The organism is Pseudonocardia sp. NPDC046786, assembly GCF_040645415.1.
Taxonomy (GTDB): Bacteria; Actinomycetota; Actinomycetes; order Mycobacteriales; family Pseudonocardiaceae; genus Pseudonocardia; species Pseudonocardia kongjuensis.
The window spans coordinates 56,032-112,584 of sequence record NZ_JBEYYF010000009.1; the positions used below are offsets into that span (position 1 = coordinate 56,032).

The 56,553-nt window shown below is 73.5% G+C and carries 54 protein-coding genes and 1 pseudogene (1 of these 55 only partly in view); 35 read left to right on the forward strand and 20 right to left on the reverse strand.

The annotated features are described in order from the left end of the window. Positions 1-119 precede the first annotated feature (119 nt). Entirely contained in the window at positions 120-584 is a 465-nt protein-coding gene (locus tag ABZ881_RS13600) for a hypothetical protein (RefSeq protein ID WP_358484480.1), read from the forward strand. Here ABZ881_RS13600 and ABZ881_RS13605 read toward each other — a convergent pair. The 3 genes from ABZ881_RS13605 to ABZ881_RS13615 form a co-directional block, all read right to left on the reverse strand. Next, positions 557-961, reverse strand: coding sequence for a YkvA family protein (locus tag ABZ881_RS13605; protein WP_358484482.1), 405 nt, complete (start codon positions 959-961; stop codon positions 557-559). The genes ABZ881_RS13600 and ABZ881_RS13605 overlap by 28 nt on opposite strands. Positions 962-1,043: 82 nt before the next feature. After that, positions 1,044-1,487: a CBS domain-containing protein gene (locus ABZ881_RS13610; protein ID WP_358484483.1), complete on the reverse strand. Its 444-nt coding sequence runs from the start codon at positions 1,485-1,487 to the stop codon at positions 1,044-1,046. Between the two features lie 63 nt (positions 1,488-1,550). Next, the gene (locus tag ABZ881_RS13615; RefSeq protein WP_358484485.1) at positions 1,551-1,895 is read right to left on the reverse strand and encodes a hypothetical protein; all 345 of its coding nucleotides are present in this window, start codon (positions 1,893-1,895) and stop codon (positions 1,551-1,553) included. A gap of 292 nt (positions 1,896-2,187) precedes the next feature. On the opposite strand from ABZ881_RS13615, the gene ABZ881_RS13620 reads away from it, so the two are divergent. Further along, positions 2,188-2,862, forward strand: coding sequence for a PadR family transcriptional regulator (locus tag ABZ881_RS13620; RefSeq protein ID WP_358484487.1), 675 nt, complete (start codon positions 2,188-2,190; stop codon positions 2,860-2,862). Between the two features lie 7 nt (positions 2,863-2,869). Here ABZ881_RS13620 and ABZ881_RS13625 read toward each other — a convergent pair whose 3' ends face one another. Then, positions 2,870-4,168 (reverse strand): MFS transporter, encoded by a 1,299-nt coding sequence (locus ABZ881_RS13625; protein ID WP_344028637.1) that lies wholly within the window; start codon positions 4,166-4,168, stop codon positions 2,870-2,872. Positions 4,169-4,331: 163 nt separating this feature from the next. Here ABZ881_RS13625 and ABZ881_RS13630 point away from each other — a divergent pair, with 163 nt between their 5' ends. Further along, positions 4,332-5,261, forward strand: a complete 930-nt coding sequence (locus ABZ881_RS13630) for a PAC2 family protein (RefSeq protein WP_358484489.1) — start codon at positions 4,332-4,334, stop codon at positions 5,259-5,261. On the opposite strand, the gene ABZ881_RS13635 is transcribed toward ABZ881_RS13630, so the two are convergent. After that, complete coding sequence (locus tag ABZ881_RS13635) at positions 5,258-5,476, reverse strand: hypothetical protein (protein WP_358484490.1); 219 nt, start codon at positions 5,474-5,476, stop codon at positions 5,258-5,260. The genes ABZ881_RS13630 and ABZ881_RS13635 overlap by 4 nt on opposite strands. A gap of 27 nt (positions 5,477-5,503) precedes the next feature. On the opposite strand from ABZ881_RS13635, the gene ABZ881_RS13640 reads away from it, so the two are divergent. Further along, entirely contained in the window at positions 5,504-5,803 is a 300-nt protein-coding gene (locus ABZ881_RS13640; RefSeq protein ID WP_358484493.1) for a hypothetical protein, read from the forward strand. A 6-nt stretch (positions 5,804-5,809) separates the two neighbouring features. Here ABZ881_RS13640 and ABZ881_RS13645 read toward each other — a convergent pair whose 3' ends face one another. After that, positions 5,810-8,116, reverse strand: a complete 2,307-nt coding sequence (locus ABZ881_RS13645; RefSeq protein WP_358484495.1) for a pyruvate dehydrogenase — start codon at positions 8,114-8,116, stop codon at positions 5,810-5,812. Between the two features lie 204 nt (positions 8,117-8,320). On the opposite strand from ABZ881_RS13645, the gene ABZ881_RS13650 reads away from it, so the two are divergent. The 5 genes and pseudogenes from ABZ881_RS13650 to ABZ881_RS13670 all read left to right on the forward strand — a co-directional run bounded on the left by ABZ881_RS13650 (position 8,321) and on the right by ABZ881_RS13670 (position 14,888). After that, positions 8,321-8,812 (forward strand): Lrp/AsnC family transcriptional regulator, encoded by a 492-nt coding sequence (locus tag ABZ881_RS13650; protein WP_344028627.1) that lies wholly within the window; start codon positions 8,321-8,323, stop codon positions 8,810-8,812. A gap of 38 nt (positions 8,813-8,850) precedes the next feature. Continuing rightward, a pseudogene (locus ABZ881_RS13655) lies at positions 8,851-9,330 on the forward strand (DNA/RNA non-specific endonuclease); the annotation flags it as partial. Positions 9,331-9,521: 191 nt separating this feature from the next. Next, on the forward strand, positions 9,522-10,841 hold the full coding sequence (locus ABZ881_RS13660) for a serine hydrolase domain-containing protein (protein WP_358484497.1): 1,320 nt from the start codon (positions 9,522-9,524) through the stop codon (positions 10,839-10,841). Positions 10,842-11,042: 201 nt separating this feature from the next. After that, positions 11,043-12,896: a BCCT family transporter gene (locus tag ABZ881_RS13665; protein WP_344028619.1), complete on the forward strand. Its 1,854-nt coding sequence runs from the start codon at positions 11,043-11,045 to the stop codon at positions 12,894-12,896. Between the two features lie 279 nt (positions 12,897-13,175). Next, entirely contained in the window at positions 13,176-14,888 is a 1,713-nt protein-coding gene (locus tag ABZ881_RS13670) for a hypothetical protein (protein ID WP_358484500.1), read from the forward strand. A 7-nt stretch (positions 14,889-14,895) separates the two neighbouring features. On the opposite strand, the gene ABZ881_RS13675 is transcribed toward ABZ881_RS13670, so the two are convergent. From ABZ881_RS13675 to ABZ881_RS13685, 3 genes are all read right to left on the reverse strand, one after another. Further along, positions 14,896-15,861 carry an NADPH:quinone oxidoreductase family protein gene (locus ABZ881_RS13675; RefSeq protein ID WP_358484502.1) on the reverse strand — a complete coding sequence of 322 codons (966 nt, stop codon included), beginning with the start codon at positions 15,859-15,861 and terminating at the stop codon, positions 14,896-14,898. Between the two features lie 67 nt (positions 15,862-15,928). Continuing rightward, on the reverse strand, positions 15,929-16,237 hold the full coding sequence (locus tag ABZ881_RS13680) for a hypothetical protein (protein WP_358484503.1): 309 nt from the start codon (positions 16,235-16,237) through the stop codon (positions 15,929-15,931). Between the two features lie 121 nt (positions 16,238-16,358). Continuing rightward, positions 16,359-16,787, reverse strand: a complete 429-nt coding sequence (locus tag ABZ881_RS13685; protein ID WP_358484505.1) for a hypothetical protein — start codon at positions 16,785-16,787, stop codon at positions 16,359-16,361. Between the two features lie 315 nt (positions 16,788-17,102). On the opposite strand from ABZ881_RS13685, the gene ABZ881_RS13690 reads away from it, so the two are divergent. The 13 genes from ABZ881_RS13690 to ABZ881_RS13750 all read left to right on the forward strand — a co-directional run bounded on the left by ABZ881_RS13690 (position 17,103) and on the right by ABZ881_RS13750 (position 31,768). Further along, positions 17,103-17,630: a hypothetical protein gene (locus ABZ881_RS13690; RefSeq protein ID WP_358484506.1), complete on the forward strand. Its 528-nt coding sequence runs from the start codon at positions 17,103-17,105 to the stop codon at positions 17,628-17,630. 151 nt (positions 17,631-17,781) lie between these two features. Continuing rightward, the gene (locus ABZ881_RS13695; RefSeq protein WP_358484507.1) at positions 17,782-19,134 is read left to right on the forward strand and encodes an ammonium transporter; all 1,353 of its coding nucleotides are present in this window, start codon (positions 17,782-17,784) and stop codon (positions 19,132-19,134) included. 215 nt (positions 19,135-19,349) lie between these two features. Further along, on the forward strand, positions 19,350-20,720 hold the full coding sequence (gene glnT / locus ABZ881_RS13700) for a type III glutamate--ammonia ligase (RefSeq protein WP_358484509.1): 1,371 nt from the start codon (positions 19,350-19,352) through the stop codon (positions 20,718-20,720). 58 nt (positions 20,721-20,778) lie between these two features. Continuing rightward, on the forward strand, positions 20,779-21,684 hold the full coding sequence (locus ABZ881_RS13705) for a glutamine amidotransferase (protein ID WP_358484510.1): 906 nt from the start codon (positions 20,779-20,781) through the stop codon (positions 21,682-21,684). Further along, positions 21,672-22,361 carry a glutamate synthase gene (locus tag ABZ881_RS13710; protein WP_358484511.1) on the forward strand — a complete coding sequence of 230 codons (690 nt, stop codon included), beginning with the start codon at positions 21,672-21,674 and terminating at the stop codon, positions 22,359-22,361. Before ABZ881_RS13705 ends, ABZ881_RS13710 begins: the two co-directional genes overlap by 13 nt. Then, entirely contained in the window at positions 22,361-23,680 is a 1,320-nt protein-coding gene (locus ABZ881_RS13715; RefSeq protein ID WP_358484513.1) for an FMN-binding glutamate synthase family protein, read from the forward strand. The genes ABZ881_RS13710 and ABZ881_RS13715 overlap by 1 nt, the downstream gene beginning before the upstream one ends. Continuing rightward, positions 23,677-24,861: an FAD-binding oxidoreductase gene (locus tag ABZ881_RS13720; RefSeq protein ID WP_358484515.1), complete on the forward strand. Its 1,185-nt coding sequence runs from the start codon at positions 23,677-23,679 to the stop codon at positions 24,859-24,861. Before ABZ881_RS13715 ends, ABZ881_RS13720 begins: the two co-directional genes overlap by 4 nt. Then, positions 24,858-25,511 (forward strand): XRE family transcriptional regulator, encoded by a 654-nt coding sequence (locus tag ABZ881_RS13725; protein ID WP_358484517.1) that lies wholly within the window; start codon positions 24,858-24,860, stop codon positions 25,509-25,511. The genes ABZ881_RS13720 and ABZ881_RS13725 overlap by 4 nt, the downstream gene beginning before the upstream one ends. Positions 25,512-25,641: 130 nt before the next feature. Continuing rightward, positions 25,642-26,484: an alpha/beta hydrolase gene (locus ABZ881_RS13730; protein ID WP_358484520.1), complete on the forward strand. Its 843-nt coding sequence runs from the start codon at positions 25,642-25,644 to the stop codon at positions 26,482-26,484. 840 nt (positions 26,485-27,324) lie between these two features. Continuing rightward, the gene (locus ABZ881_RS13735; protein ID WP_358484521.1) at positions 27,325-28,416 is read left to right on the forward strand and encodes a hypothetical protein; all 1,092 of its coding nucleotides are present in this window, start codon (positions 27,325-27,327) and stop codon (positions 28,414-28,416) included. A gap of 1 nt (position 28,417) precedes the next feature. Continuing rightward, positions 28,418-28,897 (forward strand): hypothetical protein, encoded by a 480-nt coding sequence (locus ABZ881_RS13740; protein ID WP_358484523.1) that lies wholly within the window; start codon positions 28,418-28,420, stop codon positions 28,895-28,897. 122 nt (positions 28,898-29,019) lie between these two features. Beyond that, entirely contained in the window at positions 29,020-30,033 is a 1,014-nt protein-coding gene (locus ABZ881_RS13745; protein WP_358484524.1) for a thermonuclease family protein, read from the forward strand. A gap of 100 nt (positions 30,034-30,133) precedes the next feature. After that, positions 30,134-31,768 (forward strand): NAD(P)/FAD-dependent oxidoreductase, encoded by a 1,635-nt coding sequence (locus ABZ881_RS13750; protein ID WP_358484526.1) that lies wholly within the window; start codon positions 30,134-30,136, stop codon positions 31,766-31,768. Positions 31,769-31,783: 15 nt separating this feature from the next. Here ABZ881_RS13750 and ABZ881_RS13755 read toward each other — a convergent pair whose 3' ends face one another. Both ABZ881_RS13755 and ABZ881_RS13760 read right to left on the reverse strand, forming a co-directional pair. Then, positions 31,784-34,486 (reverse strand): LuxR C-terminal-related transcriptional regulator, encoded by a 2,703-nt coding sequence (locus ABZ881_RS13755; RefSeq protein ID WP_358484528.1) that lies wholly within the window; start codon positions 34,484-34,486, stop codon positions 31,784-31,786. Between the two features lie 140 nt (positions 34,487-34,626). Further along, complete coding sequence (locus ABZ881_RS13760) at positions 34,627-35,691, reverse strand: NAD(P)-dependent alcohol dehydrogenase (RefSeq protein WP_358484531.1); 1,065 nt, start codon at positions 35,689-35,691, stop codon at positions 34,627-34,629. Positions 35,692-35,795: 104 nt separating this feature from the next. Here ABZ881_RS13760 and ABZ881_RS13765 point away from each other — a divergent pair, with 104 nt between their 5' ends. Both ABZ881_RS13765 and ABZ881_RS13770 read left to right on the forward strand, forming a co-directional pair. Then, positions 35,796-36,161, forward strand: a complete 366-nt coding sequence (locus ABZ881_RS13765; protein WP_358484532.1) for a hypothetical protein — start codon at positions 35,796-35,798, stop codon at positions 36,159-36,161. Between the two features lie 106 nt (positions 36,162-36,267). Beyond that, positions 36,268-36,426: a hypothetical protein gene (locus ABZ881_RS13770; protein ID WP_358484533.1), complete on the forward strand. Its 159-nt coding sequence runs from the start codon at positions 36,268-36,270 to the stop codon at positions 36,424-36,426. Positions 36,427-36,439: 13 nt separating this feature from the next. On the opposite strand, the gene ABZ881_RS13775 is transcribed toward ABZ881_RS13770, so the two are convergent. From ABZ881_RS13775 to ABZ881_RS13785, 3 genes are all read right to left on the reverse strand, one after another. After that, positions 36,440-36,763 (reverse strand): hypothetical protein, encoded by a 324-nt coding sequence (locus ABZ881_RS13775; protein ID WP_344022335.1) that lies wholly within the window; start codon positions 36,761-36,763, stop codon positions 36,440-36,442. A gap of 102 nt (positions 36,764-36,865) precedes the next feature. Next, complete coding sequence (locus tag ABZ881_RS13780; RefSeq protein WP_358484535.1) at positions 36,866-37,702, reverse strand: DNA-formamidopyrimidine glycosylase family protein; 837 nt, start codon at positions 37,700-37,702, stop codon at positions 36,866-36,868. A 52-nt stretch (positions 37,703-37,754) separates the two neighbouring features. Further along, a complete protein-coding gene (locus tag ABZ881_RS13785; RefSeq protein ID WP_358484537.1) occupies positions 37,755-38,213 on the reverse strand; it encodes a DoxX family protein in 459 nt (152 codons plus the stop codon). Between the two features lie 146 nt (positions 38,214-38,359). Here ABZ881_RS13785 and ABZ881_RS13790 point away from each other — a divergent pair, with 146 nt between their 5' ends. Together ABZ881_RS13790 and ABZ881_RS13795 are read left to right on the forward strand one after the other, a co-directional pair. Next, the gene (locus ABZ881_RS13790) at positions 38,360-39,580 is read left to right on the forward strand and encodes a threonine synthase (protein ID WP_358484540.1); all 1,221 of its coding nucleotides are present in this window, start codon (positions 38,360-38,362) and stop codon (positions 39,578-39,580) included. A gap of 55 nt (positions 39,581-39,635) precedes the next feature. Further along, positions 39,636-40,118, forward strand: a complete 483-nt coding sequence (locus ABZ881_RS13795) for a hypothetical protein (RefSeq protein WP_344022327.1) — start codon at positions 39,636-39,638, stop codon at positions 40,116-40,118. Positions 40,119-40,137: 19 nt separating this feature from the next. Here the strand turns inward: ABZ881_RS13795 and ABZ881_RS13800 are convergent, their stop codons facing one another. Then, entirely contained in the window at positions 40,138-41,061 is a 924-nt protein-coding gene (locus ABZ881_RS13800; RefSeq protein ID WP_358484542.1) for a TauD/TfdA family dioxygenase, read from the reverse strand. Between the two features lie 211 nt (positions 41,062-41,272). Between ABZ881_RS13800 and ABZ881_RS13805 the strand changes: the two genes are divergently transcribed. Further along, positions 41,273-43,258, forward strand: coding sequence for a M13-type metalloendopeptidase (locus tag ABZ881_RS13805; RefSeq protein WP_358484544.1), 1,986 nt, complete (start codon positions 41,273-41,275; stop codon positions 43,256-43,258). A gap of 16 nt (positions 43,259-43,274) precedes the next feature. Beyond that, positions 43,275-43,493 carry a DUF2945 domain-containing protein gene (locus ABZ881_RS13810; protein ID WP_344022321.1) on the forward strand — a complete coding sequence of 73 codons (219 nt, stop codon included), beginning with the start codon at positions 43,275-43,277 and terminating at the stop codon, positions 43,491-43,493. On the opposite strand, the gene ABZ881_RS13815 is transcribed toward ABZ881_RS13810, so the two are convergent. Then, positions 43,462-43,908 carry an HNH endonuclease signature motif containing protein gene (locus tag ABZ881_RS13815; RefSeq protein WP_358484546.1) on the reverse strand — a complete coding sequence of 149 codons (447 nt, stop codon included), beginning with the start codon at positions 43,906-43,908 and terminating at the stop codon, positions 43,462-43,464. The two genes, ABZ881_RS13810 and ABZ881_RS13815, sit on opposite strands and share 32 nt — an antisense overlap. A 13-nt stretch (positions 43,909-43,921) precedes the next feature. Between ABZ881_RS13815 and ABZ881_RS13820 the strand changes: the two genes are divergently transcribed. Then, positions 43,922-44,116 carry a hypothetical protein gene (locus tag ABZ881_RS13820; protein WP_358484548.1) on the forward strand — a complete coding sequence of 65 codons (195 nt, stop codon included), beginning with the start codon at positions 43,922-43,924 and terminating at the stop codon, positions 44,114-44,116. Between the two features lie 266 nt (positions 44,117-44,382). Here the strand turns inward: ABZ881_RS13820 and ABZ881_RS13825 are convergent, their stop codons facing one another. Next, complete coding sequence (locus ABZ881_RS13825) at positions 44,383-44,904, reverse strand: N-acetyltransferase family protein (protein WP_358484550.1); 522 nt, start codon at positions 44,902-44,904, stop codon at positions 44,383-44,385. Between the two features lie 61 nt (positions 44,905-44,965). Between ABZ881_RS13825 and ABZ881_RS13830 the strand changes: the two genes are divergently transcribed. Next, positions 44,966-46,279, forward strand: a complete 1,314-nt coding sequence (locus ABZ881_RS13830; protein ID WP_358484552.1) for an MFS transporter — start codon at positions 44,966-44,968, stop codon at positions 46,277-46,279. Here the strand turns inward: ABZ881_RS13830 and ABZ881_RS13835 are convergent. Further along, a complete protein-coding gene (locus ABZ881_RS13835) occupies positions 46,261-48,396 on the reverse strand; it encodes a molybdopterin-dependent oxidoreductase (RefSeq protein ID WP_358484553.1) in 2,136 nt (711 codons plus the stop codon). The genes ABZ881_RS13830 and ABZ881_RS13835 overlap by 19 nt on opposite strands. Positions 48,397-48,557: 161 nt before the next feature. Between ABZ881_RS13835 and ABZ881_RS13840 the strand changes: the two genes are divergently transcribed. Continuing rightward, a complete protein-coding gene (locus ABZ881_RS13840) occupies positions 48,558-49,508 on the forward strand; it encodes a helix-turn-helix domain-containing protein (protein WP_358484554.1) in 951 nt (316 codons plus the stop codon). On the opposite strand, the gene ABZ881_RS13845 is transcribed toward ABZ881_RS13840, so the two are convergent. Next, positions 49,490-50,737: a DUF418 domain-containing protein gene (locus ABZ881_RS13845; protein ID WP_358484555.1), complete on the reverse strand. Its 1,248-nt coding sequence runs from the start codon at positions 50,735-50,737 to the stop codon at positions 49,490-49,492. The genes ABZ881_RS13840 and ABZ881_RS13845 overlap by 19 nt on opposite strands. A gap of 56 nt (positions 50,738-50,793) precedes the next feature. Beyond that, positions 50,794-51,792, reverse strand: coding sequence for a hypothetical protein (locus tag ABZ881_RS13850; protein ID WP_358484558.1), 999 nt, complete (start codon positions 51,790-51,792; stop codon positions 50,794-50,796). 154 nt (positions 51,793-51,946) lie between these two features. Here ABZ881_RS13850 and ABZ881_RS13855 point away from each other — a divergent pair, with 154 nt between their 5' ends. The 4 genes from ABZ881_RS13855 to ABZ881_RS13870 all read left to right on the forward strand — a co-directional run. Next, positions 51,947-52,294: a PE domain-containing protein gene (locus ABZ881_RS13855; protein WP_358484560.1), complete on the forward strand. Its 348-nt coding sequence runs from the start codon at positions 51,947-51,949 to the stop codon at positions 52,292-52,294. A 17-nt stretch (positions 52,295-52,311) separates the two neighbouring features. Beyond that, positions 52,312-52,830, forward strand: coding sequence for a DUF3558 family protein (locus ABZ881_RS13860; protein WP_358484562.1), 519 nt, complete (start codon positions 52,312-52,314; stop codon positions 52,828-52,830). A gap of 159 nt (positions 52,831-52,989) precedes the next feature. Further along, positions 52,990-53,388 (forward strand): hypothetical protein, encoded by a 399-nt coding sequence (locus ABZ881_RS13865; RefSeq protein WP_358484565.1) that lies wholly within the window; start codon positions 52,990-52,992, stop codon positions 53,386-53,388. Next, positions 53,385-56,553, forward strand: the 5' portion of a protein-coding gene (locus ABZ881_RS13870) for an AAA domain-containing protein (protein ID WP_358484567.1). It continues 476 nt past the right edge of the window; 3,169 of the gene's 3,645 nt are visible here — the first part of the coding sequence; it begins with the start codon at positions 53,385-53,387; its stop codon lies beyond the right edge, outside the window. Before ABZ881_RS13865 ends, ABZ881_RS13870 begins: the two co-directional genes overlap by 4 nt.

Genomic DNA, 56,553 nt, shown 5'->3' on the forward strand with positions numbered 1-56,553 from the left:
CGGGCGGCGCGCCCGGGACGAGCGGCACACCGCCGATCGGCAGGTCACGACACCCACCTCACAGGCCCGGACCTAGACTCTCCGACACCCCGATCGGTGGTGGTGAGTGGAGGAACCCGATGACGGCTGTGCGGCGGTTCGTGCTGCTCGTTCCGGCTGCGCTGGTGCTGCTCGCCGGCTGCGGCGGTTCGCTCGCGACCCAGCCCGGCACGTCCCGCCCGGCGACGACCACCCAGGCGCAGGCGACGACGCCGTTCTGTGACGCGGTGCAGGCCAGCCGCCAGGCGACGCAGCCGGTCGGCGGGCTCGGACTCGGCCGCGGACTGGACGACGTCGAGGCGGTCGCCTCCAACGTGCGGCGGGCCAACCAGCAGGTCACCGCGCTGGCCCCGCAGGAGATCCGGTCGGACTTCGACCGGGTCAACCAGATCGTGGAGCGTCAGCTGCAGCTGCTGGAGGCGAACGGCGGCGACACGATCGCCGTCGCCCGCGACCCGGAGATCGCCGAGGCCCGCAGCGACCCCGAGTACCAGGAGGCCAGCCAGCGGATCAACGACTACGTCCGGTCGAACTGCGAGACCTGACCGCCGTCGACGACGACCGGCGACCCGGACCGCCAGCCGAGGTAGCGGTCGGCCTCGACAAGCAGCGCGCCGCCCAGCCACATCGCGACGATCGCGTCGTCGCCCAGGCCGAACACGGTCAGGAACGCCTCCGGGACCAGGTCCACCGGCGACACCAGGTAGGCCAGCGCGAGCAGGAACAGCGCCAACCGGCCCTTCCCCAGGTGCGGGTAGCTGCCGCGCCAGGCGTCGCCCAGCATCGAGGGCAGCGCCCGGACCCGCTGGGCGGCCCCGGGCTCACCGGGGGTGCCCCGCCGGGTGAGGGCACGGAAGAGCGTCGCGAACGCGGCCGTACGGCCGGCACGACGACCCGCGGTCGAAGCAGATGCAGCGCTCATGCCCGGTGCAACGCCCGGGCCGCGCCCGTCGTTCCCGGTGGAACGGTGATCCTCCGGTACGGGATCAGCGCGAGGCGGTGTATCAGTGCGAGGCGATGTAGATGTCGCGCAGCACCCCGGCCTCGGTGCTCATCTCCGCCAGCCGCTGCTTCACCACGTCCCCGATGCTGATCATGCCGCGCAGCCTGCCGTTCTCCACGACCGGCAGGTGCCGGTGCCGCCAGCGGTTCATCGAGGCCATGACCTCGGCGATCGAGTCGTCCGGTGCGCAGGTGACGACCTTGCGGGTCATCACGTCGGCCACGGTGAGCCGGGTCAGGCCGGCGCCGTCGGTGGCGAACCGGCGGACGATGTCGCGTTCGGAGATGATCCCGGCGACCCGCTCGCGGAACCCGTCGTCGGACACCACGAGTGCCCCGATCGCGGGTGGCCCGGCCAGCCGGGCGGCCGCCTCGGCGATCGTGTTCCACGAGAGCACCGTGTGCACCGTGTCGCCCTTGATCCGCAGGATGTCGGAGACCTTCATCGCGTACCTCCATCGCCACCGCCGGAGCACCGAGTGTCCGCCCGGCGGGCGGCGTTGCGCAAGCTAACGATCTGGCCGGCGCACCCGCCGCACCACCAGTACCGCGCCGAGCCCGGCCGCGAGCGCCCCGCCGGCGAACGGCGCCGCGGCGCGCGCCATCTCCCCCGCCCGCACGACGAGCGCCTCCCGGCGGTGGGCGATGCCGGCCGCCAGCCGGTCCAGGCTCGCCCGCAGCTCGGCGGCGGCGCGGACGACCTGGTCGTCGCGGCCGTCCGCGTGCGCGGAGAGCCGGTCGCGCAGGACCGCCGGTGAGACCTCGCTGAGGTCGAGCTCCTCGGCCGAGTCGGACACCTCCGCGGTGCCCGCGGTGTCCCCGTCGGCCGGCCTCCGCCGGTCGTGACGCCCCACGACGCCCCCTCCCTCGCCGAGTCCGGCCGGTCCGGGCCCGTCCGGCCAGTCAACGGCATCGGGCCGGGCCGGGCCAGCGACGACGCGGCACACAACGAACTCTCAGACGCATCTCGTTGCAACGGCGACGCGTCGCGATATATCGTGATGGCACACGAGCCGATCGAAGAGGAGGCTCGCGACGAGAGGAACACACGTCATGACCATGCGAGACGTGCACGGTCTCCGGCGGCCGTTCGGCCGGCCCGGACGGTTCGGACGACCCGGCCCGCGCGGCCGCGAGGAGGCATTCATGAACGACGACCAGGCAGACCACGAGGGTGACGAGCCGCGTCGCGGCCGTCCGCACCGCGGCGGCGCGCACGGCCGCGGCCGCGGTTTCGGCCCCGGCGGGCCGTTCGGCCCGGGCGGCTTCGGCGGCGGGCCCGGCGGCTTCGGCAGCCCCGGCGGCTTCGGCGGCTTCGGGCCCGGTGGGTTCGGCCCCGGCGGGCGGGGGCGCGGCTTCGGCCGCAGGCGGACCGCCCGCGGTGACGTCCGGGCGGCGGTGCTCGCCGTCGTCGCCGACGCGCCGCGGCACGGCTACGAGATCATCCAGGAGATCACCGCCCGGACCGGTGGCCGGTGGAAGCCGAGCCCCGGCTCGGTCTACCCGATGCTGTCCCAGCTGGAGGACGAGGGCCTGGTCCGCTCCGAGCAGACCGACGGCCGCCGCGTCGTCCACCTCACCGAGGAGGGCACCCGGCACGTCGCGGAGCACCGCGCCACCCTGGACGCGGTGTGGGCCCCGTTCGCCGACGACGCGGAGGCCGCGGCCGACGACCCGGCCACCGGGCTCGGCGACGAGCTGGCCCGGCTGCACGCGGCCGCCCGGCAGGTGGCCGCCGCCGGGACGCCCGAGCAGGTCACCGCGGCCACCGAGGCGCTGACCGCGGCACGCAAGGCGCTGTACCGGCTGCTGGCCGAGTGAGCCCGGATCATGGGGTCCGCCGGCGCCGCCTCAGCACCTCGCGCAGCGGCGGCACGATCGTGCCCTCCTCCGCCAGCACCCGACGGGCCCGGCGGCGCGCGACGAGCACCCCGGCGACGGTGATCGCCCAGATCGGGAACTGCACGAGCCAGGCCACCCGGAACGCCTCCGGGGTGTAGCCGCCTGAGATCCCGAGCACGGCGCCGACCAGCAGCGTCGTCAGCAGCGATGCGGTGAACCCGCCGACGTTGACGATGCCGACGGCCGTCCCGCGCCGGTGCTCGGGATTGAAGGTGCGGGCGTAGTCGAACCCGACGGCCGAGCACGGCCCGTTCGCGGCGAGCACCACCACCAGCAGCACCAGCAGCCACAGCGGGGCGGGCGGCGGCACCAGCAGCACGATCGCCCACACCACGGCGGTCGACCCGATCACCGCCAGCACCAGCCAGGACCGGCGCAGCGGGTGCCGGGCGGTGAACTCGCCGAACACCGGCCCGGCGACGGCGCCCGCGGCGACCAGCACGGTCAGCATCACCGAGGCGCCCGCCGGGCTCATCCCCTGCCCGGCGACGAGGTACGGCACCCCCCACAGCAGCGCGAACACCAGGCCGGAGAACTGGGTCCCGGCGTGCGACCACAGCCCGAGCCGGGTCCCCGGGTGCCGCCAGGCCCCGGCCAGGCCGTCGAGCACCTCGCGCGGGCTCGCCGCCGGGGCCGGCTCCGGGCTGCCCGGCGGCCGGTTCACGAACACCGCCGCCACCGCGATCGTCGCGACCAGCCCGGCGGCCGCGGCGGCGAGGAACGCGGTCGTCCAGCCGTGGCCGTGCAGCAGCGTCGCCAGCGGGATAGCCGACAGCACCTGCCCGGACTGGCCGAGCAGCGCGGTCAGCTGCGTCATCAGCGGCACCCGGCGGGCCGGGAACCAGACCGACACCACCGACAGCACCGAGATGAAGGTCAGCGCGTCGCCGATCCCGACCAGCACCCGGGCCGCGATCGCCAGCGGCAGCGCGGTCGCCAGCGCGACCAGCACCTGCGCCGCGGTCATCGTCACGGCGCCGGCCAGCACCATCGCCCGGGCACCGAAGCGGTCGAGGAGCAGGCCGACCGGCACCTGCAGCGCGGCGTAGACGAGCAGCTGCAGCACGAGGAACCCGGCGAGCACCGTCGGCGAGGCGTCGAACCGCTCCGCGGCGTCCAGCCCGGCGACCCCGAACGAGCTGCGCTGCAGCACCGCCACCGTGTAGGCGAGCAGGCCGGCCGACCAGACCAGGTAGGCGCCACGCGGCGCCGAGAACGTTGCCATGACGAACGACCATTCTGCGGCATCCGGGCCCGCCGCACGCCCCCGGCCGACCAGCGTCACACCCGGCCGGGCCGCGGCCACCGGCAGCACCGGCCGCCGTCCGGCTAGGGTCGGGCCGGCGGCGGGCCCCGGCCGTCGCGGACGCCACCACACGGAGGACCCGGTGCTCGATCCCGCTCAGCTCTACCAGGTCGACCCGGCCGCGCCGCACCTCGACGAGCCCGTGCTGATCGTCGTGCTGGACGGGTTCGTCGACGCCGGCAACGCCGGCGCGCTCGCCGTCGGCGCGATGAAGGACGAGCGGGAGGTCAGCCGGGTCGCGAGCTTCGACATCGACCAGCTCGTCGACTACCGGTCGCGGCGCCCCCCGCTGCGCTTCGAGACCGACCACTGGGCCGACTTCGACCCGCCCACGCTCGAGGTGGTCGCGCTCCAGGACACCGGCGACACGCAGTACCTGCTGCTCGCCGGGCCGGAGCCGGACACCCAGTGGGAGCGGTTCGTCGCCGCGGTGGGCCTGCTCGTCGAGCAGCTCGGCGTCCGCCTGGTGATCACCCTGCAGGGCATCCCGATGGCGGTGCCGCACACCCGCCCGATCGGCGTCACCGCGCACGCGACGCGCCCGGAGCTCGTCGAGGGACACCAGCCGTGGTTCGCGACCGCGGACGTCCCGGGCAGTGCGGCCGCGCTGCTGGAGTACCGGCTCGGCCAGGCCGGGCAGGACGCGATGGGCTTCGCCGTGCACGTCCCGCACTACCTCGCGCGCTCGGCCTACCCGCAGGCCGCCCGGGTGCTGCTCGACCACGCCGGTCTCTCGGCGGGCCTCTACCTGCCGACCGAGACGCTGACCCGGGCCGCCGAGCAGGCGGACACCGAGATCGCCGAGCAGATGGCCGAGTCCGACGAGGTCGTCCAGGTGGTGAAGGCGCTGGAGGAGCAGTACGACCAGGTCGCCGCCGCCCGCGAGGCCGGTGACCTGACCGACGGGCTGGAGGGCGGCGAGCTCCCCAGCGGAGACGAGCTGGCCGCGGAGTTCGAGCGGTTCCTGGCCGAGGGCGGCGACGAGCCGCCGCACGAGCCGCCCGCCCCCTAACACCGCGGGCGCGGCGGACGAGTGTCCGCCGCATGGATGGCCGGACCGACTTCGGGGTCGCCGTCCACCGGTGCGGGGGCGGCACTGATCGGGCTGCTCTTCGTCTCGATGTCGATCAACATCCGGTTGATCGTCGACACCGCGGAGCTCCCGACCCGCTCGGGTTTCGCCGTTCTGCTGCTGGTGCTGCCGACACTGTCGGCGATGCTGCTCACCGTGCCGCAGGGCCGGCCGCGTACGGCGTGCAGCTGCTGGTCCTGTCCGCAGTGCTCGGCCCGGGCGTGCTCTACCTCGCCCGGCCGGGAGCCCGGCCGCCGCAGCAGGCGATGGCCGTGCGGCTGGTGTCGATGGTCCTCCCGGCCGCGGTCACCGCGGGCGACGACCCCACCGCGGCCGCACCGACGTTCGCCGCCCGGCTGACCTGCCCGTCGCGCTACGTCGAGTTCGGCCCGGCCGACGGCGTCACCGGACACTGCGAGACGACCGGCCGGGCGGTGTTCCACCGGGAGGTGTTCGACTGGCCGGACGAGGTCCTCGCCTGATCCCGGCTACAGCAGGTCCAGCGCCGCCCCGACGACGGCGTCGGCGTCCAGCCCGTGATGGGCGTAGACCGACGCGAGGTCACCGGACTGACCGAACCGGGTCACACCCAGGTGAGTGGCCGGCACCCGGTTGATCCCGGCCAGGAACGCCAGCGTGTGCGGGTGCCCGTCGAGCAGGGTGACCAGCGGTGCGGCGCGCCGCGCCGGGAACGCCGACTCCAGCACCCACGGCTGCGCCTGCGGCCGGGCCGGGCGGCCTGCCCTGGCCTGCACGGCGTCGAACAGCAGTCCGGGCGCGGTCACGCAGACCACGTCCACCGCGTGCCCGAGCGCCGTCAGGCGGTCGGCGGCGGCCAGCGCCTCGGTCAGCAGCGGCCCCATCGCGGCGATCGCGAGGTCCGGCGCGGTGCCCGCGTGGCGCAGCGGGTACGCCCCGGCGACGACCTGGCGGCGGCGCCGCTCGCGGGCCGCCGGATCGGACGGCACCGCGGCCAGCGACTGGTCCACCGGCCGGGTCGACAGCCGCAGGTAGGCCGAGGTGCCGTCGGGGCGCCCGAGCCGGGCCAGCGACGCCAGCAGGGTCCACTCGACATCGATCGCGAACGCCGGCTCGTAGGTCACGCAGCCGGGCTGCTCCAGCCCCACCGACGGGGTGGTGATCGACTGGTGGGCGCCGCCCTCCGGGGCGAGCGACACCCCGGACGGCGTCCCCACCAGGATCGACTGCCCGCCGGCGTAGATGCCGAACGACCACGGCTCCAGGGCCCGCTCGACGAACGGGTCGTAGAGCACCCCGATCGGCAGCACCGGGCGCCCCCAGCGCGACCAGGTGGCGCCCAGCTCGCCGAGCGCGCCGACCAGGTTGCCCTCGGCGATGCCCAGCTCCAGGTGCTGGCCGGTGGGCCGCTCCCGCCAGTGCAGGATCGTCTCCGGGTCGTCGTCGAACCAGTCCCGGCGCTCGGCGCTGGACCACACGCCGACCTTGTTCACCCAGCCGCCCAGGTTCGTCGACGACGACACGTCCGGGCACAGCGTGACCACTCGGCCCGCCGCGTCGGGCGCCTCCCGGGTCAGGTCGAGCAGGGCGCGGCCGAGCGCGGCCTGGGTGGTGGCCCGGCCGGACGGGGTGCGGCCGATGTCGGTCGGCAGTGCGGGCACCGGCTCCGGCACGGCGGGCTCCCGGCGCAGCCGCTCGGCGGTCCGGGCGCACAGCAACCCGGCCGGGCTCGCGGGATCGAACCGCCGCCACGGGTCGTCGACGTCGGCGCCGACCGTGTCGGCGAGCTCGCGCACCTGCTCGGCGGTCAGCAGCGAGCCGTGGTTCTGCGGGTGGCCCGCGGTGGCCAGGCCGTATCCCTTCACGGTGTAGGCGAGGATCACCGTCGGGCGGGTGTCGTCGATCGCGTCGAACGCCTCGCCGAGCGCGGCCGGATCGTGCCCGCCCAGGTTCCGGACGGCGGCCAGCAGCGTCGCGTCGTCGAGGTCCTCGATCAGCCCGGCCAGCCCGGCGCCGTCGGGCACGCCGTCCGGGAGCCGCTTGCGGACCTCGGCGGCGTCGCAGCGCAGCAGCCGCTGGTACTCCGGGTTCGGCATGGCGTCGATGCGTTCGCGCAGCGCGTCGCCGCCGGGGCGGGCGAACAGCTCGTGCAGCAGCCGGCCGTACTTGACGGTGAGCACCTGCCAGCCCGCGGCGCCGAACATGCCCTCCAGCCGCGGCGCGCCGATGTTGGGGACCACCCGGTCCAGCGACTGCCGGTTCAGGTCGACGACCCAGACGACCTCGCCGAGCTCGCCGACCATCGGATCCAGGATCGCCTCCCAGACCGCTCCCTCGTCCAGCTCGGCGTCCCCGACCAGGGAGTACTGCCGCCCCCGTCCCGCACCGCCGAAGTGCGAGTCGACGTAGCGCCGGGCCAGCGCCCCCCAGATCGGGGCGGTCGCGCCGATGCCGACCGAACCGGTCGAGTAGTCGACCGGGTCCGGGTCCTTGGACCGCGACGGGTAGGACTGCAGCCCGCCGAACGCGCGCAGCGTCGGCAGGTACGCCTCGTCCAGCTCGCCGAGCAGGTAGTTGATCGCGTGCAGCACCGGCGACGCGTGCGGCTTCACCGACACCCGGTCGGCCGCCCGCAGGTGCTCGAACCAGAGCGTGGTCATGATCGTAACCAGGGACGCCGACGACGCCTGGTGCCCGCCCACCTTCAGCCCGCTCGGGTCGCCGCGCCGGTTGGCGGCGTCGATGATCGCGGTCGACAGCCACAGCACCCGCTGCTCGATGTCGGCGATCGTCCCGCGGTCGTCGGTGTCGGTCATCGGTGTCTCCAGCTCCCTCGCCGGCGTGGTGGCCGGGGACCACGCACGTTGCACCAGCAGCTCACCACCACCCCGATGACTGCACAACCGACGGGCCGGGAATTGAGCAGAATGCACGGGCGCGGCCTGGACAGGACGGCGCCGGGGCGGCAGAGTGCGCACCGCACGGACGGTCCGTGGGTGAGCGGCAGGGTGGGCGGGAGAATGGACGGCAGGGTGCGCAGCGAGCTGGACGGCCACGACGCCCGCCTGCTGCTCGCGCTCGCCGAGGACCCGCGGGCGACCGTGCTGGCGCTCGCCGACCGGGTCGGGCTCTCCCGCAACACCGTGCAGGCCCGGCTGGCCAAGCTGGACCGGCTCGGCGCGCTGGACACCTTCGAGCGCCGGATCGACCCGGCGGCGCTGGGCTACCCGCTCACCGCGTTCGTGACGGTGCGGGTGGTGCAGCGCGAGCTGGCCGCGGTCGCCGATGCGCTGGACCGGGTCCCCGAGGTGCTGGAGGTGCACGGCGTCTCCGGCGCCGAGGACCTGCTGGTGCACCTGGTCGCCCGGGACGCCGACGATCTCTACCGGATCGCCGGGCACCTGCTCGCGATCGACGGTGTGGAGCGGACGTCGACGTCGCTGGTCATGCGCTCGCTGGTCGGGTTCCGCACCGCCCCGCTGCTGCACCGGCTGGCCAGGGGGGCGCGGTGAGCGGATTCGATCCGGACTTCCTGGGTGTGCCGGCGCCGATGCCGGTCGCGCCGCCCGGCGTCGCGAAGGGGCCGCTGGACTACACCCGTTTCGCCACGCTGCACCGGCCGGACCGCAGGCTGGCCGCGGCGACCGCGGTGATGATCGACGGCGTGGCCCTGCGCCCGGTGCCGCGCTCGGACGACTGGCGGCTGGACGACCGGGCGCCGGCCGACGCGCAGGCCGGTCCGGACATCTACACCGGCAACGGCCTCGACCGCGGGCACCTGGTCCGGCGGGCCGACCCGGCCTGGGGCGAGCAGGCCGTCGCGGAGCGGGCGAGCGACGACACCTTCCACTACACCAACGCCGCACCGCAGGCGTCGTCGTTCAACCAGGACCGCGAGCTGTGGCTCGGACTGGAGGACCACCTGCTCGACCACACCGCCGAGCACGGCCGCAGGCTGGTCGTGTTCACCGGGCCGGTGCTCGCCGACGACGACCCGGAGTACCGCGGGCTGCTCGTCGCGCGGCTGTTCTGGAGGATCGGCGGCTACCTGACCGGGGGCGCGCTGGGCACCACCGGGATCCTGCTCGACCAGTCGCCCCGGCTCGGCGACCTGCGCCGCGCCCCCCGGCGAGCCGGAGCCCGCCACGCTCGCCGATCGCGCCGTCCGGCTCACCTCCTACGCCGACATCGCGCTCTGAACCCGCCCGCTACCGTCGTCGTGTGCTCCCCTCGACCCAGCGCACCCTGCTCGCCCGTGTCGCCCGCGCCCAGCGCGACGGCCGTGTCCCCGCGCTCGTCGCGGGCGTCGTCCGCGACGGCGCACTGGCCTGGCACGCCGGCCGCGGGAGCTTCCCGGACGGCGCGGCGCACGACGACGTCCAGTTCCGGATCGGGTCGATCACCAAGACGGTCTGCGCCGTCACCGTGCTGCGGCTGCGCGACGAGGGCGCCCTCGATCTCGACGACCGGCTGGACCGGCACCTGCCGGGGACCCCGCTCGGCGACCGGACGCTCGGCCAGCTGCTGTCGCACCTGGCCGGTGCCGGTTCGGAGAGCCCCGGGCAGTGGTGGGAGCGGGCGCCCGGCGGCACGCTCGACGAGCTCGGCCTCGGCGAGGCCGACCGGGTGCTGCCCGCGGCCCGCCGATTCCACTACTCCAATCTCGGGTTCGGCCTGCTCGGCGAGGTCGTCGCGCGGGCCCGCGGCGCGGCCTGGGCCGAGGTGGCGCGCGAGGAGGTGCTGCTCCCGCTCGGGATGACCCGCACCTCGCCGCGGCCGCAGGGGCCGGCGGCGTCGGGCCGCGCGGTGCATCCGTGGGCCGAGCTCACGCTGCCCGAGCCGGAGCACGACGCCGGGGCGATGGCCCCGGCCGGGCAGCTCTGGTGCAGCGCCCGCGACCTGGCCCGGCTCGGCGCGTTCCTGCTCGGTGACACCAGCGGCGTGCTGGCCCCGTCCACCGTCGAGGAGATGACGCTGCCCGCGGGCATCGACGCGTCGTCGCCGGTATGGGCGGGTTACGGCCTGGGGGTGCAGGTGCTGCGGGTCGAGGGTGGGGCGACGCTGGTCGGGCACGGCGGGTCGATGCCCGGGTTCCTCGCCGGGCTCTGGGTGGACCGCGAGGAGGGCACCGGCGCGCTGGCGATGGGCAACACCACCTCGGGCCTGGACTCGGGGCTGGCCGCCGGGCTGCTCGCCGACGTGAAGGCGGCCGAGCCGCGGATCGTCGACGAGTGGGCGCCGGAGCCGTCGCCGGTGGATCCGGCCCTGCTCGGCCCCTGGTTCTGGGGCCCGTCGCCGTACGCGCTGCGGGCGGTCCCCGGCGGGATGCTGCACCTGGGCGGTCTCGGACGGCCCGGTCGCTCGTCCCGGTTCCGGCCGGGCCCGGACGGCAGCTGGATCGGGCTGGACGGCTATTTCGCCGGTGAGACGCTGCGGATCGCCGAGGACCACCTGTGGCTGGCCACGTTCGTGTTCACCCGGACACCCTACGATCCGGCGGCGCCGGTTCCGGGTGGTGTCGACGGTTCCGGATGGCGATAAACAGCAACAAAACGGACAAAACGTCAACGATATCGAATTGAAACAGTCGGCCGCACCGCTCTGACCTGCACGGACCAATTCGGGCGGGTCGCTCCGTCACCACAGCATCGTCCGGTTTTCCTACACTCCCCCGGCAACGATGTGCACGATCGAGCGTGCTCGACCAGGGAGGGGGAAACGCCCGAACGGGCGTGACCTGGAATGACACAGGTGGAACCACGCGCGGATTCCGGCCCGGCCGGATCCGATGAGGGTCGGTCGCGCACCGACTGGACGATCTTCGGAGTGGGCGCGGCACTCGCGCTGCTGTTCGTCGTGTGGGGCATCGTGTCCCCGGACAGTCTCGGCGCGACCGCCCAGACGATGCTCGACGGGCTGATGCGCGGCGGCGGCTGGGGGTTCGTGCTCGCCGCGACGGCGTTCGTGGCGTTCGCCCTGTTCGTGGCGTTCAGCCGGTTCGGCCGGATCAGGCTCGGCACCGACGTCGAGCAGCCCGAGTTCCGCACGGTCTCGTGGATCGCGATGATGTTCTCCGCCGGGATGGGCATCGGGCTGATGTTCTTCGGCGTGAACGAGCCGCTCTCGTTCTTCACCACCTCCACGCCGCCCGGTGCCGCCGAGCCCGGGACGACCGAGGCGATGCAGGTCGCGATGGCGACATCGCTGTTCCACTGGACGCTGCACCCCTGGGCGATCTATGCGGTGGTCGGCCTCGCCATCGCCTACTCGACGTTCCGCAAGGGCCGCCGGCAGCTGATCAGCCAGGCGTTCATCCCGCTGATCGGGCGCCGCGCCGCCGAGGGGCCAATCGGCAAGGCAATTGACATTCTGGCGATCTTCGCGACCCTGTTCGGGTCGGCCGCCTCGCTGGGCCTGGGCGCCTACCAGATCGGCGGCGGCATGCAGACCGTCGGCTGGTCGGACGGTCCGGTCGGATCCGGCACCCTGGCCGCGATCATCGTGGTGCTGACCGCCGCGTTCGTGCTCTCCGCGGTGTCCGGCGTCGCACGCGGCATCCAGTGGCTGTCCAACACGAACATGGTGCTGGCCGGCGTGCTGGCGCTGTTCGTGTTCGTCGCCGGACCGACGGTGATCATCCTCGATCTCATCCCCACCTCGATCGGCGCCTACTTCTCCCAGTTCTTCGAGATGGTCGGGCGCACCGAGGCGGTCGGTGGCGAGCCGATGCTCGAGTGGCTGTCCGGCTGGACGATCTTCTACTGGGCGTGGTGGATCTCCTGGACCCCGTTCGTCGGGATGTTCCTGGCCCGGATCTCGCGCGGGCGCACCATCCGAGAGTTCGTCGGCGGCGTCATCCTCGCCCCGTCGCTGGTCTCGCTGGTCTGGTTCTGCATCTTCGGCGGCACCGCGATCACCCAGGCGCAGCAGGGCGTACAGTTCTCGGAGGACTCCAACGTCCAGCTGTTCCAGGTGCTGGGTGCCTACCCGTGGGCCACGGCCACCGGCATCCTGGTGATGCTCCTGGTCGGGATCTTCTTCGTCTCCGGCGCCGACGCCGCCTCGATCGTGATGGGGACGCTGTCCCAGCGCGGGACCATCGAGCCGAGCCGCTGGGTGGTCATCTTCTGGGGTGCGGTGATGGGCGCCGTCGCCGTCCTGATGCTGCTGACCGGCGGCGAGGACGCGCTGGGCGGCATCCAGAACCTGACCATCCTGGTCGCGGCCCCGTTCGTGATCATCATGGTGCTGCTCTGTTTCGCGCTGTTCCGCGACCTGCGCCGCGATCCTGTGGTGCTGCGCGAGCTCAAGGGCGCCGAGGTGATCGAGCAGGCCGTCGACTGGGCCACCGACCGGCACGGCGACGACTTCTTCGTCAAGGTCGGCGCGTTCCCGAAGGACCGCGTCGAGGAGGAGGCGCCCCCGGGCGGGTACCGCAACGGCCCCGGCACCGGGCCCGGCTACACGATGACCGAGCCCGGCGAGGGCCCGGTCGATCCCGGTCCCGAGCCCGAGCCCACCGGAACGGTGCCGGACGCGGGCCCGCCCGCGGACGGCGACGCCGGGCGGAAGGACAGCCCGGTCGGCGGCGACTGACCGATCCGGCGGCACCGCTCGTCGCACACCGGCCCGGCCGGACACCCCACGCGGGGTGTCCGGCCGTCGTCGTCCGTGGGAGGGTCTCCGGGAGGGCGCGTCGGGGGGAACCGTCGCACCGGTCGTCACCGACCGCCCACCGACGGTGAGTGGTTCGGCGTGACCCGCGATCAGCGCGCTCGTTGCACCTTCTACGACCCGGTGTGCGGGCCCCCGCGCGCGCCGGAGATCATCACCATGCTCGGCGAACGGACGGAGGGACCTGACACAGTGGGCCGGATGCGTCTCGTGTTCACCCCCGGGGACGACCAGGGGTACGCCGAGGCCCGGAGCCGGCTGCTGGAGCAGTTCCTCGTGTGGGCCCGGCGGCACCGGGTCGAGGTCGACACCGCGCTCGTCGCGGCGGCAGTGGACTACAAGTACGCCCGCGACCGCAGGCTGGGCCGGTGGACCCGCGCCCAGGTGGCCGACGCGCTGGGGATGTGGTTCCCGCGCAAGGTGACCGTCCTCGAACCGGACGACGTCGCCCCCGCGTTCCACGCCCTGATCGACTTCCTGGACGACCACGACTGGTTCGATCCGCAGTCCGCCCCGCCCGACGCGCTGCACCGCCAGGTGCTGGACTCGACGCCCGCGCTGCACGACGGGCTCGCCGACGAGCGCAACTACGATCTCGGCAAGTTCTGGGGCGTGCAGCTGCACCGCAACGGGATCGACCCGGCCGATCCGGTGGCCGTGCAGCGCTTCCTGGACCGGGCCGGCTCCGGCGAGGCCGACGTCGACCGGCGCGCGCTCGCCGAGATCATGCGCCGGGAGGCCGAGCGCCCGCCGCGCACCGAGTGGAGCCCGGAGCTCCCGCCGGTGCCGATGCCGGGCGCGGCGGCACTGGTGGAGGCCGCCGAGCGGTCCGAGGCGCTCGACCTGCTGCGGAAGCTGACCGTGTGGGTCCGGGCCGGGCGCAGGCTGACCTCCGACGGCAGGCTCGGCCGGGCCGACGCGCTCGATCTCGCCGCGCACCTGCAGCTCGACCACATCTACCGGGAGACCGCCCGCACCAGCGACGACCTGCCCGAGGTCTCGCTGCTGCTGCGCTGGGCCCGGGCCGCCCGGCTGGTCCGCGTCGTCCGGGGCAGGCTGCTGCCGGTGAAGAGCGCCGGGCCGCTGCTGAACCGGCCGATCGAGCTGTGGCGCAGGGTGTTCGAGTCGGTCGGCAGGCTGGGCGACAACCTGGGCGGCACCGACGTGTTCGGCGCCCCGTCGCTGTTCGGGATGTCGATGTCCGAGGCGTTCCCGATGCTGTGGGTCAACCTCTACGCGGCAGGCGGCGGCCCGGTCCCGCTGGAGCACTTCCACCGCCAGGTCCGCGACACGGTCAACGACGACGCGGGCTGCGTCGTCGACGACCTGGCCGGCGACGTGGAGCAGCGGCTGTGGCGGCGCGACGTCACCGCGCTGCTCGACGCCTGCGAGCTGCTCGGCGCGATCGAGCTGACCGAGACTCTCGACGCCGACGAGCTGGACGCGCTGTCCCAGGTGGCGCACCGCGACGACCCGGATCCCACGGTCGTCTCGCTGACCCCGATGGGGCTGTGGGCAGTGCACGAGTACCTGCTGGAGCAGGGCATGCACGTCCCGGCGCCGGGCGAGCTCGCCGACGAGGACATCGAGTACCTGTGCGTGCGGATGGGCGGGGTCCGCGAGGAGATCGCCCGCGCCGAGGTCGTGCTGTGGGCGCTGTCCCGGGAGCCGGGCGACGCGGTCCGCGAGCTGGACCGGTTCCTGCGCCGCTGCGAGGTGCCCGCGCACCGGGCGCTCGCGCTGCACGCGCTGGGCGAGACCGGACCGACCGGCCGGGCGCTGGCCGCCCGGCACCGGCTGCACGTCGCCGAGCCGGCCCCGGCGCCGGCGCCGCGGGACCCGGGTGCGGGCCGCCCGGCGGCGGCGCCGCACCCGAGGACCCCGGTCCGGCACAATCTGGAGCCCGCCGGCTGAGGCCCGCTCAGACCTCCAGGACGACCTTGCCGGTCACCACCCGGTCGTCGATCCGGGACAGGGCCGTCGCGGCGTCGTCCAGCCTGAAGCGCTCGCTGATCAGCGGGTCCAGCGCGCCGGAGCGCAGGTGCGGGACCAGCGCGTCCCACTCGGCGCGGACGAACCCGTCGCGGGACAGCGCGTAGGCGCCCCAGCCGACGCCGCGGACGTCGATGTTGTTGAGCAGCAGGCGGTTCACCTTGACGGTCGGGATGTCCCCCGCGGTGAACCCGACGACCATCAGCCTGCCCAGCGGGGCCAGGCAGCGCAGCGAGTCGGTGAACCGGTCGCCGCCGACCGGGTCGACCACCATGTCGACGCCGGCGCCGCCGGTGATCTCGGCGACCGCGTCCTTGAACCCGTCGACGCCCACCGTGTGCGCCGCCCCGGCGCGCTTGGCCACCTCGGCCTTGGCCTCGGTGGAGGCGACCCCGATCACGGTCGCGCCGAGCGCCGCCGCGAGCTGCACGACGGCGGTGCCGACGCCGCCGGCCGCGCCCTGCACGAGCACCGTCTCCCCCGACTTCAGCGCACCCCGCGTCTCCAGGGTGAAGTGCGCCGTGAGGTAGTTCATCGGCAGGCAGGCGCCCTCGGCGAAGCCGACGCCGTCGGGCAGCGGGAGCACCGTGTGCTCGGGGACCGAGAGCGCCTCGGCGAACACGCCGGACATCGTGAAGGCGACGACCCGGTCGCCCGGCGCGAACCGGCTGCCCGGCTCCGCCTCGCGGACCGTGCCGGCGCACTCGGAGCCGAGCGTGAACGGCGGGTCCGGCCGGTACTGGTACTGCCCGCGGGTGAGCAGGACGTCCGGGAAGTTGACCCCGGCCGCGGCGACGTCGATCAGCACCTCGCCGGAGCCGCGCACCGGCGGCTCCACATCGTTGATCCGGACCGCGGACGGCCCGTCCAGCTCGACGACCTGCACTGCACGCACGTGTTCTCCCTGCTGTCGCTCGACGGCGGTGTCCCCGCCATCGAACCACGCGCGCGCGGAGCGGGCCCTAGGTCGGCTGGGCGTCCCCGTAGCGCGGCGAGCGCGGATCGCTCAGCGCGTCGCACAGCTCGGAGAGCCGGTGGTCGATGCGGTCCTGGACGCGCTCCAGCGCGTCCAGCTCCAGCATCAGATCGAGCGCGTGGCCGGTGCTGTCACCGGCGAGTGCCCGCTCCAGCTCGGCGCGGCGCTCGGAGGTGCGGCGACGGCAGGCGTCGGCGGTGGCCTTGTGGGCGGCGAGGCGGGCGCGGGCGGTCTCGGCGAGGCCGGGGCCACCGGAGACGGTGGCGACTCGTTCCTCCAGCAGGTGCGGGTTCACGGGACCCTCCTGATGCGTCGGCGTGGTGGTGAACGCGACGGCTTCGGGTGACCGTCGCCACACCCACGCTAGACGATCAGCGTGTGCTGCGCATCACATCCAGGTCAACACGTGGTGCCGGTCAGTCGCCGCGACGCGGGCGCGGGATCAGCTCGGCCGGGCCGCGCCGCCGCTCGGCGACCAGGTCCGTCGTCAGGTGGAAGTGCCCGCGCCGGGACCGGCGGCACAGGTAGGCCCGCTGCGGCCGGCCGCCGAGGGCCTCCAGCTCGCGGGCCGCGCACTCGGCGGCGTCCCGGTCCGGGTAGATGACCTTGCCGTCGCTGCCGGGGGCGGTGCCGACGCCGGTCCGCTCCCGCTCCTCGATCTCCCGGCGACCGGGCCGGCAGACCTCGGGCCGGCCGGACCGCATGAGCCGGGCGTAGCGGGCCAGCACCCGTCCCCGGCCGACGTCGGCGACGCCACGGCCGGACGGGAGGGTCTCCGCCGAGCGCCGCGCAGCCGGGATCAGGCCCGGGTGCACCACCGGGGTGCCGTCGAACTGTCCGTCCATGTCGCCTCCACGTCGCCGTCACTTGTGGATCGCTGGGATCATCCTGCCTCGTTACCACTCCCCGTGGAGTCCCACGATCGTGTCATCCAGCACCGCCGAGCAACCCGATCCGATGACGGAGCGTCATGTCCGGTCGCGATCCGGCGCGCCTGATCGGCCGCTCACGCCACGGCCGGCCGGGTTGTCACACCACCGGGTACGACCGTCCGCGCCACACTGTGCGCCCGTTCGCCCGCACGTATCCTGGCCGTCCGGCTCCGTGCGTGGCGTCGCTCGCCGGTGGCCGGGTCGGTGAACAGCCCGGGGGAACGAGACATGGCCATCCAGCCCGATACGGGTGTCAGCAGCGGCGTGCCGGGCGGGCCGCGCTGGGACGAGGTGTTCACCCCCTCCGACCTGGGCAGCGGGGTGTTCGACGTGCGCTGGGACCTGCGGCCCCGGCTGCGGCGCTGGCTCGCCACCCAGGACCTGCCGACCGCGTCCGGCCGGGAGGCGCACCGGCCCGCGGTCGACGCCTGGGCGATGCTCGACGGCGGGGTGATCGCGGTGTCCGCGGTGACCCTGCCCGCCGGCCCCGGCCCGTCGCCGGCGCCGTCCTCGCCGCTGCTCGGCCCGGGCATGCGGGTGATCGGGTACCGCACGCTGCGGCTGCTGATCGACCGGCTGGAGCTGCCCGGCCCGGCGCAGGCGCTGCGCGGCGAGCACCTGGACGTGCCCGGCGTGGTCGCCGACCTCTACGACGCCCGCCGGTCCGACGCCGAGGCGACCGAGCAGGCCGAGCTGATGGCGAGCTGCACCGACCGCTCCACGCTGCGCTGGGTGGTCACCGCGCTGCGGGTCTGATCCGGGCGCCGGCCTGGATCACCTATCCGTGTCGGCATCGTAACTCTCGTTAACTGGTGTGAAACGGATGTCCGGTTTGCTTCGCCCACGACGTTCGTCCCTTCCGCCGGGTCCGGCGGGTCCCTGATCCCCACTCACACCGGAGTTGCCCGTGCCCGCAGCAGATCTCGCGTGGTTGCTCGCCGCATTCGCGCTGGTCCTCCTGATGTTCCCCGGCCTGGCACTGTTCTACGGCGGGATGACCAGCAGCAAGAACGCCCTCAACATGATCATGATGGTGCTGAGCACGCTCGGGATCGCCTCCGTGCTCTACGTCCTGCTCGGGCACAGCATGGTCTCCGGTGACTCGCTCGGCGGCCTCGGCCTGATCGGCAACCCGGTCGAGTACCTCGGCTTCGCCGGCGTGCACGACGACGCCGGTTCCGGCGGCCCGGAGAACGTGTTCTGGGCGGCGTTCTTCATCCTGTTCGCCGCGATCACGATCGCCATCGTGGCCAGCGGCGCCGCCGGCCGGATGAAGTTCTCCGCGTGGCTGGTGTTCGCCCCGGTCTGGCTCACCCTGGTCTACTTCCCGCTCGCGCACTGGGTGTTCGCCGCCGACGACGAGGAGGCCGGCGTCACCGGCGGCTGGATGCTCAACAGCCTGGAGCTGCACGACTACGCGGGCGGCACCGCGGTGCACATGAACGCCGGCGTCGCGGCGCTGGCACTGGCACTGGTCCTGGGCAAGCGCCGCAACCAGGCCGAACGCCCGCACAGCCTGCCGCTGGTGGTGCTCGGCGCCGGCATCCTGTGGTTCGGCTGGATGGGCTTCAACGGCGGCACGGCGGGCGGCGCGAACTTCCTCGCCCAGTACGTCATCCTGACCACGCTGCTCGCCGGCGCCGCGGGCATGGCCGGGTTCTGCCTGGTCGAGCGGCTGCGGGACGGTCACGCCACCACCCTCGGCCTCGCCTCCGGCATGATCTCCGGGCTGGTCGCGATCACCCCGTCCGCGGACGCCGTCAACTCGATCGGTGCGCTGCTGGTCGGCTTCGCCGGTGGTGCGGTCGTCGCCTGGGCGTGCACCTGGAAGAAGAAGCTCGGCATCGACGAGACCCTCGACGCGTTCGCCGTGCACGGCGTCGGCGGCATCGTCGGCACCGTCTGCGTGATCCTGTTCGCCGCGTCCGACGCGCCGGCCGGGCTGACCGGGATCCTGTTCGGCGGCAGCTGGGACATCGTCTGGCGGGAGATCGTCGCCATCACAGTGACCTGCGTGTACTCGTTCGGGATGACCTACCTGATCGCCTGGGCGCTGGACCGGACGATGGGCCTGCGGGTCGACGACGAGACCGAGCTGGAGGGCCTCGACGTCACCGTGCACGCGGAGAGCGCCTACGACTTCGAGCGGGGCAGCCGGATGGGCACCGGCCTCGCCGCCACCGCCACCCCGGGCCCGTCCGGGGCGGCCGCGGAGCCGGGAACCTCCGGGGCGTCGCAGAGCAGTCCCGCGGCCACCTGACCGGCCCGGTCCACCGGATCCACCCTCCGCACGACCACCGCCCGGCCCGCCTCGACCGCGGGCCGGGCGGTGCTGTGTCGGGGGGACGTTCCCGGCCCGTCATCCGCCGTCACGCGCCGGAAACCCAGTGAATCTCCTAGCGCGATATCGTGTTTCTCACTGAGATACCAGACACTGGGCCGCCGAGTGTCGCCGGAGCGCCCGAAGGAGCCCCCATGACCCTCACCTCGCCGTCACCGGCGCGCACCACGACCACCGATCCCGCAGCGGGCCCCGCCGATCTCGCCGGCCGCGCCCGGGCCGACGGGATCCGGTTCCTGCTCGCCCTGTTCGTCGACCTCACCGGCAAGCCGTGCGCGAAGCTGGTGCCGGTCGAGGCCGTCGACGAGCTGGTCACCGACGGCGTCGGGTTCGCCGGGTACGCGGTCGGCGCGATCGGCCAGCAGCCGTGCGACCCGGACCTGATCGCGATCCCGGACCCGGCCAGCTACACGCCGCTGCCCTGGGTGCGCGAGGGCCTCGCCCTGGTGCACTGCGACCCGCACGTCGAGGGCGTCCCCTGGCACTACGCGCCGCGGGTGGCGCTGAAGGCGGCGATCGCCGGGGCCGCCCGGCGCGGTCTGGAACTGCGCGCCGGGGCCGAGGTCGAGTACTTCCTGGTGTCCCGGGACGCCGACGGCACGCTGTCCCCCGCCGACTCCCGCGACGACGCCGCCCGCCCCTGCTACGACGCCCGCGGCGTGACCCGGATGTACGACCACCTCACGACCGTCTCGACCGCGATGAACGCGCTCGGCTGGGGCAACTACGCCAACGACCACGAGGACGCGAACGGCCAGTTCGAGCAGAACTTCGGTTACGCCGACGCGCTCACCACCGCCGACCGCGTCATCACCGCCCGCTACCTGATCTCGGTGCTGGCCGAGCAGCGCGGGATGACCGCCACCTTCATGCCCAAGCCGTTCGCCGACAGCACCGGCTCCGGCATGCACCTGCACCTGTCGCTGTGGTCCGGCGACGACCCGCGCTTCCCCGACGACACCGATCCGCGCGGCTTCGGGTTGTCGGCGCTGGCCTACCAGTTCCTGGCCGGCGTGCTCGACCACGCACCGGGCATGCAGGCGGTGCTGGCGCCGACGGTGAACTCCTACAAGCGCACCGGCGCCACCTCCACCCGGTCCGGCGCGACCTGGTCGCCGCGGCGCGCCACCTACGGCGGCAACGACCGCACCCACTTCGTCCGCATCCCGGACGGCGACCGGATCGAGCTGCGCGGCGGCGACGGCTCGGCCAACCCGTACCTGGCGCTGAGCGTCGCGCTCGCCGCCGGCCTGGACGGCATCGACCGGGCCGCCGATCCCGGGCCGCCCGGCACCGGGACGGACGCCGTCGTCCGGCCGGACCTGCCGCCGACGCTGCTGCACGCCGTCGAGGCGCTCGGTGCCGATCCGGTCGTCACCGGTGCGCTGGACGTGGCCGGCCCCGGCGTCGCCGGCTACCTCGCCGAGGTCAAGCGGGAGGAGTTCTTCGACTGGCACGGCACCGTCGGCTCCTGGGAGCACGACCGCTACCTGACCGCCTTCTGATCCACGGACAGCGCAGACCCACCGAGAGCACCGACCCACCGAGCCGAGGGAGCCGCCCGTGTGCGGGATCGTCGGACTCCACCTGCGCGATCCCGGGCTGTACCCGCAGCTCGGACGCCTGCTGGAGACCATGCTGTGCCAGGTCGCCGAGCGCGGCCCGGACTCCGCCGGGGTCGCCGTGTACGGCGACCGGCGCCGCTGCCCCGAGGGGCACGCGGCCGTGTCGGTGCTGCTGCCGCCGGGCGTCACGCCGGACGACGCGGCCGCCGCGGTGCGCGCCGCGCTGCCCGGCGGGCCGGACCCGCTGGTCACCGCGGCCGGGGACACCACGGTGATCGCGGCGCCGGTCGGGACCGCCGAGCTGGTCGACGCCGTGCGGACCGCCGTGCCCGGCGGCACCGTCGTCGGGTCCGGCACCGATCTCGCCGTCTACAAGGGGACCGGCGCACCGGCCGACCTGGCCCGGACCTACGACCTGCGGTCCGCGCAGGGCTGGCAGGGCCTGGCGCACACCCGGATGGCGACCGAGTCCGCGGTGACCCCGCAGGGCTGCCATCCGTTCTCGGTCGGGCCGGACCAGTGCCTGGTGCACAACGGCTCGTTCGCCAACCACGCCACGATCCGGCGCGAGCTGCGCGCCACCGGGGTGGAGTTCGACTCCGACAACGACTCCGAGGTCGGCGCCCGGTTCGTCGCCGCCCGGCTGGCCCGGGGCGACGACCTGGACACGGCGCTGCGGCTGCTCTGCGAACGCTTCGACGGGTTCTACACCCTGCTGGTGACCAGCGCCGACGGGTTCGCCGTTGTCCGCGACGCGATCGCCTGCAAGCCCGCGGTGATCGCCGAGACCGACGCCTGGGTGGCGATGGCGTCGGAGTACCGGGCGCTCGCCGGGCTGCCCGGCGTCGAGCACGCCCGGCTCTACGAGCCCGAACCGGAGAAGGTCTACGCATGGACACGCTGACCGCCACGGCCACCGTCGATCTCGCCGTCAGCACCGTGCGCGCGCTCAACGCGGCGCTGCACGCACCGGCGTCGTCGCACTACGAGGTGCACAACCCGGGCGGCGCGCACGCGATCGCCGCCGGGATCGCCGCCCCGCTGACCGTCGACGTCCGCGGGCACGCCGGCTACTACGCGGCCGGGATGAACGACGGCGGCACCGTCACCGTGCACGGCAACGCGGGCACCGGCGTCGCCGAGAACATGATGTCCGGGCTGGTCCGGGTGACCGGCGACGCGTCGCAGTCGGCGGGCGCCACCGCGCACGGCGGCCTGCTCGTGATCGGCGGCTCCGCCTCCATGCGGTGCGGCATCTCGATGAAGGGCGTCGACATCGTGGTCGGCGGCGACGTCGGCCCGATGAGCGCGTTCATGGCGCAGGCCGGGCGGCTCGTCGTGTGCGGCGACGCCGGCGACGGGCTCGGCGACTCGATCTACGAGGCCCGGCTCTACGTCCGCGGCTCGGTCGACGAGCTCGGCGCGGACTGCGTCGAGAAGCCGCTGCGCGACGAGCACCGGGCCGAGCTGGCCGGGCTGCTCGCCGCCGCCGGGCTGGACCACGATCCGGCGGAGTTCCGCCGCTACGGCTCGGCGCGCCGGCTCTACCACTTCACCAGCACTCGCTCCGGGAGCTACTGATGGACCCCGCCAGCCGCGGCCTGCGCGAGTCCGCCACCTTCGACCGCGCCACCATGGCCGGCATCCGGCGGGCCGCCGACACCGGCGTCTACGACATCCGCGGCTGGGGCGCCAAGCGCGCCCTCCCGCACTTCGACGACCTGCTGTTCCTCGGCGCCTCGATGTCGCGCTATCCGCTGGAGGGCTACCGCGAGCGGTGCGCCACCGACGTCGTGCTCGGGGACCGCAACGCCCGCCACCCGCTGCACCTCGACATCCCGGTCACGATCGCCGGGATGAGCTTCGGCGCGCTGTCCGCGCAGGCCAAGGAGGCGCTCGGGCGCGGCGCGAGCGAGGCGGGCACCTCCACCACCACCGGCGACGGCGGCATGACCGACGAGGAGCGCGGCCAGTCCCGGCACCTCGTCTACCAGTACCTGCCGTCCCGGTACGGGATGAACCCGGCGCACCTGCGCTCCGCGGACGCGATCGAGATCGTCCTCGGGCAGGGCGCGAAGCCGGGCGGCGGCGGGATGCTGCTCGGCCAGAAGATCTCCGACCGGGTCGCCGCGATGCGCACCCTCCCGGCCGGGATCGACCAGCGCTCGGCCTGCCGGCACCCGGACTGGACCGGGCCGGACGACCTGGCCATCAAGATCCTGGAGCTGCGCGAGATCACCGACTGGCGCACGCCGGTCTACGTCAAGATCGGCGCCTCCCGGACCTACTACGACGTGAAGCTGGCGGTGGCCGCCGGCGCCGACGTCGTCGTCGTCGACGGGATGCAGGGCGGCACCGCGGCCACCCAGGAGGTGTTCATCGAGCACGTCGGCATCCCCACGCTGGCCGCCGTCCCGCAGGCCGTGCAGGCGCTGACCGAGCTGGGCCTGCACCGGAAGGTGCAGCTGATCGTCTCCGGTGGGATCCGGACCGGCGCCGACGTCGCCAAGGCGATGGCGCTCGGCGCCGACGCCGTCGCCATCGGCACCGCCGCGCTGGTCGCGCTCGGCGACAACGATCCCGGCCGGGCGGACGAGTACGAGACGCTCGGCTCGGCGGCCGGCTTCTACGACGACTTCCAGGACGGCCGCGACCCGGCGGGCATCTGCACCCAGGACCCGGAGCTCGCCGCCCGGCTCGATCCGGTCGAGGGCGGCCGCCGGCTGGCGAACTACCTGCGGGTGCTCACGATGGAGGCGCAGACCATCGCCCGCGCCTGCGGCAAGTCGCACCTGCGGAACCTGGAACCGGAGGACCTGGTCGCGCTGACCGTCGAGTCCGCCGCGATGGCCCGGGTACCGCTGGCCGGGACGTCCTGGATCCCCGGGGCGCCGTCGTGAGCACCGCCGACGTGGTGATCGTCGGCGGCGGGCTGGAGGGCTGCGCGACCGCCTGGGCGCTGGCCCGGCGGGGGGTGACCGACGTCGTCGTCGTCGAGCGGTCCACCGTCGGCTCCGGCGGCACCGGCAAGTCGTCGGGCGTCGTGCGCTGCCACTACGGGGTGCGGTCGCTGGCCGCGATGGCGACCCGCAGCCTGGACGTCCTCGAGAACGCCGCCGAGGTGCTGGGCACCGACGTCGGGTTCCGCCGGACCGGCTACGTGGTCGGCGTCGGCGAACCGAACGTCGCCGCGCTGCACGCGTCGATGGCCGACCAGCGCTCGGTCGGCGTCCGCACCGAGAGCATCGGCCACGCCGAGGTGCAGCAACTCTGGCCGGTCGCGGACCTGACCCCGTTCGCCGCGTTCGCCTGGGAGGAGCGCGGCGGCTACGGCGACGCCTACCGGACCGCGCAGGGCTTCCTGGCCGCCGCCCGCGCGGCCGGGGTCCGGCTGCGCCAGCACAGCCCGGTCACCGCGCTGACCACCGACGGCGACCGGATCACCGGGGTCACCCTCGCCGACGGCACGTCGATCGGCGCCGGCACCGTCGTCGTCGCGGCCGGGCCGTGGTCGGTCGGGCTGCTGGCGCCGCTCGGGATCGACCTGCCGATCACCGTGCACCGCGAACAGCTGGTGATCATCGATCCGGGATCGGCGCTGGGCCCGGCCCCGGTATTCTCCGATCTCGTGTCGCTGCAGTACATCCGCCCGGAGGGCGACGGCGCGATCCTGTTCGGCAACTCCGACCTGTCGGTGCTCGAACCGGCCGACCCGGACCGCTACCCGGACCGGGCGGACGACGCGTTCGTCGAGCAGGCGATCGGCAAGGTCGGCACCCGGCTGCCCGGCCTGGCGGATCCCGCGGTCGCCACCACCTACGCCGGCTGCTACGACGTGACACCCGACTTCAACCCGGTGATCTCCCGGACCGGGCCGGACCGCCTGGTCGTCGCCGCCGGGTTCTCCGGGCACGGGTTCAAGATCTCCCCCGCAGTCGGCACGCTGGTCGCCGACCTGGTGGTCGACCGGACGAGCTCGGTGCCGGAGATCCCGGAACGCGACTTCCGGCTGTCCCGGTTCGCCGAGGGGGACCTGCTGCGCAGCCCGCACCCCTACGCCGGGGCCGGCGAGATGCGATGACCGGCGAACCGGAGGACCCGGAGATCGATCACGGCCCCGCGCTGCGCGAGATCGACCAGCCGCCGCCCGAGGAGGGCAGGCTGGAACGCGCGATCGGGGTCCAGGTGCGGCGGATCAGGCAGGCGTCCGGGGCCACCCTGGCCGAGATGGCCGTGCGTACCGGGATCTCCAAACCCATGCTCTCGAAGATCGAGAACGCCCAGACCTCCTGCAGCCTGACCACCCTCGCCCGGCTCGCCGACGCCCTCGACGTGCCGGTCACCTCCCTGTTCCGCGACGCCGACACCCCCCGCGAGGCCGTGTTCACCCCCGCCGGGGCCGGCGCCCGCATCGTCGCCCGCGGCACCCGCGTCGGGCACGACTACACCCTGCTCGGCGCACTGCGCGGACCGCACAAGCGGATGGAGGCCCACCTGGTCACCCTCACCGAGCACAGCGAGGAGTTCCCGCTGTTCCAGCACCCCGGCACCGAACTGCTCTACATGCTCGAAGGACGCATGGTCTACGGCCACGGCGAGACCGGCTACACCATGGCCCCCGGCGACGCCCTGCAACTCGACGGCGAAGGCACCCACGGCCCCCGCGAACTGCTCGAGCTCCCCATCCGCTTCCTGTCCGTCGTCGCCTACGGCGAGGTCTCCGGGATGTGAGATGAGCCGGTGGATCCTGCACGCCGATCTCGACCAGTTCCTGGCCGCGGCGGAGGTGCTGCGGTGGATTCGGTGAACCTCACCCGTTCACCGGGGCCCGGTTGTCCGCCCGGTCGGTGACGATGGTCCGGTGGACCCTGCGCCCCTTGAACGTCGGACGCGGATCAATATCGACGGATGCAACCTGAGTGTCCAGGTCGCTGGTCGGGGCAGTCCCGCGATCGTGTTCTTGAACTGCTCGGGTGGTGACGGAAGCGAGTGGAACAAGGTTGTCCCACTGCTCCCAGCGGGTTCGGCGACGGTGCGGTACGGCCGCCCGGGCCTGGCAGGCTCGGACCCTCTGCCCGGAAGCGAGGTCGAGCGGGAGCGCAGTGCGCTGTGGGCAGCACAGCAACTGCGCGATCTCCTCCAGAGCGCCGAAGTCGCGCCGCCGTACGTGCTGGTGTCGAGCAGCCTCGGCGCGTGGATCCTCGGCCTGTACGCCCGCACGTGGCCGGACGAGCTGGCCGGCGCCGTCCTGGTCGATCCCACCATGCGCGTTCCGTGGCCCGATGAGGTCCTGCGGGGGCCGGTTGTCGAGGACGGGGGCAGCGGCGGGATCAGGTTTCCGCTGGCCGCCTGCTACGACGAGCTGCGTGAGCGGCCCTCGCCGCCGATCTCCCGGAGTGTGGTGGTGTCGAGCAGTGTGGGTCGCTTGGTGCGTGACCCGCCCGAGAACCCGTGGTACGAGCCGCTGGCACTCGAGCAGGTCGACGAGCTGTGGCAGGGATTTCAGCGAGACCGGGCACGGCACCTGTCTGCGACGCAGGTCCTCGCGCACACTGCTGGGCACTTCGTGCACCGGGACGCCCCCGAACTCGTCTCGCTCGTGACCCGAGCGGTCGTGGACGCAGCTCACGCGGGCGGGCACCTCCAACTCAGCGCTACCGAGCTCGAGCAGTCCGGTGGTTATCTGGCCGGCAGAGCAGACTGACCTGGCCGACGCGACAGCGGGCTCCTCGTCGCCGACCCGAGGTGGGAGCAGCCGGGTTCGGTGGACGCCGTGGAATGTCCGGACGCTTCACTCCTGGACGGCTGAACGGGCATCTCATCGCTACAGCACCTGCTCCACGTAGCCGCGCGCTCGCTCGCCCACTGCCCCGCCGGCGTGCCCGACTCCGGCGTCGACGACACGCGTGGCGCCGTCGGCCCCGACCCGGGGATCGTGCTGATCTGCCGCGCAGCTCCAGGGACGACGGCGGATGCCCACGTCCGCGCCGATGCCGCCCCGGATGACGCCGGAGAACACCCGTCAGGGCGACGACCAACGCAGATCCGACCACTGTGATCACGAGGACGGGACACAGTGGGCAGAGAGGCACCCAGCAGAAGATCGCGGCCGGAAGTCGAATCAGGCAGGGCACTCGCGGGGGCGGAGAGGGGAAACCGGGGGCAGATTCCCGCACCCCGACCTCGATCGTCCGAGCGGCGCTAGCATCCGATCGGACCACGGGCCCGGGAGGTGTCGAGGTGGCCGAACCGAACCGCGCCCTGCGAGCGGCCCGCGAGCGCCTTCCCTCTCGACGTGTACCGGGCGAACGGCTCTCCCGCGCCGAACTTGCCGAGGCGGTCAACGCACATCTGTGGAACCGCACACGACGCCGGTACGACCTCGACGACCACCTCATCGGAAAGTGGGAGCGTGGGACGGTGCGCACCCCTTCGGCGCCGTATCGCGCGGCGCTTCGGGCGGTGCTCGGAGTCCAAACCGATGCCGCCCTCGGATTCGGTATCGTCGACAGCTCCCACCACCGGAGTCTCGGCATCGCCCGCGATGTGGTCCCGCCCGCAGGTTCTCGACGACGCCGTCGATGCCGCCGAGGCCGAGCTGCCACTGGCCCGCCACGCCGCACCGACCCGACTCATGGTGCTCGGTGGAGCCGGACTGCTCGGTCCGCTCGCCGGATGGCTCGAACCACTGGTCGCCGCCACCGGCCAAGGCCGCGGATTCGCCTATGACGAAGTCGAGGCCGTCGAGGCGTTGGTCGACGCGTTCCGGGCCTGGCGCGGGACGGGGCTCAGTCGCGCTGCGGTCACCGGACAGGTCGCCGATCTCGCCGACAGACTGCGGGACGCACCCGGCGGTTCGCGCACCGATCGCGTTTACCTCGCGACTGCGCACCTCTCGAAGATCGCCGGATCGATGGCCTTCGACGCAGGGACCCACCGGGCCGCACAGCGCCACTACATCACCGCAGTACGACTCGCCAAGGCCGGCGGCGACCTCGGGTTCGGCGCGGTCACCCTCGCGGCCCTCGCCCGGGTGCAGTACGACGCCGGTGCCCCCGACGACGGACTCGCCGTGATACACCTCGCCACCCGTGGTTCGCGCGACCACACCACTCCGCGGCTCGTCTCGATGCTCGCCGTCCGGGAGGCATGGGGACACGCCCGGCGCGGAGACTTCGCTCGTTTCCACGCCGCCGCTGACGTGGCCAGGGCCGCCCACCCCGGCGACTCCGATGACGGTGAACCGTCAGCACTCGCCGGTTTCGACACCGCCGAGCTGCACGGCACCCTCGGCGCCCGGCTACGCGATCTCGCCACCCGCGATCCGCGACATGGTCCTGCCGCCATCGATCACATCGAGAGCGCGCTACGGCTGCGCGACCCCGCCAGGGCCCGGTGCCGTGCATTCGATCTCGTCTCGCTCGGCCGGACACATCTGATCACTCGCGATGGAGAGGCGGCCGCCGCACCGATCCGTGCAGCTCTGCCTCATCTGGACGCAAGCCGCCCGGGCCGCCTGTTCCGTAAGGTCCGGGACTGGAATCGGGAAGCCGCACCGCTTGCCGGATGCACCGCCGTCGCCGACACGCGCGCCGAGATCGCCGAGCTGGCCGCCCCCACCGGAAGGAGCGTCTGACATGCCCCGCATCGGGATCACCGGCCACTCGAAGCTCACCCCCGGCTCCGTCCCGCTGGTCGCCGACGCCCTGCGCGCGGAGCTCACCTCGCACCCGTCGCCGCTGGTCGGGCTGTCCTGCCTCGCCCGCGGCGCGGACCAGCTGTTCGCCGACGCCGTGCTCGCCGCCGGCGGCGACCTGATCGTCGTGCTGCCCTCCCGCGACTACCGGGAGAGCAAGGTCAAGCCCGGGAACCGGGACGAGTTCGAGCGGTTGCACGCCCGCGCCACCGAGGTACGGGTGCTCCCCTTCGACACCGCGGACCGGGCCGCCTACGCCGCCGCCGGACGGGCCGTGCTCGACGACGCCGACCTGCTCGTCGCCGTCTGGGACGGCGCCCCGCCGGACGGGACGGGCGGCACCGGCGACACCGTGCGCGAGGCCCGGGAGCGAGGGCTCCCGGTCCGCGTCGTCTGGCCCGAGGGCGCCGCCCGGCTCTGATCCGGTGATCATCACTTCTGATGATCACCGGCGCCGGTGCGATAACGAGCCGATCCCGGCACCGACATGCCGGGCGGCGGTGCGCCCGGAATCAGGCCGGTCGCCCGGATCAGGAGGACGACGTGCGGCGTGCAGTGAGGGCGGCGGCGATGCTGCTGACCGCCTCGGTGACGGCCGGGATGCTCAGCGGCTGTGACGCGGCGCGGGCGACCGTGTCACGGGTCGTGGACGGTGACACGGTCGACGTCGTCGTCGACGGCCGGGAGCAGCGGATCCGGCTGCTCAACATCGACACCCCGGAGACCGTGCACCCGGACGAGGACGTGCAGTGCCTCGGCCCCGAGGCGGCCGCACATCTGCGGTCGCTGCTGCCGGCCGGCACCGAGGTCGAGGTGCTCGTCGACGAGGAGACCACCGACCGCTACGACCGGGTGCTCGCCGGGATCCGGCTGGACGACGGCCGGCTGGTGAACGCCGAGATGGCCCGTGCGGGTCTGGCCCTGCCGATGCAGGTGGGCGCCAACGACCGGTTCCTGCCGGAGGTCGAGCAGGCGCACGCCGAGGCGGTCGCCGCCGGGCGGGGCCTGTACGACCCGGAGATCGGCTGCACCGTCCCCGGCCAGGTCACGGCCGTCGAGGCGGCGGCCACCGGCCTCGCCACGCCGGCCGGGGCGGGCACCGCGGAGCAGGCCGACACCGCCGCCGCCGGAGCGGCCGCGGTGGCCGCGACCGCCCTCGCGCTGCACTCCGCGCTGAGCTCCGACGCCCCGCGCGACGGGCTGGTGTGGGCGGCGGTCCGCGACCGGGACGACCGCCCGGCCATGGCGCAGCGGGCCCGGACGGCTGCGGGTACTGCCGAGGACCGGGCCGACGGCCACCGGGCGACGGCCCGCGAACTGCGCACTCCCCCGCCGCCGCCCGCCCCCACCACCAGCCCGCGGCCCACGACCGGATCCACCGGCGGTACCGCGAGCGCGCCCCGGCAGTCGCCGGCCACCCGGCAACGGCCCAGGCCGGCGCCCGCACCGGCACCGGAGGTCCGCGACTCCGGCAGCTCCGGCGGCTCCGGCGGCCCGCCCGGCTACACCGGCCCGCGCTGCTACGCCCCGGGCGGCAAGACCTGGACGCCCTGCTGATCCAGCCCAACCCCCCACCCCTACGGGTGGGACCACCCCTCCCCGCTTCCTCGCATGGTGTGTGCACGGACACATCCACCCGCGAGGAAAGGGACCGTTGATGACGACAGCTCCGTCCACCGACTCCGACACGAAGGCCGTCGAGCAGCTCGACGCCGTCGTCCTGGGCGCCGGCGTCGCCGGGCTCTACCAGTTGCACCAGCTGCGCGAGCAGGGCCTGAACGTGCGCGCCTTCGACGCCGCGGGCGACGTCGGCGGCACCTGGTGGTGGAACCGCTACCCGGGTGCGCGGTTCGACTCCGAGGCCTACATCTACCAGTACCTGTTCGACGAGAAGCTCTACACCGACTGGAGCTGGAGCGAGAAGTTCCCCGGCCAGCCGGAGATCGAGCGGTGGCTGCACTACGTCACCGACCGGCTCGACCTGCGCCGCGACATCACGTTCAACACGAAGATCACCAGCGCCCACTTCGACGAGGACCGGGGCCGCTGGACCGTCCGCACCGACGCGGGCCACGTGCTGGACACCCAGTTCTTCGTCAGCTGCGCCGGGATGCTGTCGGCACCGCTGACCGACCAGTTCGAGGGCCAGGACTCGTTCGCCGGGCAGGTGGTCTACACCTCGTCGTACCCGGCCGGCGGCGTCGACGTGGCGGGCAAGCGGGTCGGTGTGGTCGGGATCGGCGCGACCGGCATCCAGGTGATCCAGACGATCGCACCGGACGTCGGGCACCTGACGGTCTTCGCCCGCACCCCGCAGTACGTGCTACCGATGAAGAACCCGCGCTACGGACCCGAGGAGCAGGCCGCCTACAAGGCCCGCTTCGCCGAGCTGAAGGCGACCATCCCGCACACCTTCACCGGCTTCGAGTACGACTTCGAGCACGCCTGGGCGGACTGCACGCCGGAGCAGCGGCTGGAGATCCTCGAGGAGACCTACCAGGACGGCTCGCTGAAGCTGTGGCTGGCCGGCTTCGGCGAGATGTTCTTCTCCGAGGAGGTGTCGGAGGAGGTGTCGGAGTTCGTCCGCGACAAGATGCGCGAGCGACTGGTCGACCAGCACCTGATCGACGTGCTGGTGCCCACCGACTACGGGTTCGGCACCCACCGGGTACCGCTGGAGAACGGCTACCTGGAGGTCTACCGCCAGGACAACGTCGATCTGATCGGGGTCAAGGACAATCCGATCGCCCGGATCCGCCCCGAGGGCATCGAGCTCACCGACGGCACCGTCGTCGAGCTGGACGTGATCATCCTGGCGACCGGGTTCGACGCCGGCACCGGGGCGCTCACCCGGATCGACATCCGCGGGCGCGACGGCCGTTCGCTGGCCGACGAGTGGGGCCGCGACATCCGGACGACGATGGGCCTGGCCAAGCACGGCTACCCGAACCTGCTGACCACCGCCGTCCCGCTGGCCCCGTCGGCGGCGCTGTGCAACATGACGACCTGCCTGCAGCAGCAGACCGAGTGGATCACCCGGGCGATCCGGGACCTGCGGGTCGAGGGCAAGTCGGTGATCGAGCCGACCGAGCAGGGCGAGGACGCCTGGGTCGCGCACCACGAGGAGACCGCGGGCGCGACCATCGTGGTCAACACGACATCGTGGTACCTGGGCTCGAACGTGCCCGGCAAGCCGCGCCGGCTGCTGTCCTACATCGGCGGGGTCGGCACCTACCGGCAGCTCTGCGAGAAGGAGGCGGCGGACGGCTACCCGGCGTTCGAACGGCGCTGAGCCGGCGGCGCCGGATCAGGCGAGCAGCCCGTGCCGGCGGGCGACCGAGACCGCCTCGGTCCGGTTGCCGGCGCCGAGCTTGCCGTAGATGTTCTTCAGGTACCACTTCACCGTGTTCACGGTGACCGACAACGACCGGGCCACCTGCTGGTTGGTCCGGCCGACGTCGATCATCCGGAGGATCTCCAGCTCGCGGCCGGTGAGATCGACCGACGCGGTGGACGCGGTGGCGGCCCGTTCCCCGAGCAGCGCCTCCAGCTGCTCGGGGAGCGGTGCCGCCCCCACCGGCCAGTTCCCGGCCGCGGCCCGCACGACGAGCCGTTCGAGCACCGCCCGGACGGCCGGGCCGCCGTCGCGCACGATCTGCGGCACCCGCTCGGCGACGACCCGGTCGAGGACGCCGGCCAGCGTCCGTTCGGCGGCCATCCGCAGCGCGGCCCGTTCCTGGACCCCGGCGAGCTGCACCGACAGCACGGTCGCCGACCGGACGCAGCCGCGGGCGGCGTCGGACCCGACCAGGTTCTCCAGCAGCGCGGCCGCACCGTCGTGGTCGCACTCCGCGGACAGCACCGCGGCCAGCGACGAGGTGCGCAGCCGGTCGATCGCCTCGGCGATCCCGCCGTGCCGGCACGAACCCTCCGGCAGCTCCTGGGCGACCCGGCGGGCGTCACGGACCTTGCCGGCGTCGAGCAGCTGCACGATGCGCTCCGCCCCGATCGCGGCCCGCAGCCGGACCAGCCCGAGGCGTTCGGCGACCTGCGCGCCCTCGGCGAGCAGCTCGGCGGCCTCCGCGACGGCGCCGCGCCGGGCCCGGACCCGGGCCCGCAGCGCGTACCCGGCGGCCATGAACTCGACGACGCCGCTCTCCGCGCCCAGCTCGCCGCACTCCTCCAGGAGCCGCTCGGCGTCGTCGATCCGGCCCCGCATGTAGTGCAGCTCGCCGAGCAGCGCGGCCGCCAGCCGGGCCGCGTGCGACCGCTGCCCGGCCGAGCGGCGGGCCAGCTCGACGGCGTCGGTGAGGTGCTCCTCGGCGGCGTCGACGTCGAGCTGGGACAGCGCGGCGATGCCGGCGAAGCAGCGCCCGTACACGGCCGCGAACGAGCCGGTGGTGCGGTCGTGGAACGGGCGCGCCCAGCGCTGGCGCTCCCGGGCCCTGCCGTGCCGGGTGGCGTGGAAGTCGCAGAAGGTCTGGATGTTCGCCCCTACGGCGACCACCCACGGCCGGTGCTCCCAGGGCCGGTCGAGGCTGCGCCGGACCAGGTCCTCGGCCCGGTCGGTGCGGTCGTTGTAGATGTCGATGCACGCCTGCACGACGTCGGCCTCGATCTCCATCGCGGCGTCGCCGTGGGGCAGCGCCGAGCGCAGCAGGTCCAGCGTCGCCTGGGCCGCCGTGGTGCGCTGGAGCAGGCAGTTCGCCCAGGCCACCGCCATCAGCAGGCGGGGCCGGTCGTCGGCGGCGGTCGGCGGGAGCCGGTTCATCAGCCCGAGCAGGCTGACCATCCGGCTGTGCTCGACGAACGACATGGCGTGCTGCTCGACGAGATCGGTGGCCCGGCCGACCTCGCCCGCGGCGAGCGCGTGGCTGACCGCCTCCGGGGCGAGCCCGGCCCGGGCGAACCAGTCGCTGGCCCGCAGGTGCAGCGCGGCGACCCGGTCCGGGTGGTCGCGCCGCAGCCGTCGTCGCAGGTGGTCGGCGAACAGGTGGTGGTAGCGGAACCACTCGCGCTCGTCGTCGAGCGGCCGCAGGAACAGGTTGCGGATCTCCAGCTCCTCCAGCACCGCCTGGCCGTCGGAGCGGCCTGTGAGCTCGCCGGCGAGCTCGCCGCAGAGCCGGTCGCACACCGAGGTCGCGAGCAGCGCGTCGAGGATCTCCGGCGGCAGCGCGTCGAGCACGTTCTCGGTGAGGTACTCCCCCACCGAGTGGTGCCGGCCGGAGAAGCCGCGGATCAGCGCCTCCGGGTCGGCGCAGTCGCGCAGCGACAGCGACACCAGCTGCAGCGCGGCGACCCAGCCGTCGGTGCCCGCGGAGAGCCGGGCGACGTCGTCGCCATCGAGGGTGAGCCCGTTCAGCTCGACCAGGAACTCGCGGGCCTCGGCCAGGTCGAAGCGCAGCGCGGCGGCGTCGATCTCGACGAGCTGGCCGCGCACCCGCAGCCGGGACAGCGGCAGCCGGGGGCGGCGCCGGCTGGTCAGCACGACCGAGAGGTTCGGCGGGGCGAAGTCGAGCAGGTGCACCAGGGCGTGGTGCACCGCGGCGTCGTCGATCAGGTGCCAGTCGTCGAAGGTGAGGACGACCGGCGCGGCGACCGCCCCGATCAGCTCCAGCAGCGTGGCCAGCACGTAGCGCTGGGTGTCCTCGGCGTTCTGTTCGATCAGCTCGGCGAGGTCGCGCAGCGGCTCGTCCGCGCCGGGCAGCACCCGGCGGACCGCGCCGAGCAGGTGGGACAGGAACCAGTGCGGGGCGTTGTCGTCGTCGTGCAGACCCAGCCAGGCGATCAGCGCGCCGTCGGCCTCCAGCTCGCGCAGCCGCTGCACGGCCAGCGTCGTCTTGCCGTACCCGGCGGGTGCGTGGATCACCACCAGCCGGGTCGCCCCGTCGGCGCGCAGCCGGTCCAGCAGCCGCTCGCGTTCGATCACGTTGTGCACGTGGGTCGGCGCGCGGAAACGCGTGGAGACGTTGCGTGGAACCGTGCGGCCGACCGGTTCCAGAGCCGTCATCGCCCCACCTCCGTGAGGATCACCGGGCGTCCCTGCCCGGACACCGATGGTACGCAGGTCGACGGCCGCCGTGACCCCGGCGACCGGAGTGGATCCGCCCCGCCCGCACCGGGCCGGATCCGGCGCGGGCGGGGCGAGGCTCAGAAGGTGACCAGCGGTTTGATCACGTTGTCGGACTTGGAGGACATCAGCTCGAACGCCTCCTCGACCCGGTCGAAGCCGAACCGGTGGCTGGTCATCGGCGTCGGGTCGACCCGGTCGGAGAGCATCAGCCGGAACAGCCGCTGCATGCGCAGGTTGCCGCCGGTGCACAGCCCGGTCCGGATCGACTTGCCGTTCATCCCGAGGCCGAAGGCGTCCAGCGGCAGCTGCAGCGGGTTCGGGTTCTCCCCGTGGTAGCCGATGTTGGAGACCCGGCCGCCGGCCTTGGTCACCCGCAGGCACGCCTCGAACGTCTGTGGGAAGCCGAACGCCTCGATCGCCGCGTCCACGCCGACCCCGCCGGTCATGTCCATGATCTGCTCGACCGGGTCGCCCGCGGTGAAGTCGACGATGTCGTCGGCGCCGAACTGCTTCGCCAGCGCCTGGCGTTCCGGTCGGGACTCCACGGCGATGATCCGGCCGGCGCCGAGCCGGTGCGCGCCGATCGTCGCGCACAGCCCGACCGGGCCCTGCGCGAACACGGCCACCGTGTCGCCGATCTCGATCGACGCGTTCTCCGCGCCCATGATCCCGGTGGAGAGCATGTCGCAGGCGTAGGCGGCCTTCTCGTCGGACAGCTCGTCCGGGATGGGGGCCAGGTTCCCCTTGGCCGCGGGCACGACGAAGTACTCGGCCATGTTGCCGTCCATCTGCGCGGTGTAGCGGTACCCGCCGAGCGGACCGCCGCACTGGCTGGTGTCCCCGCGTTGACAGTAGTCACAGCGGAAGCACGGGGTGACGGCGTTGACGGCCACCCGCTGGCCCTCGGTGAACCCCTCGACGGCCGAGCCGAGCGCGTGCACCACGCCGACCGCCTCGTGCCCGAGCGTCGCGCCGTCGGCGACCGGCAACGCGCCCTTCACGGTGTGCACGTCGGAGGTGCAGATCAGGGCCGCCGTCGTCCGGACGACCGCCTCCTCCGGCCCGGGCACCGGGATCGGCTTCTCGACCACCGCCGTCCGGCCGACCTCGGTCATGACGAACGCACGCATCGTCGGGCTCATGCTGGACCTCCTTGTCCGGTGTGACGGTGCCCACCGTTGCAAGGTCGGCGGCACCGTGGCCCCACCCCTTCGGGTGGGCGCACCGGATCGGGGACACTCCGCACGTGACGACGTGGACGGCCGACGAGTGCGCCGAGCAGTGGGGCGTGCAGGTGGGGACCTGGAACTCCTACGTGAGCCGCGGGCAGGCGCCCGCGCCGCTGCCCGCGCCGGACGACGCGGGCCGCCGAATGTGGGACGCCGCCGCGGTCCGCGCGTTCCCCCGGCCGGGCGCCGGGCACCGCCGGACCTCGGCGGCCGCGGAGGAGCTGCTCGCCGAGATGGCCGAGACCGGGGCCCGGATGGCGGAGCTGCGGGACCGGCAGCGCGAGCTGCTGCGGGCCGGCCGGGACGCCGGCTGCGAGATCCGTGCGATGTCCGAGGCGCTCGGGATCTCCCGGCAGACCGCGTACGCCTGGTTGAAGAACTGATCCACGGCGGCCCGGTTTGCCCATCATCAGGATCGACGAAATCCTGATAGGGTCTTCCCAATTCGTCGCACCATGGACGCACCGGACGGCGAGGGGTTCGTCCGGCGTGACCGGGGGGGCGACGATGGACATCGCGACGATTCTGCTGCTGCTGCTCGGCGGCGTCGGGGGGTTCTTCGTGGGCCGCTGGAGCGCCGAGACGCGGCGCGCGCACTTCGACCGCAACGCCGTGTGGAACAACCGCAAGCGCTACCGGGACGGGTGAGCCGGCGCCGGGATCAGTAGCCGATCGCCGAGGTGTAGTCGGCCGCGCCGAAGCCGATCGCCGTCGCCACGATCATGAGGGTGACCAGCGCGAACGGCCAGGACAGCCGTCGTTCGACGATCCGCAGCACGGTCATCGCGAGCCCGGCGATCCCGGCCGCGGCCGCGACGACCAGCGATCCGGCCACCGAGACCAGGATCCGCGACGAGCTGCACGTCTGCGGCGGGCAGTAGTCCAGGAAGGCCATCAGGAAGACCCCGCCGAACACGCCCAGCGCGACCAGCATCCCGGCCAGGGCCAGGGCGACACCGGACAGCACGACGTCCCACCTGATCACGGGACGACGGTCCGCGCCGGCCCGCGGGGACCCTGCCGACAGCATGCACCAACGGTACTCGTATCGCCCGGAGCGGGACAGATCGGACACCACTCCGGGCGATCACCGATCACCCAGCGGATACACGGTGCTCCCGGCCTGACAGCGGGGGCACCAGAACAGGTTCCGGGCCCGGACGGCACGGTGCGCGATCGGCGTACCGCAGACCAGGCAGGGCCGGCCGGTGCGCCGGTAGGTATAGACGACGCTCGCGCAGACCGGGCCGCGGGCGGGGGTCTCCGGCGGGCCGTCGCCGTGCGCGGGCAGGATCGTCTCGATCCGGCCACGCCGCTCGCCGTCGCGCAGCATCGCGGACAGGTCCGCCCAGAGCGCGGCGAACGTGTCGTCGTCGAGCTCGCGGGCCGGGGTCATCGGGTCGAGCCCGGTGCGGAACAGCGTCTCCGCCCGGAACACGTTGCCGACGCCTGCGATCACCGACTGGTCCATCAGCAGCGCGGCCAGCGGTGCCCGGGACCGGGCGAACCGGTCCCGGACCCGCTCCGGGTCCGCGTCGGCGCGCAGCGGGTCCTCGCCGAGCCGGGCCCGCAGCGCGGCCACCCCGGCGTCGTCGAGCAGCTCGCAGGCGGCCGGACCGCGCAGGTCGGCGTAGTGGCTGTCGCCGACGATCCGCATCCGCACCTGCCCGCGCGGTGACGTCTCGGGTCGCCGCCGGTTCCCGAACCGGCCCCACAGCCCGAGGTGGACGTGCACCACGGTGTCCGGGCCGAAGTACTGGAACAGATGCTTGCCGTGCGCGTCGACGCCGTCGAGCACCCGGCCGTCGACGGCCCCGGCACCGGTGGTGAACCGGCCCTGCGGGCTGCTGACGTCGACCGGCCGGCCCGCGAAGCGACGCCGCTGCAGGCGGGCCAGCCGGTGCACCGTGTGTCCCTCGGGCATGGGCCCAGCGTCCCCCGGCCGCGTCCGCTGCGCGCGGCGACCGGGTGCGCGGTCAGTCCCGGTGGGCCGCCGCCCGGTCGCGGGTCACGGCGGTCTCGCGGCGGCGGGCGGCCAGCAGGTGGTCCACCGAGAACCGGCCGGGGCCGGTAGCGGCGAGCGCGAGGGCCAGCGCGGCGATCACGCCGACCAGCTCCCAGCCGCCGTCGGACACGAACACGGTGATCCCGAGGTGCGCGAACAGGTAGGCACCCACCATGGTGACCACGGTCGCCAGCCCGGCGACGGTCGTCGCGGCACCGGCGAGCAGCAGGAGCCCGCCGAGGGTCTCGACGGTCATGACGAACAGCGCGGACAGCGTCGGCAGCGGGATCCCCATGCCGGAGAAGCCCTCGGCGACACCGCCGACACCGCGGCCGAGCTTCTGCACCCCGTGTGCGACGAGCACGACGCCGAGCAGGATACGGGAGATCAACAAGGCGATGTCGGACGCGGGCGCGGGGAGCGGGCGCATGTGGCATACCTCTCAATGGTTGAGCATTCACTGACCCGTTCGACGGTACCGACATCGGCCGTTCGGCCGTCGCCGCTCGCAGTGACGTTCGTCCGCATCCCGATCGGCGGTTCGGGCTTGCCCCGGCGGCCCCGCTCGGATCACCTGTGCGGGTGCACGACTACTCGACGCTCACCCACCTGGAGTGCTCCCGCGAGGGGACCCGGCACGACGCCGACGTCGTCCAGGGCACCTCCCCGGCCGGTGCCCCGCTGCTCGCCCGCTACGACCTCGACCGGGCCCGCACGCTGGTGACCCCGGACGACATCGCGGCCCGCCCGCCGGACCTGTGGCGCTACCACGAGCTGCTGCCGGTGCGCGATCCCGCGCACGTGGTCACCATGGGCGAGGGCATGACGCCGCTGCTGCCGCTCCCCCGGGCCGGCGCCCGCCTCGGCCTGCCGCGGCTGCTGATGAAGGACGAGGGCCTGGTCCCGACCGGGGCCTTCAAGGCGCGCGGCGCCGCGGTCGGGGTCTCCCGGGCCGCCGAGCTCGGCGTGCGCGCGGTCGCGATGCCGACCAACGGCAACGCCGGTGCCGCCTGGGCCTGCTACGCCGCCCGGGCCGGGCTCGGAGCGCTGATCGCGATGCCGGTCGACGCGCCGGAGATCACCCGCCGCGAGGTCGTCGTCTCCGGTGCGGAGCTGTACCTGGTGGACGGCCTGATCGGCGACGCGGGCCGGCTGGTCGCCGGCGCCGTCGCCCGGCGCACCGGCTACCAGGACACCTCGACGCTGCGCGAGCCGTACCGGATCGAGGGCAAGAAGACGATGGGCTACGAGATCGCCGAGCAGCTCGGCTGGCGGGCACCGGACGTCATCCTCTACCCGACCGGCGGCGGCGTCGGGATCATCGCCATCCACAAGGCGCTGCAGGAGATGCACGAGCTGGGCTGGCTGACCGGGCCGATGCCCCGGCTGGTGGCGGTGCAGGCCGCCGGGTGCGCCCCGATCGTCGACGCGTTCGACGCCGGCCTGCGCACCTCCGAGGCCCCGGCCGATCCGCACACGGTCGCCTTCGGCATCACCGTGCCCAAGGCGCTCGGCGACTTCCTGGTGCTCGACGCGGTGTACGCCACCGGCGGCACCGCGGTCGCCGTCACCGATCAGGAGCTGCTGGCCGCCCAGCACGCGCTGGCCCGGGACGAGGGCACCTGGATCTGCCCGGAGGGCGCGGCCTGCGTCGCCGCGGCCGCCCGGATGCGCGAGTCCGGCCTGCTGGACGGCGGCGAGGAGGTCGTCGTGCTCAACACCGGCAGCGGGCTGATCTATCCGGACACCGTCGTCGCCGACGCCCCGGTGCTGGCGAAGGACGGTCGCATCCCCTGACCGGCCGGGCCGAGGCGGGTGTCCGGGCGCACCGGGCATCGGGCACCCTGTACCCGTGGCACTGCTCCGACCCGCGGCCGAGCCGCCGCCCGCGCCGCTGTCGCGGTACTGGAAGGCCTACGTGACCGACTGCACCGAGCAGGTCACCCGCTTCCACCGGATCACCGCCGTGGTCGGTGCGACGCAGGTGCGGACCTGGCTCGGCGAGATCGGCAAGCGGCTCGACTCCGAGCTCGAGGCGGTGCACCGGCTCGCCGCCGTCGGGGACTCGATCGAACCGGCCCGCTTCCGGATCACCGAGCCGCCCGCGAAGCGGATCGCGAACCGGCTGAACAAGGCGAAGGTGTCGCTGAAGCAGTCGGTCGACCAGGCCGCCGAGATCGCCGAGCAGGCGGTCCTCGATCCCACCCACGACGACGTCCGGGTGCACCTGAACGTGCTGAACGAGCAGGTCGGGCGGCTGGCGATCGCGGCGCCGCTGACCGAGGAACCCGAGCCGGGGCCCCGCCGCCGCCGGTGGCGCCGCCCCGCCTCCTGACGGCGCCACCGGCCCGCGGTCAGAAGGGCCGGTCCCCCGCGATCGCGACACGCTCGGCGACCCGCCGGTGCGGGTGGTAGTCGCCGACCGCGTAGTGCTGGGTGGCCCGGTTGTCCCAGAACGCGACCGTGCCCTCGGTCCACCGGTACCGGACCTGGTACTCCGGCACGTGGGCCTGCGCGAACAGATGCCGCAGCAGCGCGTCCGACTCCGCCCGCGGCAGCCCGACGATCTCCGTGGTGAACGACGCGTTCACGTTCAGCGTGCGGCGGCCGGTCTCCGGATGGGTCCGGACGACCGGATGGGTGACCGGCGGGAACCGGTCCTGCAGCCGCTCCAGCTTCGCCGGGTCCAGGAAGCGGGCGAAACCCGGGACCATGTCGTGCACCGCGACGGCGTCGTCGATCGTGGCCCGCACCCCGGCGGACAGGTTGTCGTAGGCGGCCGCCATGTCGGCCCACAGGGTGTCGCCGCCGAACGGCGGGACCTGCACCATCCGCAGCACCGCGCCCATCGCCGGCGTCTTCCGGAACGTCGTGTCGGCGTGCCAGATGTTCTCGAAGGTCCGCGCGCCGGTACCGAAGCGGACGACGTCGGCGGTGTCGCCTGCGTCGAGCATCGGGTTGGTCTCCAGCTCGCCCCACAGCAGGCCGAAGGCGCGCTGCTGGGCGCTGCTCAGGTCCTGGCCGGGGAAGAACAGCACCTTCCACTCCAGCAGCGCCCGGTGCAGCTCGGAGCGCAGCTCCCCGTCCGGCACCGTGCGCAGGTCGACACCGGTGATCTCGGCACCGAGGGTGCGGCCGAGCGGGGTGACGGTGAACAGCTCGTACGGTCGGTCCGGCCCGTCGCCGGGCAGGCGGCACAGCAGCCGCTCACCCTCCAGAAGATCGACGGCGGGGGTGGACCGGGGCCGGCTGACCGGCGCATCGAGCTGGATCGTCACGATCCCGATGTTGCGTCCGGGTCCCCGGTCCGGACAACCTCGTGTCCACCTGACGGAGAGATGTCCGGTCACCCGGGCGGGGGCGGCACGGGTCGGCACGGGGCCCCGGCGGCCCGAACACCGGACGCGCATGTCGGTCGTCACGATCTTCGTGGCACGGCGCGGTTCCCGCCGCCTCGAAACCGTCGGTCCCGGCGGGCAGGATGGGGACATGACGACCACCGAGCCCGCTCCGGGAACCCGGCGCTCCGGCCTCGACCTGACCTGGGTCGACCCGGAGGTGCGCCCGCAGGACGATCTGTTCGCCCACGTCAACGGCCGGTGGCTGGAGACCCACGAGATCCCCGAGGACCGCGCACAGGACGGCGCCTTCCGGGTGCTGCGCGACCGCGCCGAGGAGCAGGTGCGGGCGATCGTCGAGGAATGCGCGGCGGGCTCCGCCGAGCCGGGCACCGACGCCCGCCGGATCGGCGACCTCTACCGCTCGTTCATGGACACCGAGCGGGTCGAGCAGCTCGGCGTGGAGCCGCTGCGCCCGCTGCTCGACGAGATCCACGCCGCCACCGGCAAGGCCGAGCTGGCCGCGGTGCTGGGCCGCCGCCAGCGGGAGGGGCGGGCCGCGCTGTTCGGCGAGTTCATCGCCACCGACCTCAAGGACTCCTCCCGCTACCTGGTGAACCTCAACCAGTCCGGGCTGGGCCTGCCCGACGAGGCGTACTACCGGGAGGACGGCTCCGCCGAGATCCGCGCCGCCTACGTCGAGCACCTGCAGCGGCTCGCCGAGCTGGTCGGGCTCGCCGAGCCGGCCCGGGTCGCCGAGCAGGTCATGGAGCTGGAGACGGCGCTGGCCGCCGCGAGCTGGGACAACGTCACCAACCGGGACGCCGAGAAGACCTACACGCTGCTCACCCGCGAGCAGCTCCGCGAGACCGCGCCCGGCTTCGACTGGGCCGAGTGGGAGGCCGCGCTCGGCGTCCCGGCGCACTCCTACGACGAGGTGATCGTCCGGCAGCCCAGCTTCGTCACCGAGGCCGGCGCGCTGTGGGCCGACCGGCCGCTCGAGCAGTGGCAGGCGTGGCTGGCACTGCACGTCATCTCCGCCTGCGCCGACCACCTGTCGTCGGAGCTCGTCGAGGAGGACTTCGCGTTCTACGGCCGCACCCTCTCCGGCACCCCCGAGCTGCGGGAGCGCTGGAAGCGCGGCGTGTCGCTGGTCGAGGGCGCGCTCGGCGAGGCGGTCGCGCAGATCTACGTGGAGCGGCACTTCCCGCCGAAGGCGAAGGAGCGCATCGAGGAGCTCGTCGCCAACGTCGTCGAGGCCTACCGGCAGTCGATCACCACCCTGGACTGGATGAGCCCGGAGACCCGCGAGCGGGCGCTGGACAAGCTCGGCAAGTTCACCCCGAAGGTCGGCTACCCGGAGAAGTGGAAGGACTACTCGGCCCTCCAGATCGACCCGGCCGACCTGCTCGGCAACGCGGGCCGGGCCGCGGAGTGGCGGCACGACCACGAGTACTCGAAGCTCGGCGGGCCGGTGGACCACCAGGAATGGCTGATGACCCCGCAGACGGTCAACGCCTACTACCACCCGCGGCTCAACGAGATCGTCTTCCCGGCCGCGATCCTGCAGCCCCCGTTCTTCGACGCCGACGCCGACGACGCCGCCAACTACGGCGGCATCGGCGCGGTGATCGGGCACGAGATCGGCCACGGCTTCGACGACCAGGGCTCCCGCTACGACGGCGACGGCAACCTGACCGACTGGTGGGAGACCGCCGACCGCAAGGAGTTCGAGTCCCGCGCGCAGATGCTGATCGACCAGTACTCGGCGCTGTCCCCGAAGGGCCTGCCCGACCACAAGGTCAACGGCGCGCTCACCGTCGGCGAGAACATCGGCGACCTCGGCGGCCTGACCATCGCGCTGAAGGCCTACGCGATCGCCAACGAGAGCGGCGAGCCGCCGGTGATCGACGGGCTGACCGGCGAGCAGCGGGTGCTGTTCGGCTGGGCCCAGGTGTGGCGGGCCGTCACCCGTGACGCCGAGGCGATCCGCCGGCTCGCGACCGACCCGCACTCGCCGCCGGACCTGCGCTGCAACGCGGTCGTGACGAACCTGGACACCTTCCACGAGGCGTTCGGGGTCACCGAGGACGACGCCCTGTTCACCGAGCCGGGCCGGCGCGTCCGGATCTGGTGACGACGCATCCGCCGCCATGACGAGGAAGTTCGCCAAGGGCACCCGGGTCGCGTGGAACTGGGGCAACGGCCGGCCGGAGGGCACCGTCGCCGACTGGGCCACCGACCGCATCGAGCGCACGATCAACGGCAGTGTCCAGTCCCGCAACGGCACCGAGGACAATCCCGCCTACGTCCTGGAGCAGGACGACGGGCAGACCGTGCTCAAGCTTCATTCGGAGCTCGAGAAGGCGTGAGGTAGCTGTGCCCGGTCGGCGTGGTCGTGCGCACCCCGTCGGGGGTGCGCTCGACCCGCCACCCGGTTTGCTCGCGGACGTGGTTGTGGAACGCGCAGGTGCCGCGCCCGTTGTCGAGCGTGGTGCGGCCACCGTCGGCGACCCGCCGGATGTGGTCGACGTGCCGGATCGGTGCGTCGCAGTACGGCTCGGTGCACCGGTTGCCGTCCCTCGCCCGGACCAGCTCGGCGAGCAGCCCGGTGAAGGTGCGGCGGCGTGACTCCCCGCCGATCACCGTGCCCGCCCGGGTGAGCAGCCGCCGCACGGTCTTCCGGCCGGTGGTGGTGGCGAGCAGCTCGACCGGGACCGGGCCGTGGCCGGGGATCTCGGCGGGCAGCGGCGAGCCGGGATCGAGATCGAAGCACGCGGCCACCACCGTCGCGACCTTGGTGGCAGGCCAGCACGACCTGCGCGACCGCGCCCCGTTCCAGGCGCTCCGGATCGGTGCGCCCGGCGGCGATGCCGTTGCCGACGTGCTCGCGGGCGAACGCGCGGATCCGGGACGCCTGCAGCGCGGCGACACAGTTCTGCAGGGACTCGATCTGCTGGATCTGGTCGATCAGCTCCGCCTCGGTGCAGCGTGACTGCCCGGCGCTTCCGGACGGCTCGGCGGCTCCGGACGGCTCGGTGGTGCGGGCGGCGTGCTCGATCACGAGCTGGATGAGGGCGAGATCGATCCGTGGGAATCCGGGCTCGTCGACATCGGGGGTGTCGGTCGGGAGTGGAGGGTCGTGGACCGCGGTCATGGAACCGAGATTACTCGAACATGCATTCGACATCGAGCAGTCGTTTGCGATCGCAAAGCTCTGACCTGCGGCGATGTGCCGGCGACCCGAGTCGCCCGGCCCGCTCAGCCCTCGCCCGGACCCCCGCCCAGCTCTCCACGCAGCGACCGCCGGTACCACGCGACATCCCGCCAGCCGTCGTGCTTCCACCCCACCCCCTCGAACACTCCCACCTCGGTGAACCCGAGGCCGCGGTGCAACGCCTCGCTCGCCTCGTTCGGCAGCGTCATCACCGCGACGGCGATGGCCAGGCCCCGCTCGGCGAGCCGGGCGAGCAGCGCCTCGTACAACGCCCGTCCGGTGCCCCGGCCGCGGGCGCCGGGCTCCAGGTACACGCTGACCTCGCAGGTCCAGCGGTAGGCCGCGCGGGCCTTGAACGGTGCCCCGTAGGCGTAGCCGACGATCCGGCCCTCGTCGTCGGTGGCGACCAGCCAGGCGTGCCGTTGCTGCGCGTCGGCGATCCGCTCGGCCATCTCGACCGGCCCGGGCGGCTCGGTCTCGAAGCTGATCGTGGTGTCCCGGACGTAGGGCGCGTAGATCGTCGCGCAGGAGTCGGCGTCCTCGGCCGTGGCGTCCCTGATCGTCATCCCGCACATCCAACACCGGAACCGGCATGCAACTGTCGGGGGCGTGGATGAGGATCGGTCGGTGACGACGACCTCCCCGGCCCGCACCGGGCTGCTCGCGGTGGTGCTGGGGCTGCTGTTCGGCCTGGCCGGCATGTCCACCTCCGGCGTGACGGTGGCGCTGCCGCAGCTGGCCGCCGAACTGGACGTGACGACGGCGGCCTCGACCTGGATGGTCACCGGGTACACGGTCGCGCTGGCCGTGGCGACCCCGGTGCACGGGCGCCTCGCCGACACCGTCGGCATCCGCGGCCCGCTCTGCGCCGGCATCGCGCTGCTCGGGCTCGGAGCGCTGACGGCGGCGCTGGCCCCGAACTTCGGGGTGCTCATGGCCGCCCGGGTGGTGCAGGGCCTCGGGGCGGCGTCGGTCCCGGTCCTCGCGGCGGCGCTGCTCAGCGCCCGGCTGCCGGCGGACCGGCGGGGCGGCGCGCTGGGCAGACTGGCCGGCACCTCGGCGCTGCTGTCCGCGCTCGGCCCGCTGATCGGCGGCGCGCTGACCACGGCGGGCGGCTGGCGGGCGGCCGTCGCACTGCCGGCGATCGGCCTGCTCACCGTGCCCTACCTGTGGCGGCGCTCGGCCGTCCGCGGGGACGGGGCGCGGCCGGACCTGGTCGGTGCGGTGATCGTGGCGACCGCGGTGACCGGGCTGGTGCTGCTCGTCCAGTCACCGAGCGCCGGGACGGCCGCCGCGGTGGTCGGCGCGGTGCTGCTCGCCCTCGGCGTCCCGGCGACCGCGGCCTGGGTGCGCCGCCGGCCCGACGGGTTCCTGCCCCGCGCGGTGATCCGGAACCCGGCGGTGGTGCGCAGCGCGGTGTGCGCCGCGGTCGTCCCGGCCGCCTGGTTCGCGCTGCTGCTGGGCATCCCGCTGGAGCTGGCCGAGCGCGGCTGGACGCCGCTGGCCACCGGCCTGGTGCTGGTCCCCGCGGCGTTCGTCGCGCTGGCCTGCCCGGCGCTGTCGGCCGTGCTGCAGTCCCGGATCGGCGCCCGGCGCACGCTCACCGCGGCCTGCGCGACGACGACGGTCGGTCTGCTCGTCGCCGTCGCCGGTGTCACCTGGCACCTGCCGTGGCTGCTGGCGGTGGCGCCGATGCTGGTGACGCTGGCGTTCGGCACCGGCCAGCCCGCGATGATCGCCGCCGTCGGCGACGCCGTGCCCGACGACCGGCGCAGCGGCGCGATCGGGGTCGCGACGCTGTGCTTCCTGACCGGCGCCGGCGTCGGCGCCGCCACGATCGGCGGGTTCGCCCCGGTGGTCGGGCTGCCGGTGGCGCTCGCGCTGCTCGCGGCGGCGTCGCTGCTGATGAGCGCCGTCGCCGGCTACGCGCGTTCCACCTGAACCTTGGTGTCGGAGAAGGTGGGTGCGTGGCCGAGATCGGCGAACCCGGTCGGGTTGATCGCGTTCACCGTCGCCTGCCCCTTGGTCTGGGCGCGCCAGGCGCCCATGTTCGCCATCACCACGCCGCGGGTGACGTCGGCGGTGACGACGGCCCGGACCAGGATCTCGCCGCGGTCGTTGAACACCCGCATCAGGTCGCCGTCGGCCAGCTCGCGGTCGGCGGCGTCGTCCGGGTGCAGCCAGCCGGACGGCTCGCCCTGCGCCCGCTGCTGGGCGGGCAGGTTCGCGAAGCTGGAGTTGATGTAGGCGTGTGACTTCGGCGAGATCAGCGACAGCGGGTGCACGCCGTCGGTGCCGACCGGCGGCACGTAGCGGGGCAGCGGATCGACGACGCCGCCGGGCTGGAACTCGTTCGAGCCCTGCCGGAACAGCGGGAGCACGAAGTCGCCGCCGGCGGCGGCGCCGGACAGGAACTCGTGCCGGCCGGACGGCGTCGGGAACCCACCCTCGGCGTGCGGGGCGTAGGTGTCCGGGCCGGGCAGGTTCAGCCGGGCCCAGCCGGTCTCGGCGAGCGACGCAGGCGTGATGCCCTCGAGTGCCGGCGCCGACCAGTCGTAGGCGGCGGCGATCAGCTCGTCGTCGGTCATCCGGAAGCAGTCGTCGTCGTAGCCCATCGCGGCGGCGAGCCGCCGGAACAGCTCGACGTTGCTGATCGCCTCGCCGACCGGCGGGATGGACGGCCGGTTCAGCCCGATGTAGAAGTGCCCCCAGGAGAACATGATGTCGGTCTGTTCCAGCTGGGTCGTCGCGGGCAGCACGATGTCGGCGTACAGCGCGGTGTCGGTGAGGAACTGCTCGGAGACGACGGTGAACAGGTCGTCGCGGGCCAGCCCGGCGAGCACCTTCTCCTGGTCCGGGCAGACGACGACCGGGTTCGAGTTGTAGACCATCAGCGCCTGCACCGGCGGCCCGTCGATCTCCCCGGCCAGCGCCCGTCCCAGGTGGAACTGGTTGACGATCCGGGTGCCCTCGGGCCGCAGCTCCGGCCGGGACAGCGCGTCCCAGTTCACCGGGAACGCCCACAGCGGCAGCGCGAGCAGCCCGCCGCCGGGCTTGCGCCACGCCCCGACCAGGCCGGGCAGGCAGGAGATCGCCCGGACCGTGGAGCCGCCGCCGGGGTGCCGCTCGATCGCCACCCCGATCCGGATCATCGACGGCTGCCCGGCCGCGTACTCGCGGGCCAGCGTGCGGATGTCGTCGGCCGGGATCCCGGTCTCCGCCTCGGCCCACTCGGGGGTGCAGTCACGGACCCGCTCGGCCAGTTCGTCGACGCCGAGGGTGTGCTGCTCCACGTAGTCCCGGTCGGTCAGCCCCTCGGTGATGATCACGTGGATGAGTGCCATCGCGAGCGCTCCGTCGGTCCCGGGGCGGATCGGGATGTGCCAGTCGGCGCGCGCGGCGGTGCGGTGCTTGACCGGGTCGATCACGACGACCTTCGCGCCGTTGCGCTGCGCCTGCGCCACGAACGGCCACAGGTGCAGGTTGGTGGACACCATGTTGCACGCCCAGATGACGATGTAGCGGGAGTGCACAAGGCTCTCCGGGTCGACGCCCGCGGTGGGGCCGACGCTCATCACGTACGCGGTGGACGCACCGGAGTCGCAGTAGGTGCGCTCACTGACGGTGGCGCCCATCCGGTTGAAGAACGGGTCACCGACGTTGAGCCCGTTCAGCGTGCCCTGGGTGCCCAGGTAGCTGACCGGCATGACGGCCTCGGGGCCGTGCTCGTCGATCACCTGCTTCCAGGTCGACGAGATCGTCCCCAGCGCCTCGTCCCAGGTGATCGGCTCGAACCGGCCGGACCCCTTCGGGCCGGTCCGTCGCAGCGGCGTCGTCACCCGGTCCGGGCTGTACACCCGGTCGACGTAGTTGTTGACCTTCACGCAGAGCCCGCCCCGGGTGAAGGGGTGCTCCTTGTCGCCGCGGACGGCGGTGGCCCGGCCGTTCTCGACGGTCACCGTCATCGCGCAGCCGTCCGGGCAGTCGTGCGGGCAGATGGCGCGGCGGGTGCCGGAGCCGTTCAGGTCGGTCAGCGGCAGCTCGGGGATGGTGGTCATCGCGGGACTCCTCCGGTGGTGGTGACGCCAGCATCGGGTCCGGCGGCAGGGTCCCGTTTCGCGCAGCGTGCCCGTTTGTTGCCACTGGGCGACAGGCATTGACCCGGCGGCGCCCGAGGGGTGGACTCGGGTCCGCGGCCGAGTGATGCGGAGGTGCCCCCGTGGTCCTGTCCCCCGGTGCGGCGCCGGTCGCGTCCCGGACCCGGCGCTGCGACGAGTGGCGCGAGGCGTTGCGGCACGACTTCGTCGCACTCGACGTGGCCCCGGACCGCAGGCGCGGCGGATCGTTCGCCGGTGCCGTGGACAGCGCGACGCTGGCCCACCTGCAGGTCTCCCGGGTGTCGTCGGTGCCGCAGACCTGCCGGCGGACCCCGCAGCTGGCCCACCGGGACGACCGGCGGTTCCTGCAGGTCGGGATGCTGGCCCGGGGGACGGCGGTGCTCGACCAGGACGGCAGACGGGCCGTCCTGCATCCCGGTCAGCTCGCCCTCTACGAGACGGAACGGCCGTTCGCCTGGCAGCTGGGCGGGGACTGGGAGCTGCTGGTCTTCACCTGGCCGCGGGACGCGATCGACCTGACCGGCGGCGAGTCGGCGGCCGCCACCGCGCGGCGCTTCGACACCCGGGCCGGCCTGGGGGCGGTCGTCGCCGGGGTGCTGCGCGGCCTGGTCCGCGATCCGCCGTCGCTCAGCGCCCCCGGCGCGATGCGGGTCGCCGACGAGGTCGGTGGGCTGGTCGGGACGCTGGCCGGTGAGCTGGCCCCGCCCGCCGTCGGTGAGCGGGCGCACGCCGACCTGCGGGTCCGGGTCGAGCGCTACCTCGACGAGCACCTCGCCGATCCCGACCTGGGCCCGGCGTCGATCGCCGCGGCGCACTTCGTCTCCACCCGGCAGCTGCACCGGTTGTTCGCCGGTTCCGGCGAGTCGGTGACCCGGCGGATCCGGCGGGCCCGGCTGGACCGGGCCCGCCGCGATCTCGCCGATCCGCGGCTCGCCGCGACGCCGGTCGGGCAGGTCGCCCGGCGCAACGGCTTCACCGACCTGGCCGGGTTCAGCCGGGCCTTCCGGGCCGCGTACGGGGTGCCGCCGAGCGCCTACCGGCCGCGCCCCTGAGCCGGGGTGCGGTAGACCAGCCTGCGCAGCAGCGCCTCGGCCGGGCCCGGGCTCCCCCGCCGCTCCAGCACGACCGCGTAGGCCAGCGTGACCAGCCAGACCCCGGTCGCGAACAGCGCCGTCGTCGCGCTGCCGAGCACCGCGCCCAGCCCGAGCCCCCAGGCCGCCAGCAGCGGGGCGCACAGCACCGACTGGCCCAGGTAGCAGGTCAGCGACCGCTTCCCGACCGCGCTGATCGCGAAGCCGACCGGCCCGGGCTCGCGCCCGGAGAGCCGGTCCCCGATCAGCCCGAACAGCGCCACGTAGCCGATCCCGCAGGCCACCCCGGTGACCATCTGGGTGGTGGAGAACACCCACATGACCTGGTCCAGACCGCCGAGCACGCCGACGTGCGCCAGCGCGTGCGGGAGCCCGCCGAGCCAGCCGACCGCGATCCCGCCGACCGCGGTGATCCACAGCAGCCGGCGGTGCTCTCCCGGCCGTTCCAGGATCCGGCGCCGCGCCGCCCAGAAGCCGAGCAGGATCGCCACCGGCACCGCGAGCCCCAGCAGCCCCTGCACCAGCACGATGAACGGCCACAGCAGCATCCGCGCCCCCATCGCGGCGAGCACGCTCTCCGACGACGCGGAGGCGGTCACGAAGTCCGGGATCCCGCCGGTGGCCTGCGCCGCCGTCCCGGCGGACAGCGTGGCCAGGGCGCCGAGCACCGACAGCATCGCGAGCAGCAACAGCACGGCGGCACCGATCCCGGCCCACACCAGCAGCGTCCGGTCCGCCCGCCGGACGAACAGCCACACCAGCACCAGCCCGCACAGGCCGTAGGCGCCGAGCACGTCACCGCCCCACAGCAGCAGCGCGTGCACGAACCCGAACACCAGAAGCCACAGGTTGCGCCGCTGCAGCAGCCGGAACGCCTCCCGCTCCGGTACCCCGTTCTCGCCCTGCCGCCGGTAGATCACGGCCAGGCCGTAGCCGAACAGGAACGCGAACATCGGGTACACCCGCATGTCGACGCCCGTGATCAGCACCGCCTGCACGATCCGGTCCGCGACCGAGCCGTCCACCGGATGGAAGCCGGTGAGCGAGTGCGCGCGGCCGTACAGGTAGAACGGCGTGTTCGCGAGCGCGATCAGCAACAGCATGAAGCCCCGTGCCAGGTCCGGCGCCGGTGCCCGCCCGGTCAGCCCGACCGGGCCGGTCAGGCGTGGGCGTCCCCCCTCGACAGTCATGTCTCCCCCCTCGTGAATCCCCCGAACACCAGCAGAGCGGGACGAAACGGGGATCGTCAAGCAGGAAACACCGCCCGCCGGAGCTCGGCGGTGAACCGCAGCCGCAGCTCCGGCCCGGGCGGCGGCCCCGGGGACGCCCGGGTGGTGAGCTCGTCGGCGTACACCCGGAAGCAGCCGTGGATGCCGCGCAGCAACCCCTCGACCAGGAACGGCCCCGGCTCGGCCGGATCCAGCACGGTCCGCAGCATCCGGTGCCCGGTGCCGTCGCCGGTGGCCGCGTCCGGGCAGACGACGAACAGGCCCCGGCCCGCCAGGACCGCCTCCTGCAGCAGGTCCCGGACGAGCTCGGTGTCGTCCACCGGCTCCCCGTGACCGGGTTGCAGGACGTGCCGGGTGACCGGCAGATCCTCGTGTTCGATCGCCTCGGCCAGCGCGACGACGTCGGCGACCGGATGCCCGACGACGGCCGACACCTGCGCGGCCGCGGCGCGCAGCCAGCGCAGCGCGGCGGTCGCCGCCGCGGTCGGTTCGACCTCGCTCAGCAGCCGCCACGCCCCCAGCGGATCCTCGTGCAGGATGCGGTGGGCGAGCGTCAGCTGCTCGGCGGGCACCCCGATCCGGACGTGTGTGACGGCCTGGGCGGAACGCCCGGTGAGGTCGCCCGCGTCGGCGTCGAGGACGGCCTCGATCTCGGCCCGGACCTCGTCGACGACCGCGTCGGCGAAGGCGCGGCCCGGTGCCACGGCCACGACGCGACCCAGGGTGTGCGCGATCCGGTCGCGCTCCTCCGGGATGAGGGCCGGGTCGACGGGCGGGAATTCCGGGAGGCGGACCGCCTCGACCAGCCGGAACGGCTGGATCGTGATCGCCTCGTCCTCGGCGTAGGCCGACCAGAGCAGCTCGGAGAGCCGGGTGAGCAGGCCGGCGGCGCGGCGGGCGTGCACGGCGTCCCAGCTGCGGGGGACGCGGGCGATCCGGGCGGCGACGGTGCCGTCGCCGGTGGGCCAGGTCGCGACGATCACGGACGCGGTCGGGTCGTGGGCGTAGGAGGTCATCACGGACCGTCCCCGTTGGGAGTCATACGGCTTGGACGACTCCGGTGTCCGGGCGGTTCCGGTGGGGTCGCGGTCGGGCACCGGGGGCCGCGGGGCGGGCGGTGTCCGACCCATTCGGCTCCACGGAGGACCGACACTCCCTTACGCTCTGCCGATGCCGACCACTCCGGAGCAGCAGCGCTCGATCAACGGCCTCCTCGCGCAGGTGCACACCGGCAACGTGCTGCAGGTCGCCGCATCGTTGCGGAAGCAGGCCGACGACGTCGAACGTGCGCTCTACGGCGCGCAACAGTCGCTCCGGCTGCAGCCGTGCGGCGCGGATCCCGTCTCGATCGACGCGGCCGCGTCGTTCCAGAAGAAGATCGATCTCATCGTCGCCGCCCACTGGGCTCAGCACGCGGAGCTGAGAGCAGCCGTCGAGGCGCTCCGTCTCTCCGCGATCAGCTACGGCTTCACCGATCAGGATCTTGAGGACTCGTTCCGGAGCCTGGTCGAGCAGTGAAGCCGACCCCGATTGCCATGGCCGCCCTGGTCCTGGTGCTCGTCACCGGGTGCTCGTCCGCTTCCGGCTCGGTCTTCCCGGACCGGCCCTACTCCCTCGACGTCGCGGTGGTCGATCCGTGTTCCGGCCTCACCGACGACCAGCTCGAGGCGATGAACCTGCGCGCGGGCAGCGCGGGAACGAGCCACGGCGGGAGTTCACGCGGGTGTACCTGGCCGGGCGACGACGGCGTCGGGTACTCGTTGCAGACCTTCGACAGCGCCGCATCCGCCGCCCTCGGCGCGGAGCCGACGTCGACCGTCGTCACCGTCGCGGGTTTCGGAGCGGTGCAGAGTTCACCACCCGCCACGGCCACCGGTCTGCCGTTCTGCCAGGTGGTGCTCGACGTGGCCGACGACGCGTCGCTGCGCGCGCAACTCCAGGTCGGTCCGCGCGGCGCGGAGCGCGACCGGCACACCGTGGACGGCACCTGCGCACGGATCCGCGAGGTCGCGGGGCTGATGCTCGACAACCTCCGGCGGCAGCAGGCCGGTTGATCCGCAGCTGCTCCGAAACGACCACAGCGGACTACCCGACGTGGCGATCACACGACTGGGGGTACACCAGGTGAGACCCCCTCGGGTAGCTCTTTGACTCGTGACGACTGCCCTCCGTCCACTACTGCGTGCAGGTAGGAGTTCTCGTTCGTGATGATCATGGTCGGGGCCGGGAACGATCCGTTGCGCACTCGGCGCTTCACACGTGAGCTCCACGGCGTGCTCGCCGGCGACGAGCAACTCAGAGGTCAGGGGGTGACAGCCGAGCTGTACACCGCTTCCCCGGACCGGGAACCGGGGTCGAAAGGCACGGTGGAGAACATCGTCCTCCTGGCCACCGCCGCGGCGACGGCACGTCCCGCGTTCGACGCACTGGTGACTGCGCTGCAGGCCTGGCTGCAGCGCCCTGATCGCCGTGCCACGATCACGATGACCCACGGGGACTGGTCGGTGACCCTGGCCGGTGAGCCAACCGAGCAGCAGCTCCGGGCGATCCGCGAGTTCCGGCCCGACCCGAACGCCGACGATCCCGACTCGAACGGTGCCCGGCAGCAGTGACCCGCCGAGCGCTGCTCATCGCAACCGCCACCTACGAGGACAGGGAGATCGCCGACCTGCCGTCGGCACGGCGGGACATCGAGGAACTCGGCTCGGTCCTGGAAGATCCCGCGGTCGGACGTTACGTCGTCGAACCGCACGTCGATCTCGGCGCCGAGGCGATGCGAGCCGTCATCCGCGACTTCTGCGGCCGGTGTGAGGAGGAAGATGTCGCGCTGATCGTCGTCACCGGTCACGGCGTCCTCAGCGACACGGACGACCTGGTGCTGGTGGCCACCGACACCCGGCGTTCCGACGTCGGATCCGGGGTGCGCGCGGAGTTCATCAACGAGCGGCTGGACGACTGCATCGCGGACAACCGGATCCTGCTCCTCGACGCGTGTCACGCGGGGGCGTTCACCCTCGGGTTCCGATCGAGCGGGACCAAGTCACTCACCCCGGAATCGGCCCCGCAGGCCGCCCGTCGGCTGCGCATCCAGGATCGGGGGGTGCACATCCTGATGTCCTCGGACGCGACCGAGCTGTCGTTCGAGCGTCAGGTGGACCATGGAGGAGCGGCCCTGTCCGTGTTCATCGGATCCGTGGTCGACGTACTCCGAGAAGGGGCCGCCGGTTCGTCGACCAGGGACTTCGTATCGGTCGAGGACCTGTTCCAGGCCGTGACCTCGAGGCTCGCCGCGCTCGATCCGCCGCAGACCCCCGTGCACTCCGCACTGAGATCAGCGGGGCAGATCGCGCTGGCCTACCTGCCGGACGGTGTCGCCCGGGATCGAGACCCCGAGCAAGATCCTGGTAGCGCCGCCGAGTCGGCCGAGCTGTCGGGCGAGCCGTCGGTACCCGAGGTACTGCGGTACTTCGGCACGGTCGTCGCTGACGAAGCGCGGATGGGGATGCTGCCTGCCGACGGCGACAGCCACGTTCTGGTGCACGGAATGGAGCGCGCGCTGACCGGCCGTGGGACCGGCTTCACCGAGCCCGACCTGTTCCCGGTGCCGGACGAGGCGGTGGACCTCGTCGAGCGGGCGGTGTCCGGCGACGGTGGAACGCTCTGGGCGGGCTGGCCGTGTGTGGTGCGCTGGACACGGTCCGGCGCCGAGGTCGCCCCGCTGTTCATCCGTCGGGTCGAGCTGCGTGTACCCGGTGCGCTCCGCCCCGTCGGCGAGGCGATCCTGCACCCCGGGCTCGTCGCCGGGTTCGCCGAGGAGGATGCCGCGCAGCTCCAGTCCGCATTCCGGCCACGGTGGCGGCGCGGCGAGGCACGGAGGATGGCCGAACAGGCCGGAGCGATCCTCTACCACGAGCTCGGGCTGCCGATCACCCACCAGCTCGACGCCGACGCCCTCGCCACCGATCTCGGGCTGACCTCTCCCGGGGACGGCACACGCAACGCTGCCGTCCTCTTCGTCGACGGCGCACAGCACGCGATCACGGCCGGCCTGCGCAAGGATCTCTCCGAATTGTCCCGGAACACACAGGTCTCGGCGATGGATTCGCTGTTCTCACCGGATGCGGATGCCGAACCCCAACGCCGGCCGGTCCGGATCGTGACTCCGTTACCCACGAACCCGGCGCAACGCCGGGTACTGGACTCCGCGATGACCCGGCGACTCACCGTCGCCACCGGCCCACCCGGGACGGGGAAGAGCCAGCTGGTCGCGAACGCCGTGGCCACCGCCATCTGCGCGGGTCAGAGCGTGCTGGTCGCCTCGACCAACAACGAGGCCGTCAACGAGGTCCACCGGCGCTGCGCCGACATCGAGCCCGGCATGCTGATCCGGACCGGGAACAAGACCCACCGCAAGACCGAGCCCGGGCAGATCACCCCGCTGCTCGCGGTCGACGACCGGCAGGACCGGACGGTGGAGACCCTCCGGATCGAGCTCGACCACGCCGCGCAGGAACTCGCGCAGGTGGAGACGACGATCGGCGTGGTCGCCGCGCGGGAGCAGGCCCTCGTCGACGCCGCTGCGAGGATCGAGGAGCTCGAGACCGGGTTCCGATGCTCTGCCGCAGATCTCACCGCGCGGCTGGGCCCGGGATGGGGCGCTCGGTCGCACCGGCTCGCCACCGCCTGGTTCCTCGGCAGGTTCCGGCGCCGGCGCTGGCTCGACCGGGCCGGAGTGCCCGAGCGCGACGAGTCGAGACAGCGGTGCATCGATCTGTCTCGGCTCGCCGACGCGCAGGACACCTGGGAACGGCTGCTCGACGAGGCCGAGCGGGCACCGTCCGATCATTACCTCCGCAGCACCCTGGAGCACACCCGCGCAGACCACCGCGACAGGTCGGTCGCACTCGTCCGCCGCACCGTTCGGGACCGCGTCGCAGCCGGCCGGCATCACGTCGAACGCGTCGCCCGCGGCGATGCATCGTGGGCAGAACGCGCGTCCGCGCTTCCCTTCCTCGGCGGCTGGGCGGCCACCTCGTTGACGGCCCGGGTGTTCGGTCCCACCACCCGGTTCGACCTGGTGATCATCGACGAGGCGAGCCAGTGTGCGGTCGCAGCAGTTCTCCCACTGCTGTACCGGGCACGGCGGGCGCTCGTCATCGGCGATCCGATGCAGCTGCCGCACATCTGCAAGCTGGCCGCGGCCACGGACCGTCGGTTACGCGCCGCCCACGGTGTTCCGTCACGGTGGCTGGTCGAACACAGGATGTCACCTCGGAGACATTCCGCCTTCGACGCCGCGGCGCACGCAGCAGGAGAAACTCTGCTGCTGGACGAGCACTACCGGTGTGCTCCGGCGATCGCCGACCTGTCCAACCGCCTCTTCTACAGCGGCCGGCTCACCGTCCTGACCGACGTGCACGCACCGGGCCGGCTTCCCGCCTCCACCGTGCCGATCAGGTGGCTCGACGTGCGCGGCCGCCCCGGCCGTGGCTCGAACGGCAGCTCCTGGCGGAACCTCGAGGAAGCCAGAGCCGCCGCCGCGGTGGCCCGAGAGCTCCAGGAACGACGTCCGCGAGGTACCTCGATCGGAGTCGTGACCCCCTACCGGGCCCAGGCTGAACTGATCCACCGCGAGCTGGGTGACCGTGCTGCACCGGCGACGGCCGGAGCGGACGATCCGCGGATCCGGGTGGGGAGTGCGCACATCTTCCAGGGAGGCGAACGGGACGTCATCGTGTACTCGCTGGTCGCCGCGGACGACGGAGGCAACCCACGAC

Excerpts from the sequence above, each read along its gene's own strand:
- ABZ881_RS13600 (WP_358484480.1), top strand. The coding sequence starts at position 120 with ATGACGGCTGTGCGGCGGTTCGTGCTGCTCGTTCCGGCTGCGCTGGTG.
- ABZ881_RS13605 (WP_358484482.1), bottom strand. The coding sequence starts at position 961 with ATGAGCGCTGCATCTGCTTCGACCGCGGGTCGTCGTGCCGGCCGTACG.
- ABZ881_RS13610 (WP_358484483.1), bottom strand. The coding sequence starts at position 1,487 with ATGAAGGTCTCCGACATCCTGCGGATCAAGGGCGACACGGTGCACACG.
- ABZ881_RS13620 (WP_358484487.1), top strand. The coding sequence starts at position 2,188 with ATGAACGACGACCAGGCAGACCACGAGGGTGACGAGCCGCGTCGCGGC.
- ABZ881_RS13625 (WP_344028637.1), bottom strand. The coding sequence starts at position 4,168 with ATGGCAACGTTCTCGGCGCCGCGTGGCGCCTACCTGGTCTGGTCGGCC.
- ABZ881_RS13645 (WP_358484495.1), bottom strand. The coding sequence starts at position 8,116 with ATGACCGACACCGACGACCGCGGGACGATCGCCGACATCGAGCAGCGG.
- ABZ881_RS13650 (WP_344028627.1), top strand. The coding sequence starts at position 8,321 with ATGGACGGCAGGGTGCGCAGCGAGCTGGACGGCCACGACGCCCGCCTG.
- ABZ881_RS13665 (WP_344028619.1), top strand. The coding sequence starts at position 11,043 with ATGACACAGGTGGAACCACGCGCGGATTCCGGCCCGGCCGGATCCGAT.
- ABZ881_RS13670 (WP_358484500.1), top strand. The coding sequence starts at position 13,176 with ATGCGTCTCGTGTTCACCCCCGGGGACGACCAGGGGTACGCCGAGGCC.
- ABZ881_RS13685 (WP_358484505.1), bottom strand. The coding sequence starts at position 16,787 with ATGGACGGACAGTTCGACGGCACCCCGGTGGTGCACCCGGGCCTGATC.
- ABZ881_RS13690 (WP_358484506.1), top strand. The coding sequence starts at position 17,103 with ATGGCCATCCAGCCCGATACGGGTGTCAGCAGCGGCGTGCCGGGCGGG.
- glnT (WP_358484509.1), top strand. The coding sequence starts at position 19,350 with ATGACCCTCACCTCGCCGTCACCGGCGCGCACCACGACCACCGATCCC.
- ABZ881_RS13710 (WP_358484511.1), top strand. The coding sequence starts at position 21,672 with ATGGACACGCTGACCGCCACGGCCACCGTCGATCTCGCCGTCAGCACC.
- ABZ881_RS13715 (WP_358484513.1), top strand. The coding sequence starts at position 22,361 with ATGGACCCCGCCAGCCGCGGCCTGCGCGAGTCCGCCACCTTCGACCGC.
- ABZ881_RS13725 (WP_358484517.1), top strand. The coding sequence starts at position 24,858 with ATGACCGGCGAACCGGAGGACCCGGAGATCGATCACGGCCCCGCGCTG.
- ABZ881_RS13735 (WP_358484521.1), top strand. The coding sequence starts at position 27,325 with ATGTGGTCCCGCCCGCAGGTTCTCGACGACGCCGTCGATGCCGCCGAG.
- ABZ881_RS13740 (WP_358484523.1), top strand. The coding sequence starts at position 28,418 with ATGCCCCGCATCGGGATCACCGGCCACTCGAAGCTCACCCCCGGCTCC.
- ABZ881_RS13750 (WP_358484526.1), top strand. The coding sequence starts at position 30,134 with ATGACGACAGCTCCGTCCACCGACTCCGACACGAAGGCCGTCGAGCAG.
- ABZ881_RS13755 (WP_358484528.1), bottom strand. The coding sequence starts at position 34,486 with ATGACGGCTCTGGAACCGGTCGGCCGCACGGTTCCACGCAACGTCTCC.
- ABZ881_RS13760 (WP_358484531.1), bottom strand. The coding sequence starts at position 35,691 with ATGAGCCCGACGATGCGTGCGTTCGTCATGACCGAGGTCGGCCGGACG.
- ABZ881_RS13780 (WP_358484535.1), bottom strand. The coding sequence starts at position 37,702 with ATGCCCGAGGGACACACGGTGCACCGGCTGGCCCGCCTGCAGCGGCGT.
- ABZ881_RS13785 (WP_358484537.1), bottom strand. The coding sequence starts at position 38,213 with ATGCGCCCGCTCCCCGCGCCCGCGTCCGACATCGCCTTGTTGATCTCC.
- ABZ881_RS13805 (WP_358484544.1), top strand. The coding sequence starts at position 41,273 with ATGACGACCACCGAGCCCGCTCCGGGAACCCGGCGCTCCGGCCTCGAC.
- ABZ881_RS13810 (WP_344022321.1), top strand. The coding sequence starts at position 43,275 with ATGACGAGGAAGTTCGCCAAGGGCACCCGGGTCGCGTGGAACTGGGGC.
- ABZ881_RS13825 (WP_358484550.1), bottom strand. The coding sequence starts at position 44,904 with ATGACGATCAGGGACGCCACGGCCGAGGACGCCGACTCCTGCGCGACG.
- ABZ881_RS13835 (WP_358484553.1), bottom strand. The coding sequence starts at position 48,396 with ATGACCACCATCCCCGAGCTGCCGCTGACCGACCTGAACGGCTCCGGC.
- ABZ881_RS13845 (WP_358484555.1), bottom strand. The coding sequence starts at position 50,737 with ATGACTGTCGAGGGGGGACGCCCACGCCTGACCGGCCCGGTCGGGCTG.
- ABZ881_RS13850 (WP_358484558.1), bottom strand. The coding sequence starts at position 51,792 with ATGACCTCCTACGCCCACGACCCGACCGCGTCCGTGATCGTCGCGACC.
- ABZ881_RS13855 (WP_358484560.1), top strand. The coding sequence starts at position 51,947 with ATGCCGACCACTCCGGAGCAGCAGCGCTCGATCAACGGCCTCCTCGCG.
- ABZ881_RS13860 (WP_358484562.1), top strand. The coding sequence starts at position 52,312 with ATGGCCGCCCTGGTCCTGGTGCTCGTCACCGGGTGCTCGTCCGCTTCC.
- ABZ881_RS13865 (WP_358484565.1), top strand. The coding sequence starts at position 52,990 with ATGGTCGGGGCCGGGAACGATCCGTTGCGCACTCGGCGCTTCACACGT.